General features: G+C 61.2%; 46 protein-coding genes, 8 pseudogenes and 1 other annotated feature (2 of these 55 cut by a window edge). Of the genes and pseudogenes, 9 read left to right on the top strand and 45 right to left on the bottom strand.

Annotated elements, in window-relative coordinates:
- The 3 genes in view from OMP38_RS21795 to OMP38_RS21785 are tightly spaced (at most 40 nt apart) and all read right to left on the bottom strand, a layout consistent with a single transcriptional unit that may run on beyond the window.
- Positions 1–68, bottom strand: the beginning of a protein-coding gene (locus OMP38_RS21795; protein ID WP_277567009.1) for a cupin domain-containing protein. It extends 274 nt beyond the left edge of the window; 68 of the gene's 342 nt are visible here — the first part of the coding sequence; the start codon lies at positions 66–68; the stop codon falls past the left edge of the window.
- 15 nt (positions 69–83) lie between these two features.
- Positions 84–857, bottom strand: a complete 774-nt coding sequence (locus OMP38_RS21790) for an SDR family NAD(P)-dependent oxidoreductase (protein ID WP_277567008.1) — start codon at positions 855–857, stop codon at positions 84–86.
- 40 nt (positions 858–897) lie between these two features.
- The gene (locus OMP38_RS21785) at positions 898–1,605 is read right to left on the bottom strand and encodes a PIG-L deacetylase family protein (protein WP_277567007.1); all 708 of its coding nucleotides are present in this window, start codon (positions 1,603–1,605) and stop codon (positions 898–900) included.
- Positions 1,606–1,774: 169 nt separating this feature from the next.
- Between OMP38_RS21785 and OMP38_RS21780 the strand changes: the two genes are divergently transcribed.
- The 3 genes from OMP38_RS21780 to OMP38_RS21770 are packed head-to-tail and all read left to right on the top strand — an operon-like array spanning position 1,775 to position 3,527.
- Positions 1,775–2,113: a GntR family transcriptional regulator gene (locus OMP38_RS21780; RefSeq protein WP_277567006.1), complete on the top strand. Its 339-nt coding sequence runs from the start codon at positions 1,775–1,777 to the stop codon at positions 2,111–2,113.
- Complete coding sequence (locus OMP38_RS21775; protein WP_277567005.1) at positions 2,070–2,447, top strand: FCD domain-containing protein; 378 nt, start codon at positions 2,070–2,072, stop codon at positions 2,445–2,447. Before OMP38_RS21780 ends, OMP38_RS21775 begins: the two co-directional genes overlap by 44 nt.
- A 12-nt stretch (positions 2,448–2,459) precedes the next feature.
- Positions 2,460–3,527, top strand: coding sequence for a DUF6786 family protein (locus tag OMP38_RS21770; protein WP_277567004.1), 1,068 nt, complete (start codon positions 2,460–2,462; stop codon positions 3,525–3,527).
- A gap of 212 nt (positions 3,528–3,739) precedes the next feature.
- On the opposite strand, the gene OMP38_RS21765 is transcribed toward OMP38_RS21770, so the two are convergent.
- The 18 genes from OMP38_RS21765 to gpr all read right to left on the bottom strand — a co-directional run bounded on the left by OMP38_RS21765 (position 3,740) and on the right by gpr (position 25,603).
- A complete protein-coding gene (locus OMP38_RS21765) occupies positions 3,740–3,889 on the bottom strand; it encodes a hypothetical protein (protein ID WP_277567003.1) in 150 nt (49 codons plus the stop codon).
- 10 nt (positions 3,890–3,899) lie between these two features.
- On the bottom strand, positions 3,900–5,804 hold the full coding sequence (locus tag OMP38_RS21760) for an endonuclease MutS2 (protein ID WP_277567002.1): 1,905 nt from the start codon (positions 5,802–5,804) through the stop codon (positions 3,900–3,902).
- Between the two features lie 312 nt (positions 5,805–6,116).
- Positions 6,117–6,815, bottom strand: coding sequence for a Crp/Fnr family transcriptional regulator (locus tag OMP38_RS21755; RefSeq protein WP_277567001.1), 699 nt, complete (start codon positions 6,813–6,815; stop codon positions 6,117–6,119).
- 44 nt (positions 6,816–6,859) lie between these two features.
- Positions 6,860–7,696, bottom strand: coding sequence for an HD-GYP domain-containing protein (locus OMP38_RS21750; RefSeq protein WP_277567000.1), 837 nt, complete (start codon positions 7,694–7,696; stop codon positions 6,860–6,862).
- 304 nt (positions 7,697–8,000) lie between these two features.
- Complete coding sequence (locus OMP38_RS21745) at positions 8,001–8,438, bottom strand: hypothetical protein (protein WP_277566999.1); 438 nt, start codon at positions 8,436–8,438, stop codon at positions 8,001–8,003.
- Positions 8,439–8,453: 15 nt separating this feature from the next.
- Positions 8,454–8,969: a stage II sporulation protein P gene (spoIIP, locus tag OMP38_RS34940; protein WP_338130643.1), complete on the bottom strand. Its 516-nt coding sequence runs from the start codon at positions 8,967–8,969 to the stop codon at positions 8,454–8,456.
- Positions 8,935–9,768 carry a stage II sporulation protein P gene (locus OMP38_RS34935; protein WP_338130604.1) on the bottom strand — a complete coding sequence of 278 codons (834 nt, stop codon included), beginning with the start codon at positions 9,766–9,768 and terminating at the stop codon, positions 8,935–8,937. The genes spoIIP and OMP38_RS34935 overlap by 35 nt, the downstream gene beginning before the upstream one ends.
- Positions 9,769–10,318: 550 nt before the next feature.
- A complete protein-coding gene (gene ltrA, locus OMP38_RS21735) occupies positions 10,319–11,710 on the bottom strand; it encodes a group II intron reverse transcriptase/maturase (protein WP_277564517.1) in 1,392 nt (463 codons plus the stop codon).
- 511 nt (positions 11,711–12,221) lie between these two features.
- Positions 12,222–13,562 (bottom strand): ABC transporter substrate-binding protein, encoded by a 1,341-nt coding sequence (locus OMP38_RS21730; RefSeq protein ID WP_277566998.1) that lies wholly within the window; start codon positions 13,560–13,562, stop codon positions 12,222–12,224.
- Positions 13,563–13,805: 243 nt separating this feature from the next.
- Entirely contained in the window at positions 13,806–15,011 is a 1,206-nt protein-coding gene (locus tag OMP38_RS21725; RefSeq protein WP_277566997.1) for a glycoside hydrolase family 130 protein, read from the bottom strand.
- Positions 15,012–15,014: 3 nt separating this feature from the next.
- Complete coding sequence (locus tag OMP38_RS21720; RefSeq protein WP_277566996.1) at positions 15,015–16,235, bottom strand: AGE family epimerase/isomerase; 1,221 nt, start codon at positions 16,233–16,235, stop codon at positions 15,015–15,017.
- 76 nt (positions 16,236–16,311) lie between these two features.
- A complete protein-coding gene (locus OMP38_RS21715) occupies positions 16,312–17,280 on the bottom strand; it encodes a glycoside hydrolase family 113 (RefSeq protein ID WP_277566995.1) in 969 nt (322 codons plus the stop codon).
- 338 nt (positions 17,281–17,618) lie between these two features.
- On the bottom strand, positions 17,619–18,689 hold the full coding sequence (locus tag OMP38_RS21710) for a LacI family DNA-binding transcriptional regulator (protein WP_277566994.1): 1,071 nt from the start codon (positions 18,687–18,689) through the stop codon (positions 17,619–17,621).
- Between the two features lie 107 nt (positions 18,690–18,796).
- Positions 18,797–19,624: a carbohydrate ABC transporter permease gene (locus OMP38_RS21705; RefSeq protein ID WP_277566993.1), complete on the bottom strand. Its 828-nt coding sequence runs from the start codon at positions 19,622–19,624 to the stop codon at positions 18,797–18,799.
- Positions 19,625–19,627: 3 nt separating this feature from the next.
- On the bottom strand, positions 19,628–20,503 hold the full coding sequence (locus OMP38_RS21700) for a carbohydrate ABC transporter permease (RefSeq protein ID WP_277566992.1): 876 nt from the start codon (positions 20,501–20,503) through the stop codon (positions 19,628–19,630).
- Between the two features lie 122 nt (positions 20,504–20,625).
- Positions 20,626–23,727: a response regulator gene (locus tag OMP38_RS21695; RefSeq protein ID WP_277566991.1), complete on the bottom strand. Its 3,102-nt coding sequence runs from the start codon at positions 23,725–23,727 to the stop codon at positions 20,626–20,628.
- A complete protein-coding gene (locus OMP38_RS21690; protein ID WP_277566990.1) occupies positions 23,609–24,025 on the bottom strand; it encodes a hypothetical protein in 417 nt (138 codons plus the stop codon). The genes OMP38_RS21695 and OMP38_RS21690 overlap by 119 nt, the downstream gene beginning before the upstream one ends.
- 594 nt (positions 24,026–24,619) lie before the next feature.
- On the bottom strand, positions 24,620–25,603 hold the full coding sequence (gene gpr, locus OMP38_RS21685; RefSeq protein ID WP_277567614.1) for a GPR endopeptidase: 984 nt from the start codon (positions 25,601–25,603) through the stop codon (positions 24,620–24,622).
- 208 nt (positions 25,604–25,811) lie between these two features.
- Between gpr and rpsT the strand changes: the two genes are divergently transcribed.
- The gene (rpsT, locus tag OMP38_RS21680) at positions 25,812–26,084 is read left to right on the top strand and encodes a 30S ribosomal protein S20 (protein WP_090114936.1); all 273 of its coding nucleotides are present in this window, start codon (positions 25,812–25,814) and stop codon (positions 26,082–26,084) included.
- 103 nt (positions 26,085–26,187) lie between these two features.
- Here the strand turns inward: rpsT and OMP38_RS21675 are convergent, their stop codons facing one another.
- From OMP38_RS21675 to OMP38_RS21650, 6 genes and pseudogenes are all read right to left on the bottom strand, one after another.
- Positions 26,188–26,613: a PaaI family thioesterase gene (locus tag OMP38_RS21675; protein ID WP_277566989.1), complete on the bottom strand. Its 426-nt coding sequence runs from the start codon at positions 26,611–26,613 to the stop codon at positions 26,188–26,190.
- Positions 26,614–26,659: 46 nt separating this feature from the next.
- A pseudogene (locus tag OMP38_RS21670) lies at positions 26,660–28,358 on the bottom strand (long-chain-fatty-acid--CoA ligase).
- 27 nt (positions 28,359–28,385) lie between these two features.
- Positions 28,386–30,172, bottom strand: a pseudogene (locus tag OMP38_RS21665) (acyl-CoA dehydrogenase family protein).
- Positions 30,173–30,241: 69 nt separating this feature from the next.
- Positions 30,242–31,427, bottom strand: a pseudogene (locus OMP38_RS21660) (acetyl-CoA C-acyltransferase).
- A gap of 33 nt (positions 31,428–31,460) precedes the next feature.
- Positions 31,461–33,813: pseudogene (locus OMP38_RS21655) on the bottom strand (3-hydroxyacyl-CoA dehydrogenase/enoyl-CoA hydratase family protein).
- Positions 33,814–33,943: 130 nt separating this feature from the next.
- Entirely contained in the window at positions 33,944–36,106 is a 2,163-nt protein-coding gene (locus tag OMP38_RS21650; RefSeq protein ID WP_277567613.1) for a (Fe-S)-binding protein, read from the bottom strand.
- Between the two features lie 176 nt (positions 36,107–36,282).
- On the opposite strand from OMP38_RS21650, the gene OMP38_RS21645 reads away from it, so the two are divergent.
- From OMP38_RS21645 to OMP38_RS21635, 3 genes are all read left to right on the top strand, one after another.
- Positions 36,283–36,867, top strand: a complete 585-nt coding sequence (locus tag OMP38_RS21645; protein ID WP_277566988.1) for a TetR/AcrR family transcriptional regulator — start codon at positions 36,283–36,285, stop codon at positions 36,865–36,867.
- 70 nt (positions 36,868–36,937) lie between these two features.
- Positions 36,938–37,705 carry an electron transfer flavoprotein subunit beta/FixA family protein gene (locus OMP38_RS21640; protein ID WP_277566987.1) on the top strand — a complete coding sequence of 256 codons (768 nt, stop codon included), beginning with the start codon at positions 36,938–36,940 and terminating at the stop codon, positions 37,703–37,705.
- 42 nt (positions 37,706–37,747) lie between these two features.
- A complete protein-coding gene (locus OMP38_RS21635) occupies positions 37,748–38,731 on the top strand; it encodes an electron transfer flavoprotein subunit alpha/FixB family protein (RefSeq protein ID WP_277566986.1) in 984 nt (327 codons plus the stop codon).
- Between the two features lie 60 nt (positions 38,732–38,791).
- On the opposite strand, the pseudogene holA reads toward OMP38_RS21635, so the two are convergent.
- The 8 genes and pseudogenes from holA to OMP38_RS21595 form a co-directional block, all read right to left on the bottom strand.
- Positions 38,792–39,744: pseudogene (holA, locus tag OMP38_RS36130) on the bottom strand (DNA polymerase III subunit delta).
- 288 nt (positions 39,745–40,032) lie between these two features.
- A complete protein-coding gene (locus OMP38_RS21625; protein WP_277566985.1) occupies positions 40,033–41,199 on the bottom strand; it encodes an anti-sigma factor family protein in 1,167 nt (388 codons plus the stop codon).
- Positions 41,196–41,744, bottom strand: a complete 549-nt coding sequence (locus OMP38_RS21620; protein WP_090114914.1) for an RNA polymerase sigma factor — start codon at positions 41,742–41,744, stop codon at positions 41,196–41,198. Before OMP38_RS21620 ends, OMP38_RS21625 begins: the two co-directional genes overlap by 4 nt.
- 215 nt (positions 41,745–41,959) lie before the next feature.
- Positions 41,960–42,451 carry a ComEC/Rec2 family competence protein gene (locus OMP38_RS21615; protein ID WP_277566984.1) on the bottom strand — a complete coding sequence of 164 codons (492 nt, stop codon included), beginning with the start codon at positions 42,449–42,451 and terminating at the stop codon, positions 41,960–41,962.
- A 55-nt stretch (positions 42,452–42,506) separates the two neighbouring features.
- The gene (locus OMP38_RS21610) at positions 42,507–44,252 is read right to left on the bottom strand and encodes a ComEC/Rec2 family competence protein (RefSeq protein ID WP_420869736.1); all 1,746 of its coding nucleotides are present in this window, start codon (positions 44,250–44,252) and stop codon (positions 42,507–42,509) included.
- A complete protein-coding gene (locus OMP38_RS21605) occupies positions 44,188–44,706 on the bottom strand; it encodes a DUF4131 domain-containing protein (protein ID WP_277566982.1) in 519 nt (172 codons plus the stop codon). Before OMP38_RS21605 ends, OMP38_RS21610 begins: the two co-directional genes overlap by 65 nt.
- A gap of 96 nt (positions 44,707–44,802) precedes the next feature.
- Complete coding sequence (locus OMP38_RS21600) at positions 44,803–45,321, bottom strand: deoxycytidylate deaminase (protein WP_277566981.1); 519 nt, start codon at positions 45,319–45,321, stop codon at positions 44,803–44,805.
- Between the two features lie 44 nt (positions 45,322–45,365).
- A complete protein-coding gene (locus tag OMP38_RS21595) occupies positions 45,366–45,938 on the bottom strand; it encodes a ComEA family DNA-binding protein (protein ID WP_277566980.1) in 573 nt (190 codons plus the stop codon).
- 148 nt (positions 45,939–46,086) lie between these two features.
- Between OMP38_RS21595 and comER the strand changes: the two genes are divergently transcribed.
- Complete coding sequence (comER, locus tag OMP38_RS21590) at positions 46,087–46,923, top strand: late competence protein ComER (protein WP_277566979.1); 837 nt, start codon at positions 46,087–46,089, stop codon at positions 46,921–46,923.
- A 101-nt stretch (positions 46,924–47,024) separates the two neighbouring features.
- Here the strand turns inward: comER and leuS are convergent.
- Together leuS and OMP38_RS21580 are read right to left on the bottom strand one after the other, a co-directional pair.
- A pseudogene (gene leuS, locus OMP38_RS21585) lies at positions 47,025–49,464 on the bottom strand (leucine--tRNA ligase).
- Positions 49,465–49,533: 69 nt separating this feature from the next.
- Positions 49,534–49,778: a binding site (T-box leader), on the bottom strand.
- Positions 49,779–49,829: 51 nt separating this feature from the next.
- On the bottom strand, positions 49,830–50,435 hold the full coding sequence (locus OMP38_RS21580) for a TetR/AcrR family transcriptional regulator (protein WP_277566978.1): 606 nt from the start codon (positions 50,433–50,435) through the stop codon (positions 49,830–49,832).
- A gap of 128 nt (positions 50,436–50,563) precedes the next feature.
- Here OMP38_RS21580 and OMP38_RS36125 point away from each other — a divergent pair.
- A pseudogene (locus OMP38_RS36125) lies at positions 50,564–52,781 on the top strand (MMPL family transporter).
- A 238-nt stretch (positions 52,782–53,019) separates the two neighbouring features.
- On the opposite strand, the gene OMP38_RS21570 reads toward OMP38_RS36125, so the two are convergent.
- The 8 genes and pseudogenes from OMP38_RS21570 to yqeH all read right to left on the bottom strand — a co-directional run.
- On the bottom strand, positions 53,020–53,814 hold the full coding sequence (locus OMP38_RS21570) for a class I SAM-dependent DNA methyltransferase (protein WP_277566977.1): 795 nt from the start codon (positions 53,812–53,814) through the stop codon (positions 53,020–53,022).
- A gap of 100 nt (positions 53,815–53,914) precedes the next feature.
- Positions 53,915–54,895 carry a CvfB family protein gene (locus OMP38_RS21565; protein WP_277566976.1) on the bottom strand — a complete coding sequence of 327 codons (981 nt, stop codon included), beginning with the start codon at positions 54,893–54,895 and terminating at the stop codon, positions 53,915–53,917.
- Positions 54,892–55,234 (bottom strand): annotated as a pseudogene (gene rsfS / locus OMP38_RS21560) (ribosome silencing factor). The gene OMP38_RS21565 and the pseudogene rsfS overlap by 4 nt, the downstream one beginning before the upstream one ends.
- Before the next feature lie 13 nt (positions 55,235–55,247).
- The gene (yqeK, locus tag OMP38_RS21555; protein WP_277566975.1) at positions 55,248–55,835 is read right to left on the bottom strand and encodes a bis(5'-nucleosyl)-tetraphosphatase (symmetrical) YqeK; all 588 of its coding nucleotides are present in this window, start codon (positions 55,833–55,835) and stop codon (positions 55,248–55,250) included.
- Positions 55,813–56,412, bottom strand: a complete 600-nt coding sequence (nadD, locus tag OMP38_RS21550; RefSeq protein WP_277567612.1) for a nicotinate-nucleotide adenylyltransferase — start codon at positions 56,410–56,412, stop codon at positions 55,813–55,815. Before nadD ends, yqeK begins: the two co-directional genes overlap by 23 nt.
- Before the next feature lie 32 nt (positions 56,413–56,444).
- Complete coding sequence (gene yhbY, locus OMP38_RS21545) at positions 56,445–56,735, bottom strand: ribosome assembly RNA-binding protein YhbY (RefSeq protein ID WP_090114891.1); 291 nt, start codon at positions 56,733–56,735, stop codon at positions 56,445–56,447.
- 31 nt (positions 56,736–56,766) lie between these two features.
- A complete protein-coding gene (gene aroE, locus OMP38_RS21540; RefSeq protein WP_277566974.1) occupies positions 56,767–57,621 on the bottom strand; it encodes a shikimate dehydrogenase in 855 nt (284 codons plus the stop codon).
- A gap of 20 nt (positions 57,622–57,641) precedes the next feature.
- Positions 57,642–57,671, bottom strand: the 3' portion of a protein-coding gene (gene yqeH / locus OMP38_RS21535) for a ribosome biogenesis GTPase YqeH (protein WP_277566973.1). It continues 1,098 nt past the right edge of the window; the window shows 30 of its 1,128 coding nt (coding positions 1,099–1,128); the start codon falls outside the window, past its right edge — the gene reads right to left on this strand; the stop codon is at positions 57,642–57,644.

Below are 57,671 nucleotides of genomic sequence, written 5' to 3'. Positions count from 1 at the left end.
CGCTCTCCAGGAGGAAATATTTTGCGGCGAATGAGCGGATTAATCTGCTGCCACTCGTCAATCGGCATCGTGACCCTACCTTTCTAAAACGTAATCGATAATCCTCCGTCCACGGGCACGATCGCGCCCTGCACGTACGAGGCCGCCTCCGAGGCAAGGAAGGCGATGACCGCCGCCACTTCCTCGGATTGGCCGGGACGTGCCAGCGGAATCTTGCGCTCCCCTACGTAATATCGCTTGAACCACTCGGTCTCCAATTCGTTCTCCCCGCCAACGACGGACAAGCCCGTATCGATAAAGCCCGGCGCCACGCCGTTCACCCGGATGCCATGCGGCGACAGCTCCGCTGCCGTGCATCGCGTCAGCTGATCGAGCGCGCCCTTGGCCGAATTATAATGGCTGGACCGGTTCAAGGCGCGGATCCCGTTGATCGAAGAGACGTTGACGATGACGCCGCCGCCTTGCTCCTTCATCGCGACCGCGGCTTCGCGCGTGCACCAGTAGGCGCCGTTCACGATCGTGTCGAATACCGCGCGCCACCTGTCCGTCGTCTCTTGCAGGAAATCGCTCTCATAGAACATCGCCGCGTTGTTGATCAATACGTCGATGCGTCCCCTATGCGCCATCGTACGTCCGATCAAGTGCCGTACGGCGTCCTCGTCGCTGATGTCGGTCCGGACGAACAGCGGCTTCCCGCCGATTGCCGCGAGCTCCGCCAGGGCTGCCGTCCCGCGCCTCTCGTCACGGCCTGCGATGACGACGTTGGCCCCTTCGGATGCCAACAGCTTGGCCGTCGCGAGTCCGATGCCGGTGGCGCCTCCGGTGACGATCGCCGTCTTTCCTTCGAATCGACTCATTTTCGCCTCTCCTTTCGCCGTCCCCGCTCTCGCGCCAAGATCACGGCAGCAGCGTGCCGACGATGTTGCGCGGATACGCCTTGGCCCGGATAAATCCTTCCGCGTAGCGGACCCCGCACTGAATGCCGCGGAAGCGCGAGGTCACCTCGACCATCTCCATCGCGTTGGAGCCGTACTGGTCCTGCAGCCAATCGCCGACCTGGCTCTCGTGCGCGGCCAGCATCCGTTTTTTCGTATCGATATGGTCCGTAATATCCACGTATTCGTCGGGCTGGAAGCCGATGCCGGCCATGCTGTCTACAAAATAGACGATCGGGATTTTCTTCAGCACGGGACTTGCGGTCACGATATTCGGCACGGTCGTCATGATGGCGACGTCGTTGGCAATCTGGCCGGTCAGCGTATGGTCCGGATTGTACAGGTCGTCCGGCCAGTGCGTCAGCACGACCTCGGCTCCGCTCGCACGCATCGCTTCGATAAAGTCGAGACGCGTCTTTTCGGTATCGAACAGGAACTCGTCCGGGTATCCCATCCAGATCAGGTCCGCGCCGATCAGATCCGCGGCGGCCTTCGCCTCCTGCCGGCGAATTTCGGAGATCTCCGGCTTGGACAGCGTCGGCGAACCGACTTCGCCGTTGGTCGAGATCGCGATCGTGATCTTGTCCCCGCGCGCCGCGTACTTCGCCAGCGTACCGCCGCATAAAATCTCGGCGTCGTCCGGATGCGCGCAAATGGCCAATACGTTCATTTCCATACCTCCTCGTTAGGCTTCTCAGCCCATCATAAATGCGGTTTTGGTAGATTGTCAACAATCGATTATCTTCAAACGACCGTTGAATTGTAACCGATAGTGATCTATACTGGGGGCATTCGCTTGCCGAACGCGTTCGAACTTAATCAAGCTGGGAGTTTTAGATATGAAGCCTTATCAATTTAAAAGCCAGGAAAACCTGTCGCTGCGCCAGCGCGTATTCGCGGACATCCGAGACGCAATCGTGCGCGGCCATCTGAAGCCGGGCGACAAGCTGCGGGAGCTCGACATCTCCAAGCAGATGAACGTCAGCCGCGGTCCGCTTCGCGAGGCGCTGCGGGATCTCGAGGCGCTCGGCCTTGTCGTGAGCTCCCCCCTATCGGGAGACGGCGGTCGCCGACGTACGCAAGGAAGAGGTCGTCGGGCTGCTGATCCCGGTACGGCTGCAGCTGGAGTTGTTCGTGCTGGAGCAAAGCCGGGGCAAACGGGACGAACCGTTTTTTGATGCGCTTGAGGAGATCGTGGAGGAAATGAAGCGCGCCGCTTCCGAGAACGACTTGTTCGCGTTAGTGGAGGCCGATATTCGCTTTCACGAGCAGGTACTGTCGCTTGACGAGTCGTCCCACACGCAGCAGATCTGGCTCGGCATCGTGAACCGGCTGCGCCTGCACTTCATTAAAAATACCGGCGCGTTCGGCGACCTCGGACGCGTGCCGGCGGAGCATGCCGCGCTGCTGTCGGCGCTGCGGAACGAGAGCGACGAACGGATCGTGGAACTGTGGACCCGGCATATCCGGGACGAAGACTGCCTGCTCTGCTTCGACGAGACGATGGATTGAGGAGAGATACGGATGTCCGAGACACCGGAAGCGCATCTGAAGAAAATGGGAGAGCCCTACGTTAAACTGATCGGTGAAGACGGCGGAACGCTGCTCGTGCTCGTGCGGGGCGGACGGCTGCACGATATGACCGTTCCGGGAGGTCAAGCGGGCGCTTCTTTCTGGACGAACCCGGCGGCGCTGGATGCCGGCGGATGGAATACGGGCGGGGACCGTACATGGGTCAGCCCCGAGATCGAGTACTTCACGGACGGCTCCGGCAACTACGGGATTCCGCCGCAGCTCGATCCCGGGCGCTGGACGCTCGACTCGTCCACCGGGAGAGAAGCCTCATTGCGGATGAGCTGCGAACTGCGCCATCGCGCGTCGGCCGCACAGCTCCGATTGAACCTGGAAAAAAGGTTCGCGACGCTGCCGAATCCGCTCCTCATGAATAAATCTTCGGCCGCGCGCGACCGGACGGGCGTCCGCTACGTCGGTTATGAGGTTCGCACGGCGCTTGAATTGGAGCCTGACGGAGTGGCGCCCGACGACGGATCGGCCGCCGCTCCGTCGGGCTACTGCAGCCTATGGAGCATCATGCAGGTGCCGGCCGGCGGCATCGCGCTGGTGCCGACGCGCGGACGCGTGCCGCCGCTTACGATGTTCGCCCAGCGGGAGCCGACGGACATCGAGGTGACGGCCGGCGGCGTCCGCATTCCATGCGGGGGCAGCTACAGCTACAAGCTGTCGTTCGATGCCGTCGCCTCGACCGGCCGCTACGGCTATTTCCGCCGGCTGGGCGCCTCCGAGAGCAGCCTCGTTGTCCGGCAATTCAACGTCTACCCCGCCGGCGTCTATCCCGACTATCCGCCGGACCGGCCCGATTATCTAGGGTCTTGCATGCAGATTTACAATGACGGCGGCCATCTCGGCGGATTCGCCGAGCTCGAATATCAGTCGCCCGCCCTGCCGATCGACAAGCCCAGCCGTGCGACGGATGAGTCGCAAGTGTTCCATTTTACGGGACCGACGGAGAAGATCACGGAAATTGCCGCGCTATTGCTTGGGATGGATGACGCATTGACGGCTGGGCTATAGTTATTCAGTAGCCAACGCCGCGCGAACGACCGCACCCTAACGACCTTTCGACGATGCCACAACCGTTTGTGCCGCGCGGCCGGGCTAGCGCCATCCCATGGAAAGGCGCTGGCCCATTGCGATTCATAAAAAAACCGCATCCCTTAGAGATGCGGTTTACGAATTCATGCCAGATATGCGCAGCCGCTCTCCCGGAGGCGGCTGCCTTTATTTTATTCCAGCTCCTCCCGCTCGATCTTCAGCCCTTCTACGTGCCGCTTGGCCATCAGGCTGCGTTTTTTGCGGTTCTCGACCGAGTCGAAGACGATATTCATATCGTAATCGTCCGGGTACAGATGCTTGCTCTCGATTTGAAGCTGCACCCGCTTGCGGTTAATGAGCTGTTTGACGCCGCGGACCTGAACGATGAGGTTCCCCCCGCTCGTCGGCGACCCGGTAGACGACGCCCCGCTGGCCGATCGACGGGATCCAGACGACGTCGCCGATGCCGAGCTCCGGCGGCTGTGCGGCCGCGGTCTCGGGGGGGTCGCCCGAAATCTTCTTGGGTTCGCCCGAGGTCTCCTTGAGTTCGCCCGAGGTCTTCATGGGTTCACCCACAGTATCCCCTGCATCGGCCCCTCGTTCCTTACGTGCCTCGGGTCGCGCGCCCGCCTGCGCGACCTCTGCGACGATCGCTGCCGGCGGCAGTAACCCCTGCACGCCCTCCCGCAGCGCGTCGCCGTCCTGCCGGCCGCGCTGTCCGCCTCCGCCCTTTAGCCCCCGGGCGATCTCCTTGGCCCGGGCGATGATGTCCTCGCCGATGCCGAACTTGCGCGCGATGACGAACGCGTAACTGTCGCCCGCTTCGCCCATGTCCAACCGGTAAAGCGGCTGCAGCGTCTCTTCGTCGAACGCCATGCGCGCGTTGCGGAATCCTGGCGCGACCCGCGCGTATTCCTTGATCTCGTTGAAGTGCGTCGTCGCCAGCACCGCGGCCCCGCGCCGGTGCAGCTCCTCGAGCACGGCGATCGACAGGCCGACGCCTTCGCCGGGATCGGTCCCCGTCGCCAGCTCGTCGAGCAGCACGAGCGTCGCGTCGTCCGAGACGGCCAAAATGTCGGTAACGTTGCGGATATGCGAGGAAAAGGTGCTGAGCGAACGGTCCAGGCTCTGTCCGTCGCCGATATCCGCCTCGATCGCGCGGAACACGCCGACGCGGCTGCCCGCGGCGGCCGGGATCAGCAGGCCGGTCTGGGCCATCAAGGTGAGCAGGCCGACGGTCTTGAGCGCGACGGTCTTGCCGCCCGTATTCGGCCCGGTGATGAGCAGCGACCGGTAACTGCCGTCCATGACGATGTCGAGCGGCACCGGCTTGGCGCTTAGAAAAGGATGCCTGGCGCCGCGCAGCTCGAACGTGCCGTCGTCCGTTAGCGACGGCGGCAGCGCGCCGATCGCGAGCGCCCACTTCGCCTTCGCCAGCAGGAAGTCGTAGTGCCCCACCGACTCCGCGTTCACGGAAAGCTGCGGCATCGCCAACTCGGCTTCGCCTGTGAGACGCGCGAGCACCTGCAGCTCCTCGCGTTGCTCTTCGGCGCGGAGCGCGGACAGCTCCATCTGCAGGCCCGCCGTCTCCGACGGCTCCACGAACACCGTCTGCCCGCTCGCGGACTCGTCGAGCACCGTGCCGGACACCTTGCGCCGATGCTCCTTTTTAACCGACAGTACGTAACGCCCGCCGCGCGTGCTCACGATTCGGTCCTGCAGGTGCTCGGCGTGCTTCGACAACAACCCGTCGAGCCGCTTCTGCAGCTTTTCCTCCGCCTGCCGGAGCTTGCGCCGGATGCGTCCAAGCTCCTGGCTCGCGCCGTCCAGGATGCGTCCGCGGTCGATGGAGCCTTCGATCTCGTCGAGCAGTCCGTCCAGCTCGTGCATGGACGACGCATAGGCGGCGACCGTCGGGGCGAGCGCGGCTTTGGACGCCATGAATCGGCGCAGTTGGCCGCAGCTGCGGACGAATTGGGCCAGCTGGCCGAACTGCCGCTCGTCCGGGACGTAGCCCGTGCCGAGCAATCCGAACAGCTCCTCCATGCCGTCCATGGACGGCAGCGGGACATGCATGCCTTTGTCGATCATCGCGCGCGTCTCTTCGGTCTCCGTGAGGCGCGCGGCGATGACGCGGGCGTCGGTCAATGGGGCCAATCGCTCCGCGAGCCGGCGGCCAAAATAAGTGGAGGTACGGGATACGACGGCCTCTATGGCGCGGGCGTATTCTAATTTATCGAGGGAAGTTGGTCTCATGATAGGGGGGTGCTCCTTTGTTTGAAGGGATTGGATGAACATTCGAACACGGCGAAAAATGCGCAAAAAAACCGTGCCTGATGGGCACGGTTCGCATTCCCGCTCCTCGCCGCAGCGACGGACGGAATGTCGGACAGTTCCTCCCTGGCAATCGAAGCCGCAGAACGCGCGCAACGAAACAAAAGACCGACATCATCGATCCCTTGCGGGCGCTTGTTCTAACGGGCTATCCAATTGATCAGTTCAGAACCATCGCAGACATCAAGGTGTTCCCCTTTTAGATAAACAAAGTTGCCTTTAACTTATCACAAACTATATCTCGTGATCAAGCAGTTTTTCCAGCTTCGTCCGGTCGTTCACCTGGATCATCTTCTGCTGGATCTGGATCAGGTCCTCGTCCTGCATGTCCTGCAGCACCTTGGACACCGTCTCCCGCACGGCGCCGACCATGTCGGCGAGCTGCTGATGCGTGAGCTTGATCGGGATGCGGACGGGCGCCGACGGATCCGAACCGCCTCCGTACTCCTCGCACCAAGAGGCCAATCTTTTGATGATCCTCGAACGGACGCTGAGAAAGGTCAGATCGTAGATCTGCTGGTTCGCCTTGCGAAGCCGGTTCATCGTATCTTCGACGAGGTAGTGCAGCAGGTTGCGGTCGTTTTCGAAAAGAAGCTGGAAATGCGAGCGCCGCAGCGAGAGCAGCCGGGTCTGCGAGGCGGTCTCCGCCGTAGCCGAACGTACGAGACCGGGCTTGATGAGCGCCATCTCGCCGAAGTAGTCCCCTTCGTGGAAAAAAGCGAGCACGACTTTTTTGGACTTGTTGATCGTGTGAATGCTGACCGAGCCGGAGAGAATGAAGTAAATCTCGTCGCCTTCGCTGCCCTCGAGGAAAATAATCGCGCCCTTGCGGTACACTTTCTCCTGAACGTACGGGAGGACGCGGTCGAACAATGCGGGATCGATGCCCTTGAAAAACGGAATCGCCCTCAGCTTGGTGGCGGTGATCGGCATAATAGCCCCCTTGCGCGTGTGTGCAGCTGCGCCGAGCGTCCTCTCTAGACGACAGCCTCCACCATAAAGCTTGGATGCTCCATCAGGTTGAACTTCGTACCGAACTGATTCAGACGGACGATCGGCCTGGCCAGATGTCCTTTGTTCAGTTCGACGACCGTCGCATGAAGCCCGCCGGTCAGCCTGAGCTCGGTTCCGACCGGATACGGGACGAATGCCTTCAGGAAGCCGCGGACGACGGCATAGCTGTATGAAGTATCTATTTTCGACATGACGTACTCAATTCCTCCACAAGGAAGCTTGTCCGCGAGCCGATCGTTCATAAAATAGTCGAATTCGCTGCACAGCCCGCAGATCTGCGCCTCCTCAGACAGCTCCGCGCCCCTCGTCCCATGCGGGAAGCCCCTGCCGTCCAGCTGTTCGTGATGCTGCATGACGATTCTTAGCGCAGGCTGCGATACGCCCGGAGACTGCCGAAGCAATTCGTACCCGACCTGCGGATGGTTGATGACCATCGTGCCGTCGTGCGGCCTGAACAAGCCGATATCGTGCAGCAGGCTGCCTACGGCGACATGTTGGATCCGCTGCCTATTGTATCCAAGCACTTTGGCCGTCAGCATCGCCAGGAAGCACACGTTGACGCTGTGCGCGATCAGGTTCGCATCTCCGCGCAGCAGGTCCTCGTAGTGATAGAGCAGGTCGCGCTCTTCCATGACGATCCGGGACATATGCTCCGCCCATTCGAGCACCGGCTCGACGGGTACGGCGCCGCCGCGCAGGACGGTATCCATGACGAGACCCAGCAGATCCTTCATCTGTTCCCGCAGATTTTCCTTCAGCGCCTTAGGGTCGGAGCCGAATGCTTCCGTCGTCTCGATCATTCAGGTAACGGAGGTTGCGTCTCTTCAATCCTTCGATCAAGCGCCGGTCCAATACGACGCCCTGCCTCAATATCAGACGTCCGTCGGACGTATATACGCTTCTTCCCAGCTTGTCGCCTTCCGCCAGCTGGTCTGCACGAACTAACCGCACAGTCGCTCACTCCCGATCCATGATTGTCTCTCTATCGTGATTCGATATTACTATCGATACCAGGAGCGGTTCTGTAACTCAGATCACACAAAAAAGGCAAAAAGTCTCAGGATTAAATTGAACTAATATAGTCCTTAAGAACCGGAAAGCTTGTCAAAAAGCGAAACGACGGCTTTGACGCCGCTCTGCGACAACCGCTGGAGCGTGGACGCCGTCTTGTCCGCCAGACTGTCTACGAGCGGCTCCCCATCCGGTCTCGGGATCGCATACGGATCCTGCCCCTCCCCCGCCAGCCTGCCCGCTGCGCGCCGAATCCGAAGTCTGCCGCCTCGCGGCGCTGCCCGCCGCGGACGCATCCTTATCGTCTGTCTCACCCTCATAGGCGATGCCTTGCGGCTCTTCCGCATAGTAGCGGCTGCGCTGTTCCGCCCGGCTGTCCGCCGCGTTCCCGCCGCTAGCGACCGTCGCGCCGTCGCTGCCGACCGGGCCGTATACGGTTCGGATGCCGTCGTCCGCCATTTCCATGCCGAACAGTACGGCCAATGCGATCAGCGCCGCGAGAAGCGCAAGCTTTCCCATCGATCGTCCCATGATCCGCTTCCTCCTCTATTGGGCCGTCGCGGCTTTTTTCGCGCCGGCTCCCGCCGCTTCGGCATTTTGGCTCTGCCAGTAAAGATCCGAGATCGTCTTGGCGAGCGCGTCGGCCGTGCGGTAGCACTCCTCGAGCGTATTGTCGACGCCGCCGATCTCGATAAGCACGCTGTCCGGCGCCAGCGATTGATTGTATTCGCCGTTTCCCGTCGCCGCCGTCTTGCCCCAGATGCCGCGCGACAAGCCGGGATAGGATGCCTCCAGCTTTTCGTGAATCTCGTTGGCGAAGCTTTCGTTTTGCTTCCAGTCCGGATTGCGCTGGCCAATGATGAAGAACACTTGCGCATAATCTTTGCCGCCGATCGTGACGGTCGATTCCTTGCGCCGGAGCGAGTCTCTATGAATGTCGAAGAAAAAGGTCAGGTCTTTGTCGCCTGCCATCGCCTGCGCGACGGTCTGCTTGGAATACTTGTAGGATTGGTTCCAATCGTAGTCTTTAACCGTTCCTGCGTAATCTTTGGAAGAGTGCAGCGCGCCGATCCCCCCGCTTCTCGAGCTGGTCCGCGAGTCGTTTGCCGACCAGGGTGACGTTGACCTTGCCGGAGTTCGGGTCCTTCGTGCCTGACGGCAGCTCGGGATAATAGGATTCGCGGTTGTGAGAATGATAGATGAATACGACTTTGCGCCCATCCGTCGTCTTCGTCTGACCGGAAGGCGAATCCTCGCCGTCCGGCGTCGGCGTAGGCGATTCCCCGTTCTGCGCCGGTTCGGGCGTGGCAGCCGCGTCCGGCTTGTCCGAACCGTCTTCGGGCTGCGTTCCCGGATCTGTGCCGAGATCGTCCGGGCCTTTCCCCGCTCTGCCCGCTTCGCCTGTCTCGCCCGGTGCCGGCGGGCTGTAATCTTCCGGCGCGCTGTCCGAGCCGCCCGAGCCCGTCCGGAACAAGATCGGCTCGTCCCCGCCGGCGCCCGGCATTTCGGCGGCGAGCAGGCTTTTCGGGTCTCCCGGGTTGACGTCGGTGAGGAACCGGAGCAGAAAAGCCGCGATCCGCTCCCCGTCCATATGGCCGCCTTCGCCCTTCTCGGCCATCTGCGGAAGCTCGAGCCCGAGCATGGAGGAGAAAAAAGTATCGGATACGGAAGCCGCGAAGCCCTTCATCGATTGCGCGGGCGACGCGGCTAGCTTGATCTGCAAGATGCCGCCTAGACCGAGGAGGACGAACATGACCATCGAGCAAAAGCTGAGCAGCAAAAATGCGCGTCCCGATGCCAAAAACCTGCGAAATTGCATGCGCCAGACCGGCAAATATTGCGATAGCGCCGCACGGAACATTCCGCACCTCCCACTCCCCTATCGGGGTCTATTAGACCGTCTATTCTTCCGGCTTGCGAAAGCGATAGTGAAGTCTATGAGAGTTTAAGAGATGCTAGAACGGCGAGTAGGCATAAAATTGGAAACAAGAAAATGCCGCAAGGGAAAGAAAGGTGCGGCGAGTAGGATCGCGTCCGAATTAGAGGTATTTTCAGCTAAGCCTTCTACGCGCGGTTTCCTGAGCAAGGACATGGATTGTTGCTGGATAAGACTTCTTGCGGAAAAATAATCGCTACAAGGTGCGGTTTACTCCTGGTTGAGACTTCTTGCTGGCCGGGAGTCTGCGAATGGAGGCGGAGTGTTCTCAACTAAGACTTCTCGCGGCGGATTAAGTGCGACTGGGTACGGTTTGTTCCTGATTGAGACTTCTTTAAGCAAGTCGGCGCGGGTTCGTAATCTCGTATCAGCGCCCCAAACTCCGCGTCCCGACAAATCGAGTAGGAGGAGGCGGCTAGCCTCCGTCCTCTCACACCACCGTACATGCGGGTCCGCATACGGCGGTTCCAAAAGGTTAACAAGGCTCCTTGTAACGAGTAAGCAGACTTTTCAGCCCTTTTGCCTCCCAGTAGGAGGTCGGAAGGGCGTTGTTTATGTTCCGGGACATTTCCCAAGGGCCGCGCCGGGAGTTGGCCATGACATAACAGGCCCACTCCCGTACATTCAGCGCTCTTAGTTCGCGGATGCGCGTTCGCACTCGCTTCCATTGCTTCCACAGGCACATGCGCAGCCGTCTACGAATCCAGCCATCGAATTGCTCGAGGTGTTTCTTCGCAGCAGCCATCCGGAAGTAGCCCAGCCACCCCATCGTATAGCGGTTTAGCCGGTTTATCCGTTCCTCCATTGGCATAGACTTCGTACGGTTCGTCAGTTCCCGGACCTTGTCCTTGAACCGAGAAATCGTCTTTGGTGCCAATCGAATCGTCGCTTGCCGGTTGTTCATGAAGCTAAATCCTAGAAACTTTCGCTCCCGCGGTCTGGCTACCGCACTCTTTTCCCGGTTCACTTTCAGTCTTAGCTTTCCTTCTACAAAGCGAACCACCGACCCCATGACGCGTTCTCCGGCGCGTTTGCTGGCTACGAAGATGTTGCAATCGTCCGCATAGCGGACGAAGTGCAGTCCTCTGCGCGTTAACTCCTTGTCCAGGTCGTCCAACAGGATGTTTGCCAGTAGTGGACTAAGCGGTCCGCCTTGCGGCGTCCCTTCCTCCGTTCGCTGGCAAACCCCGTTCTCCATGACGCCGGCATTCAGATAGGCGCGAACCAGCTTCAGGACGCGTTGGTCCGTCACCTTACGTGCCACTCTGGCCATGAGCATGTCGTGGTTCACCCGGTCAAAGAACTTCTCCAGGTCCATGTCTACGACCCAGCGCAGTCCGCTCTGGATGTAGGATTGAGCCTGCCGCACCGCATCGTGCGCACGCTTGCCTGGCCGAAAGCCGTAGCTGCTTGGAGAGAATTCGGCATCGAAAATCGGATTCATCACTTGCAGAAGCGCTTGCTGTAGCAGTCGGTCCATCACGGTCGGGATGCCAAGCAGCCGTACGCCGCCTCCGGGTTTGGGGATTTCCACCCGTCTGACGGGCGCAGGTCTGTAGGTTCCCGCGAGGAGTTCGGTCTTCACCGACTCCCAGTGCGTTTTCAGGTAAGCTTGTAGCTGCGCTACCGTTACACCGTCCACACCGGGCGCTCCTCCGTTTTGGACCACTCGCTTGTACGCGTCCCTCAGGTTTGCGCCCTCGAGCATCCGCTCCAGCAAGTCGTTACTGGCTTTGCGAGAGGAAGGGGCGACTTGTGCCGGCGATGAACTCGGCGCTCCTGCATACCCTTGCGGCTTCACCGCTTCTCTTTGCAGCAAGCTCCCTTGCGGGATATTCGGCTGTCGTTGCTCATCGCGCGAACGCATCGGTTTCCTCTCTCCTTTCGGTTCGGCCCTTCCGCAGCTGTTGCAACAGTCTGCGTACTATGGCCTCTGCTGACTCCTGCGGGTTCAGCGCAACCTCCCGGTTGCGGTTACCGAAATGACTTCGCTTTTTTTTTTTTTTTTTTCATCCCGCAGGCCTCCCCAGATAAGAACGCCATCTGTCTGCCCGCGACCACTGGAGTTTACAGGGTTAGCCCTTGGCGGCTTTGGATTTCGTTGTGTGTTGACAACTCATCCGGCTAACCCTGCCTCGAATCCAGTTCGTATACCTTGGCCCGTGCATTTGCCTCCGGCTTCCTTCAGATTCCGCCTCGCGACGGACACCCTTGCCCTTGGCTACGGTAGGCGCTCGCCAGCCCCCGTTCGGGACTTTCACCCTAAAGATGACGCCCATGCTGGGCGTACGACGAAAAAGCCTCCCGGCTGCTGCCGGGAGGCTTGGCTTGACGGCGTCCTGCGCCGTCGCTATGCGTTTCTGGATGTAGTTTTCGGCTTAATAGCCGAGTTCCTTGCGAGCCTTCGCCCACTTGGCGTTCATGTCGTCGAACGCTTTCTTCAGATCCTTCGCCACGATCAGGTCTTGGTCGACGGAGCCGGTGCCCAGCGCGATCTCGGCCTTCTTGGCGATCTCGTTGTAGCGAGGGTCGACGGCAACGCCTTCGATGTACGTCGGGTTGGAAGCATTGAACTCTGCCAGCTGCGGTACGGCAGGCGTCTTGGTCTTGTCGACCGGCATGAAGCCGGAGTCGGTGTCATAGCCGGATTCTTTAACGAAGAACTCGACCCAAGCGGTAGCCAGTTCCTTGTTCTTGCTGTCCTTGCTCACGCCGACGAAGTAGTCGCCGCCGAGCGGAGCGTTGTACTTGCCGCTGTTGTCGTAAGGGAACGGGAAGAAACCGATATCTTCGGAAGCTGCGCCGGCGCCGATGACTTGCGGAATGACCCAGTTGCCGAGGAAGTACATGGCGGCTTTGCCGGATGCGACTTCGCCCTTGGACATTTCCCAGTTGTTCGTGGACAGGTCCGACTCGACCCACTTGTTCTCGACGAACTTGCGCGCGATCGTGATCAGCTTGCCCCAAGGTCCGTCAACCGTGAACGGCGTATCCGTGGAGACCAGGCTGTCGGTCCACTTGGCATCGCCAGCTACGGTCGTGTAGGAGTTCTCGCCCCAGCTGCCCATCGGCCATTGCGCGCCGAAGTTCATGTAAAGCGGGATGATGCCGGCGTCCTTCAGCTTTTGCGCATCGGCGTACAGCTCGTCGAGCGTTTTCGGCGTGGAAGTAATGCCCGCTTTTTCGAATGCCTTCTTGTTGTATACGATGCCTTGCGTGTTGACGCCCGACGTGATGCCGTAGCGCTTGCCTTCGAATGCGTCGAAGTCCGCAAAGTAGACGTTGTCGAACATCGAGTCCGGCAGCGGCTCGTAGTACTTCGGATATTCGCTAGCCGCGAGGCCGGTCGGAATCATGTTTACGTCGCCCGCTTCGCCCGTCGTCAGGCGCGTATTGATGTCGGTCGCGTAGTTGGTGAGGCCTTCGAATTCGACTTCGGCCTTCGGGTATTTTTCTTTGAACTTGGCAACGTACTTGTCGAACGTGCCGTCGCTGATGTAGTCGGTACGGTGAGTCAGCACGAGAATCTTGCCGGACAGGTCGGCATTCGCTTCGCCGCCAGAAGCGGATGCGGACGCGGTGGCGGATGCCGAAGCGCTAGCGGAAGACGATGCCGAAGCGGACGGAGAGGCGTTGTTATTGTTGTTGTTGCTGCCGCAAGCGGACAGTACGGCGGAAGCCGTCAGCAACGACAAGATGGCAAGCGTGCTTTTCTTCATTTGTTGTAACCCCCAGATTGATGGTTTTAGCTGATGACCCAGCTTTGTAAGCGCTGTGTTGGGATCGCTTACATTCACTAATTATACGCCGATGGATTTGCAAAAACAGGCATTCGTTTTGTTTTTATTGTCATCAATTATGATAACAAATAAAAACTTTTAGCTTAAAATCCCCTAACCGGCCATTAGTATGTGCCGATTAGGGGATTTTTACCCATTCGATTTAATGATGCTTGCAGGACTTTAGCCGCGCTTCAAAAACGCGTATTCGGGACGATTCAGAAGCTCGAGGTTCCGCGCGATCAGCTCGTTGCGCGTCTCGACGCTCGCGCGGGAACGAAGACCGTCCTCGGGCGTGTTCATGGCATAGTCGAGCAGGCGTTCGATCGTCGTCGAGGCCACGTGCAGACGCGTATCGGAGGAAGCGTAATAGATATACACTTCGCCGCTCTCCTCGGCGATCAAGCCGTTCGTGAAAACGACGTTGGACACGTCGCCGACGCGCTCGATGCCTTCCGGCGCGATCAGATGTCCGGCAGGAGAATGAATGACGCGGCTCGGATCGTCCAGCGCGGTCATGAACGCGTAGATGACATAGCGCAAGCCGGCAGCCGTATTGCGCACGCCGTGAGCGACATGCAGCCAGCCTTTGTCCGTCTTGATCGGCGCGGCGCCCTGGCCGTTCTTCACTTCTTTGATGGTGTGGTACACTTTCTCGTCCACGATCGACTCATGGTCGACGATCGCCGGATTCATGCTCTCGGAGAGTCCCCAGCCGATGCCGCCCCCCGCGCCCGTGTCGATGAAGCCGTCTTGCGGACGCGTGTAGAAGGCATACTTGCCGTCCACGAATTCAGGGTGCAGCACGACGTTGCGCTGCTGCGGCGAAGGGGTCTGCAGATCCGGGAGGCGCTCCCAGTTGACGAGGTCCTTCGTGCGGGCGATGCCGCCTTTGGCGTTCGCGCTCGACGTGTCGCCCTTCGGCGCGTCCGGATCTTTGCGCTCGCTGCAGAACAGGCCGTAAATCCAGCCGTCCTCATGCTGAACCAGGCGCATGTCGTAGACGTTGACGTCCGGGTCTTCGGTCTCGGGAAGCAGCACCGGATAATCCCAGAAGCGGAAGCCCTCGGTCGGCTTGTCGCTCTCCGCGACGGCGAAAAACGATTTGCGGTCGACGCCTTCTACCCGTACCATCAGGTAGTATTTGCCGTTCAGCTTGATCGCGCCCGCATTGAACGCCGCGTTAACCCCGATCCGCTCCATCAGGTACGGATTCGTCTCCGGGTTCAGGTCGTAGCGCCAGTAAAGCGGCGCGTGCGCATTCGTCACGACGGGGTGCTCGTGGCGCCAGTAGACGCCGTTGCCCGGTTCGACCTTCGGGTTCGGCTGCGCGACCAGCTTTTCGTATTGCTCGTTCAGCTGCTTGATTTGATTCAGAAAATCGCTCATGGATTATGCCTCCGATTTCAAATGTTCGAGTCTTTCCAGCACTTCGATGCACGCCCGGCTGTTGTGATAAGGGCATTTCCATTGCCCGACCTTCGGCTGGTTCCCGCTCACGACAGGCTCGCCGGCGCGCGTGACCTGCCAGTGCCATTCCCCGCCCTCGCGGTCGCTCACGAAGTTCGAGATGAACGACCAGCTATGCTTGGACGCTTCCAAATACTTCGCTTCGCCCGACAGCTGGTAGGCGTTCAGGAAGCCGACCATCGCTTCGGCCTGCGGCCACCAATCCTTGCTGTCGTCCAGGTGGTGCCCGTCGTACTCGTTGAAAAGGCCGCCGTCTTCGTCCACGCCCTGCTCGAGCGTCGCCTTCGCCATGCGGACGGCCGCCTCCTTGACGCGCGGCAGCAGCGACTGGTCGCCAAGCACCTCGGCCGCTTCCCACAGGAGCCAGCTGCCTTCGATATCGTGCCCGTACGAGACATGCGGGGCTTTGGAATGCCACTCGTCGTCGAAAAACAGCAGGAAGTGGTCGGTCTTCGCGTCGATAATCTTGTCCAGGTGAACCTCGATGAGCTCCTTGAGCTTTGCCTTGAGGCCTTCCGGCTTCCAGACGCGGTACAAGTTCGTATAAGCCTCGAGCACGTGCAAATGCGTATTCATCGACTTGCGCTCGTTCAGATCCTTGCCGGAGAGACTAAGTTCGTCCGTCTCGGTCCAGTCGCGCGCCAGCGCTTCGACGTAGCCAAGATGAACCGGATCGTAGGCGTGCTTTTCGAGCAGGCGGTAGATCTCCTCCGCCCAAGCCAGCGCCTCTTGATCGCCGGTTACGCGAACGTATTCGGACAAGGCGTAGATCACGAATGCCTGACCGTAAACTTGCTTTTTATCGGACACCGCCGCTCCCTTAATGTCGATCAGCCAGTACAGGCCGCCATGCTCCGGATCGCGGAAATGCGTCTTCAACGCCTCGTAAGCGCGCTTCGATGCGGCGAGGTACTTTTCGTCCTTGTAAAGGCGGTAGGCGGAAGCGAACGTCCACATGATGCGGGCGTGCAGCACGAGACCCTTGTGCGCTTCCGGCAGTTTTTCGCCGCTGCTCGCGATCTCTCCGATATAGCCGAAGTACTTTTCGTCCACCGTGTTGTTCAGCCAATACCCTAGGATATTGTCCTTAAGCTCCACGGTCAGCTCGTCCTGCCACCGCGCGCCCGTCAATTGCTGCGACATGCTAGATTCCTCCTGTTCCCGGTCCGTAAGCGGACGTTCGGATTTTTCCATGTTCGGTCTACGATTGTTCAACCGTTCAGGCGTTCAAGCCTTCCGGCTTTTGACCCGACTTGTAATAATCGCCGACCGTCTTGGCGGCCGACTTGCCGTACATGCAATAATCGTCGTTGGCCGCCGCGTCCTTCGCGTCGTAGAGCTTAGCCGGCCAGTCCCACAGCATGAAGCCGCGCATCCACTCGCGCTTCGCGCAGGCGCCGAACATCGCTTCATAGTAACGCTTCTGCTCCTCCTCCGACGGACCGCCGGGCAGCGACCAGTCGTTCGGACGCAGCGGCGAGCCTTCGCGGCTCGGGCAGCCGGCTTCCATGAAGAAGAACGGTTTGTCCCACTGGGCGAGCACGCCCTCGATGCGGTCGAGGTGCGCCTCCCATTCGTGAATCGGGTAGTAGCCGCTCGAAGAGATAATGTCGACCGCGTCCCACCATTTGACCCGGCCCTCTTGATACTTGTCGCAGTTATAGGTGATCAGGCCGGAATAGATCGGACGAATATCGGCGATGAGCGCGCGCCATTCGGCTTCGCGCTTGTCGGTCTGCACCATCTCGCAGCCGATGCACAGCATCTCGCAGCCCTCTTCCTCCGCGATCGCCGCGTAGTGGGCGATGAACTTGCCGTAGCTCGCGAACCACTGCGCCCAGCTCGGCTCTCCCGGAACTTCCTCGTCGAAAAAGCCGATATGCGCGCGCCACGTTCCGTTTTTCACGTTGACGACCGGCTTGAGGCACACCTTCATGCCGAGCGACTTCGCCTTGCGGATCGCCGTGCGCACTTCGTCGTCGGTCACCGTCGGCTCGTCCCAGTACGGGATCTCCGTCGACTGCGGCGTCTCCTGCAGCGCGGACAGCGCGATCGCCGCCCAGTTCACGCCGAGCTTCGCCATCTCCTCCATCGAGAAGTCCGCTTCGCTTCCCGTCCACGTGCCGCGCGTGCCGACCCAGCCCCAGGTCATGCCGCTGACCGTCTCGTTCCAAGCCTGTTTGCTCATGCTTGCAGCTCCTTTGCGCGAACCTTTTGTAAACGCGCGGTGTTATATTGTTATCTATTTTGTTAGTCATTTTAGATAACAATATTCTCAAGGTGATTGTACCACCTGGGGAAGAGAAGTCAATGGGAACTGACCTCCTTCATTATTTGTCCACAGATCAAAAATGAACCGGATGAAGGCGCCGAATAATGAACGGAACCACTGTCCGGTCGCACGCTTTAAATCCTCGATTTTCAGCAATGGCGGATATCTGGTCCACGAACCACTGACAAGTCAACGCAACAACGACAAAAACGCCGCAGTATCATCTGCAGCGTCTTGTAATCAATTAGTCTTTTCTACGCTTGTGATTCCCCGTTCGCCAGTCCCGTCGACTGCCTGAACACGAAATCTCCCGACAGCAGAATCCGCTCCTTCGGGCTGTCCGGATGGTTGATGCGCCACAGCAGCGTCTCCACCGCCCGCTGGCCGAGCGCCTCCTTGTTGACGTTGACCGTGCTGAGCGTCGGCGTCGACAGCGCGGCGTCGTCGATGTTGTCGAAGCCGGTGACGGAGACGTCCTCGGGCACGCGGATACCATGCTTCATCAGCGCCGTGACGACGCACAGCGCGAGCGAATCGTTCGCGCAGACGAACGCGGTCGGCAGCGCCTCGCGCGCTTTCATTTCGCTTACGATTTCCGTGAGCGCTTCCGTATGTTCGGACCGGTTTTCCCCCTCGAGCGAGATAAGTCCCGGCTCCTGCTCGAACGGCACCTCCTGCTCCTCGAGCAAGGAACGGTAGCCAAGCCAGCGGTCGAAGAAGCTTCGCGAATAGCGGGTGTTGCCCACGAACTGGAGCTTGCGGTGACCGTTGCCGAGCAAGTAATTGGTCACGCGGCGCATGCACTCGTAATTGTTCATGAACAGCGCGTCCGACGGAATCAGCGGGTCCTCGTGGTCCACCATGACGAACGGGATCGACAGATTGCGAATCTCGAGCAGCAGCTGGTTGGAGATGTGGCCGACGCAGACGATGCCGAGCACGCCGTCCGGATTGATCAGCTTGATGAAATTGTCCGTAATATGCTCCGTGACGATCATCATGCCGAGCCGATGCTGCTCGAGTCCGGTGGTGATCCCGTCGATGATGCGTCCCCAGTAGAAGGAATGGCGATTCTGCTCCCGGACGTTCGGGATGAGCACGATGATCGTCTCCCGCTGCGTCCTGCCGGCCGGATCGGCCGAGGCGCGAGACGCCGAGCTCTTGATTCGCTTGCCCGCAAAGTATCCGAGCTGCGTCGCCGAGCTGATGATTTTTTCCCGGGTCTCCGCGCTTACGCCGGATTTGCCGGCGAGCGCCTTGGACACGGCAAACTTCGAGACGCCGACGTGATCGGCGATTTGCTGCATCGTTACTTTCTTCGACATCTCTCGTACGACCCTTTCCGCCATAAAAAAAATCCGAATGCGTTGATAACAAGATTAATTGTTATCATAACACATTCGGATCGTTAGCGTCATGGCCGGAAATCGTCTTATTTGACCGCGCCGTTCGTGACGCCTGCGAAAATAAAACGCTGCAGGAACAGATAGATCACGAGCGTCGGGATAAAGATGATCAGGATACCCGCCGAAATGACATTAATTTCAGCAGCGTTGGGACCTACAAAAGAATAGATTGCGGTCGATACGACTTGGAGCTTTCGTGCCGGCATGTATAGATATGGCGTGTAAAAGTCGTTGTAGATCGAGATCGTCTTCATGATAATCAGCGTTGCCGTCGCCGGGGCGAGCAGCGGGAAGATGATCGACCGGTAAATCTTGAACAGGGACGCGCCTTCGACCATGGCGCTCTCGTCGAGATCCTTCGGAATGTTATTGACGAACTGCAGGTAGATGACGATCTGCAGCACGTCCGCGCCAAGGTACAGCAGCATCGGCGCATAAATCTCGTTGTAGGCGCCTAGAAACTTGATGACCTGGAACGTCGCAACCTGCGTCGTAATCATCGGAATGACCTGGGCGACGAGATACATGCCCATGATCGGCTTCTTCATCTTAAAGTCGAAGCGGCCGAGCGCGTAGGCGACCATCGTACCGATCAGCACGTTGCCTGCAAGCGACACGACGAGAATAATGAAGATGTTTTTAAAGCCCAGGCCGAGACGTCCGACCTTGAACACTTTTCTGAAGTTATCGAAGTTAAACCAGTCATGCGGCAGCGCAAGACCCGAATTGTAATATTCGACTTTGGTTTTAAACGCCGAAATCAGCACGGAGTAGATCGGGAAAAACACGATAAACAGTCCGATCGCGATCGTGACATAACGGAATATGGTCCATGCTTTATTTTGGCGCTCCATCGCTTATTTCTCCTCCCTGAACAGCAGCTTCCGCTGCAGGATGATGAAGGCGATGACGATCAGCAGCAGGACGATAGCCATTGCCGACGCCAGACCGGCCTGTTGGAACTTAAAGGCCATATCGATCGTCTTCGAGACGAAGGTATGCGTGTCGTCCGCGCCCAACTTCATTACATACGGAATATCGAACGCTTCGAGTGCGCCTGTCAAAGTCAGGATCAGCATCAGCTCAAGAACGCTTCGAATGCCGGGTAGTGTGATGAAGCGAAACGTCTGCCAACCAGAGGCGCCGTCGATCTTGGCGGCTTCGTAGTTGTCGGCCGGGATGGATTGCAGCGCGCCGATGAAGATGACCATCGTCAGGCCGAAGTATTTCCAGATCGAGATAAAGGCGAGTGAGTAGTTAGCGAAGCCTTTGCTCAACCAGGCGTGCTGCCAAGAGTCCAGTCCGATCGCTTGGAGGAAAATATTCAGCGAACCGTATTCGACATGGTACACATTGCGGAACATGATAACGATGGCAACGCTGTGCAGCACGTACGGGACGAACAGAAGCGAGCGGAAGATGTTCCGTCCCTTGAGCCTGCTAGTCAGCACGATCGCGAAGTAAAGCGCGACAGCCGTCTGGAGCAGGCCGCCTACGAAGTAATAGGCATTGTTCTTAAAGACCCCGAAAATTTCCGGACGGGAGAAAATCTCCTTATAGTTGTCGAATCCGACCCAATTCATTTCCCAACCGAGGCCGCTCCAGTCCGTGAAGCTGTAGTAAAGCAACGACAGCGCCGGATAGTACGAAAAGGTCAACGACAAGAGGACCGGAATCGTGAGGAATCCGAAAAGAATGAGAATCCGCTGCGTTTTGTAACTCAGGTTAAACATAGACACCCCTGCTTTCGTCGTCGGTCAAGTCACCGTATGGAAATCGCTTACAATGATTATACCCGATTCGGTTATGCCTTTTAAGGTTCTACGTTTGTTTTCCTTGTCTTCAATTTGGATAACTATAACCTAACTCGCTCCCGATACTCTTTTGGCGTCAGCCCGACGACTTTTTTGAATACCTTGTTGAAGTATGCGGGGTCCCCGTATCCGACCATCTCGCCCACCTCGTACGTTTTAAGCGCGGGGTTGCGGATGAGATGCTCCTTGGCATGGGCGATGCGGACGGAAATGATGTAATCCGTGATCGTCTCGCCGGTCTCCGTCTTGAACAGCTTGCTCAGGTAGCTCGGGGTCAAGTAGACGCGATCCGCGAGCCGCTGCAGCTCGAGCTCTTCCGTAAAATGTTCCTGCACGTAGGCTTTCACGTTTTCGACGACGCGATTTTCCTGCCTGGCTTCCTTCAGTATGTGAAGCAGAGCGGTTGCCGACTCCATAAATTCCGATGTAAATGTATGCCAGCTCACGAACCGAACCGGCGACAGCCGCAGCTGCTCGTCCTCGGTCTCCCCGGCCGGGAGCCGGGTTTGCCGCCCGCTCAGCTCCCCGCGCAGCAAGCCGAACACGGCGGCAGCCGCTTCGCTAAGCGCCGGCCAAGCCGGGCGAAGCTTGCCCGCCTCCTCCAGCCAGTTTCGCAGCGCGGATTCCGCTCGGGGCAGATCGAGCAGCTGCAGCGCCGGACGGAAATCTTTGTCGAGCAGCCGTAGCAGCCCCGAGACGTCTTCTTGTCTCCTCGACAGGTGCAGGAAATCGTTCATCGCCTTGATGCCGTCCTCGTACCATACCTGCTGCATCGCGACCTCCGCTTCCAGGTAAGCGTCCCGAAGCTTGAGCGGACCTTGGTGGACGGCGCTTACGCCGATCCGAGCCTGGACCGCATGCGGGATTCGCTGGAGCAGGGTCGAGGCGATGCCGCGAGCCGTGTCGTCATGATCGCCTTGGCCGATCGCCACGACGATGACCGACTGCCTCGGCTCCCACACGAAGCTCCGATGCTCCCGATTCCAAGCTTCCATATAAAAGGCAAGCCGTTCGCCCGTCAGTTCAGGATCCGTCCGCAGCAGGACGACCGCGAAGTGTTCCCTGAACAGTCCGATCTGCGACAGCTCGCGTCCGGCGCCCTCCGTCATATGGCCGGGCAGATGCCTGACGTCGCTCCCCAGCAGAAGCCGGATATGCTCCTCCGCCGCGACGGCTTTGCGGTAGCTTTCCAGCTCCAGGTTGTTTTTGACGCGGCGCAACAGCTCGCCAAGCTCGTCCTGGTCGACCGGCTTCAGCAGATAATCCTCGACGCCCTGCCGAATGGCGCCTCTTGCGAACTCGAAGTCGCTGAAGCCGCTGAGTACGGCGAACTTCACCTTCGGCCTCCGGCGCTGGACCTGCTCGATGAGCTGCAGCCCGTTCATCTGCGGCATCTTGATGTCGGTGAATACGAGATCCACCTCGAGACTGCCCAGCTCGCCGAGCAGCTCCAGTCCGCCCGAATAAATGCCGACGATCTTAAATTCTTCGCCCGTCATTTCGATTAACTTGGCGAGCCCTTGCCTGATTTTTTCCTCGTCGTCGACGACGGCGATATTGACGATCATGTCGATTCTCCCCCCTTGTCGCGCTGCGGGCGCCGCCGGCAGGCGGACGCTCACGATCGTGCCTTGGCCGAACTGGCTGCGGATCGAGAGCCCGTAGGTTTCTCCGTACTTCAGCTTGATGCGCTCGTTGACGTTTCTTAGCCCGATGCCGGTGTTGTCTCCTTCAGGTACGCGGAGCAGCGATTCCTGGAGCTTGCGCAGCGTCTCTTCTTCCATACCCTCTCCGTCGTCGGCCACCTCGAAGAGGAGGTCTTTGCCCTCCTGCCTGCAGAAGACGCGAATGGTCATCCCGCTGCGGGACTCGTGAAGCCCATGATAAACCGCGTTCTCTACGATCGGCTGAAAAAGCAGCTTGATCACGTTCAGCCCCTCGGTCTCCCGCGCATCGGGCAGCTCCAGCTCGAAGCGGCTGCCGTACCGGTAATTCAGCAGCTGCACGTAAATGCCCAGATGCTCCCATTCCTTCGCGATCGGCACGCTCTCCAGCCCGCCGTGAATGCTGTACCGGAGCAGCTTGCCGAGGAGCTGGGTCATCGTCGCCACTTCTTTGTTGTCGCTGAGCACGGCCGTCATGCGGATCGATTCGAGCGTATTATAAATGAAGTGCGGATTGATCTGATGCTGCAGCGATTGCAGCTCGGCTTCCTTCTTGCGCTCCTCCACCGAGTAGATATCCTGGATCAACGTCTTGATGCGGTCGATCATCCGGTTGAACGCGCTGCCGACGAGACCCGCTTCGTCTCGGCTGACGACGGGGAATACGACGTCGAGATTGCCCGTCTGCACTTCCTTCATCATGTGAACCAATCCCCGGAGCGGCCGCGTAATCGCGAACACCAGCACGAGCGAGATCAACAGAGCGAACGCCATTATGGCGAGCGCAGCCGCGACCGTAAACGTGCGGGTCCGCAGCGCGTCAGCCATCAGTTCGTCCTCCGGGATCGTGATCAGCACTTTCCATCCGGTGACCGACGATTCTTTGAAGATCGCCAGCATGGCTTTGCCGTCGATTTTCGTGTGGAAACTCCCCTGCTCGGTTAATGCCCCGGGCATCAGATCGCTGTTTTTAAGATTTTGCCCGATAAGGGACTTGTCGCTGTCGTACACGACGCTGCCGCTCTCGTCCACGACCAGCGTTTTCCCGTGCGTTGACTTGTCCAGGTCCTTGATGATGTTGTCGATGACGCCGATGTTCGCGTCGATCGCGATCATCCCGATCGATTCGAAGGTTCGCGGATCGATCATCTTGCGGACGACCGTGAACACGTAGCGGCTGCTCGTCGCCCGTCCCGCGACGTCCTGGGTGCTGACGAGCACCGGCGTGCCGTGCGCCTCCTCTGCGAGCTCCGTCCACCTTGGCAGCACGTCCCGCAGATCGGACCGGATGGCCGTATTCTTGATGGCGAAGTACGGATTACCGTAAACGTCGAACAAATAAACGACGTTCGTGCTGCTTTTAATATTGTTGATAAAATAAATGCTGCTGCCGATCTTGCGGTCGATGGCGAGCCGCGTGCGCTCCTGCTCCGTCAGGACGCCGCTGCCTCCGGCTTCGCCTTCGGTCTGCCCCCCCATAAAATCTGTTCGACATCTTCAGGCCTTCCATGATATCGGATTGATAAGAGGGAATGATCGATATTTTTTTCATGTCTTCGATATAATCGTCCATCTTCCCCATCATCTGGTCCGACAATTGGGAGACGAACGTGACCGTGTTGCTCTCGATCGAATTCGAATAGCGCTGCGCGGCGACGTAAGTGAGTACGCCGATCGGAAGGATGATCAGGAAAAGGAACACGATGATGAGCTTGCTCTCCATCCGTTCCGGCCACCATCTTCGCGGGCGGGCGAGCCGCCGGTTTCCTTTTATCATGAAGCTTCTCCTCGCAGAAGGACACGCCCTAAACAGATGACGCCTCATGTCCGGTTATCGTTAGCGATACTCATTATACATAACAAAGGCTAACGAAGTAAGCGTATACGATGAGGCGCGGTAAAAAGCTTATGGAAGTCGGCGTCTTGGAGCCGGCGCTGCAAGCCTTCGCATACAGTCCTATCCAGGATCAAACTAACCCTTCGCCATAGTTGCTCCCCGTATGTAGTCTCAACCGGGAACAAAACAGCAACTCACCACAGTTGCTCCGCGTATAAAGTCTCAACCGGGAACAAAACAGCAACTCGCCACAGTTGCTCCCCGTATGTAGTCTCAACCGGGAACAAAACAGCAACTCACCACGGTTGCTCTGCGTATGTAGTCCCAACCGGGAACAAAACAGCAACTCACCACGGTTGCTCTGCGTATGTAGTCCCAACCGGGAACAAAACAGCACCTCGCCACAGTTGCTCCGCGTAGATCGTCTTATCCAGAATCACCCGCGCCTGCGCGCGCAGAGCAAAGGCCGCCTCCCCGCAGCGGCGCGCTGCGCGGAAAAACGGCCCGCTTGACCTCTCGCGCGACCCGGATCGGTCAGTGCGTGTAGGCGGCCACGTTGTCCGTGTCGATCGCCTGGTGCATCGCCGCATTGAGGCCGCTCGCGACGATGTTGCCGAGGTCTTCGATGAAGTCGTCGATTTCTTTGGGCGTGACCAAAAGGTCGTGGCCGACCGGCTGCAGCACCTCTTTGACCAACTGAAGCCGTTCCTGGCCCGCCATCGTGCCGAAGACGCCGAACAGCGGATCGGTATCGGGCGTATGCTTTTTCATATGAGCCAGCACCATGTCCATCGCGTCGTTCACGATCGTGGAGGCGTACAGCACAGTCGGCACGCCGATCGCCAGCACCGGCACGCCCAGCGTCGCGCGCGTCAGACCCTTGCGCTTGTTGCCGATGCCGGAGCCCGGGTGAATGCCCGTGTCAGCGATCTGAATCGTCGTATTGACGCGCTCGAGCGATCTCGCCGCCAGCGCGTCGATCGCGATGACGAGCTCCGGCTTGGCCTGCTGCACGGCGCCGAGCACGATATCGCTCGATTCGATGCCCGTCGTGCCGAGCACGCCCGGCGCGATCGCGCTGACGGAACGGTAGCCTTCGCCAACCTGGTCGGGCATCAGCTCGAAAAACTGTCGCGTCACCATCAAATTGTCGACGACGATCGGTCCCAGCGCGTCCGGCGTCACCTTGCCGTTGCCAAGTCCGACGACCATGACGGACGTTTTCGGCCCGACGCCGATCCGGGCAAGAAACGCCTCGAATTCTCTGGCGAACGCCGTCGCGACGCGGTTCTGAAGCTCCGTGTCGCCGCGTCTCAGCTCCGGCACCTCCAGCGTGACATAGTTCCCCTGCATTTTGCCGATCGCCTGCGCGCCCTGTTCCGTCTGAATCTCCATCCGCGTGACGGTAATGCCGCCCTCGCGTTCGGTCTCGGTCCAGACACCGGGAATGGTGCCGCCCGACAGCGATTCCGCTCTCTCCTTGGCCTCGAGCGCCAAGTCCGTTCTGACGTCGTACATGTTTAGATCAAGTTCGCTCAACGCGTATTCGCTCCTCTCCGACTGCTGGACGGGGCAACGCAATCCGCGCACGCGCCGGTTGCACAATGCCGCCACGAAGGAGCAGCATCGCCAGCTCCGCGATTGTCTTGCGTTTTGCCCCCTTGCATGATAGAATGTTACAAGTTGTGTGGAGAAATACTTGCAGTTTTTGCAGGAGGTGAAATCAATGCCGAACATCAAATCCGCAATCAAGCGTACCAAGACGAACGAGAAGCGCCGCCTTCGCAACGCTTCCCAAAAGTCCGCTCTTCGTACCGCCGTTAAGCAAGCGGACGTAGCCGTAGTGGGTACGGACGTCGAAGCAGCGAAGAATGCGCTTCAAGTGGCACAGAAGAAGCTGGACAAGGCAGTAACCAAGGGCCTCATCCACAAGAACGCGGCTTCCCGCAAGAAGTCCCGCCTCGCCAAGAAGTTGAACGCGCTGTCCGCGCAAGCGTAAGACGGTGCCTGAATCTATAATGGCGTTTAAAAGCCGTACCCTCCGGGGTACGGCTTTTTTTGACTTTATGGCGATCGAGCGGATGTCGGCCGCCCGCACCGGCTCAGCTCTTCCGATCGAGCACGCGGAAGGACGCGGTCGCCATCGAAGACAGCTTGCCGTCCGCCGTGTACAGTCTTCCCTCAGCGGTCACCATTCGCCCGGACATATGCACGACGGTCGCGGTCGCCCGTACCCTGCCCGCCCGCGCCGGCGCCGTAAAATGGATGTTCAGGCTGGACGTCACGACGTCCTCGTCCGGGCGCGCGGCCATCGCGGCCAGCCCCATGGCCGAGTCCAGCAAAGCCGTGTGCACCCCGCCGTGCATCATGCCGATCAAATTCATATGCCGCTCCTCGACATCCAGCTCGACGACGGTCTCGCGCGCGTCCCGCCGGATCAGCTCGCAGCCCAGGTATCCCCAGAACGTGCGGCGGGCTCGCTCGACCATCTCCGAATCGGATCCGGACGACGGGTTCGGTCCTTCCATGACGCTCCCTCCCCCACGGGCCCGCCGCGCGAAGCGCCGCCCGGTGTCATTGTCGGTCATTGGCATCGCGACCCGCCGCTTCCTCCTCGAGCAGCTTGCGCCGCAGCACCTTACCGGCCATCGTTTTCGGCAGACTGTCCCTGAACGCGTAAATTCGAGGCACTTTATAAGCTGCAAGTCGCTCCTTGCACCAAGCCCTGAGCTCCGATTCGCTCAGCTGGGATCCGGGCTTCAGCACCGCATACACCTTCACCGTCTCGCCGCGATACGGATCGGGCACGCCGAGCGCGGCAGCCTCCTCGATCTCGGGATGCTCGAACAGCACCTCCTCGATCTCCCGGGGAAATATATTGTAGCCGCCCGCGATGATCATATCCTTCATCCGGTCCATGATATAGAAAAAGCCTTCGTCGTCCATACGCGCCATATCGCCCGTCCGGAGCCAGCCGTCCCGAAGCGCCCGCTCCGTCTCCTCCGGCCGGTTCCAATAACCTTTCATGACCTGCGGTCCCTTGACCGCGAGCTCGCCGGTCGAACCGATCGGCAGGTCCTCGCCGGTTTCGGGATGCACGATTTTCGCGAACGTATCTGTGAAGGGCAAGCCGATCGAGCCCATTTTGCGATATTCCCAGATGTTGTTCGCATGGGTGACCGGCGACGCTTCCGTCAGCCCGTATCCTTCGATAAGCCTGCCGCCAATGATCGACTCGAACCGCTCCTGCACCTCGTGCGGCAGCGGCGCCGCGCCGCTGATGCAGACATCGATCGAAGACAGATCGTAATCCCGCGCCTTCGGATGGTTGATGAGCGCGATGTACATCGTCGGAGCGCCCGGGAACACCGTCGGCTTTTGCCTGTCGATGATGCGCAGGACGTCGCCCGCTTCGAATCGCGGCACGAGGATCAGCTCGCCTCCGAGCATGATCGCCTGATTCAGGAGCACGGTCAAGCCGAACACGTGAAAAAAAGGAAGCGCCGCTAAATAACGTTCCTTGCCGGGCTCGCTCTTGTAAAACCATAGGCTCGTTTGAATCGTATTGGCGACGAGATTGAAATGCGTCAGCATGACGCCTTTGGATATGCCCGTTGTGCCGCCCGTATATTGGAGGAGCGCCAGCTCGCGCTCGGCGTCCACCTCGGCGTGAATCGGCAACGGAGGCATATCGCGCAGCAGGCGGACGTAACGGTGAGTGCGCGGTCCGTACGATACTTGGCGGTCCAGCCCTTCCCGCTTGGCCTTGATCGGATACAGCCAGCTTTTCGGAAAGGGAAGGCCGTCTTTAATTGAAGTCACGATCATCTGCAACTCAGGCAGCTCTTGCGCGGCGTCCCTCACTCTGCGAAACAGCAGATCAAGCGTCAAAATGACGGCGGCGCCGGAATCCTTGAGCTGATGCGAGATTTCCCGCTGCACGTACAGCGGGTTCGTCATGACGACGACGCCTCCGGCGAGCAGCGTCCCGAAATACGCGACGACGAGCTGCGGACAGTTGGGGAGCATGATCGCGACCCGCTCGCCGCGCCGGATGCCAAGCTTCCCCAAGACGCCTGCGAACCGGTATGCGCAGCCTAGCAGCTCCGCATAGGTTATTTTTTTTGCCCATAAAACGGAGCGCGGTCCGATCCGGAAAACGTTCGGCGGAGGCGACGAGGAAGGCGGCCAGATTGTGCTTCGGATACGGGTAGGTCTGAGGCACTTCGCTAGGGTAATGTTCATACCAAGGCGCTTGTGACAAACCGATCACCTCTTTAGTCCGGTGTCTGTCGGTGCACTAGCAAACGAAGCCTTCCTCCCGGACGACGGCCGCCGCGATCCGCCGCTTGAGCCCGACCGTATCCACCGGACTGCGTCGCGCCAGCTTTTTTGAGCGCTGCCAGCTGCGTCCGCAGCGAATCGCCGGAATCCGCGGCCGACAGCGTCTCTTTGGCGAGCGCTTCGATCTGGCCGAACGCATCGTGCACGTACGAGCGCGTCATGGCGACGGCGAGCGCCGCGCGTTCTTCCCCCTGGCTCGCGAGCTGCTTTTTCGCGCGGAGGAGCGCGCTCTCCATCGCATAGAGCTGGATCATGATGTCGGCCAGCGCCGCGAGCGCCTCCTGCTCCTCTTCAAGCTTCGGGCCATATCGCTGAACGGCTGCGGCGCCGGCCATTAAAAATATTTTTTTGGCCATTGCCGTCAGATGGGTTTCTTCTTCGAGCGTCCCTTCGAACGTTCTTCCCGGCACGAGCTGAAGCAGCTCGGCCTGGAGCGCTTGCGCCTTTTGCAGCAGCGGCAGCTGTCCCTTGAGCGCCCGTTTCACCAGCGTGCCCGGGATGAGCAGCCGGTTGATCTCGTTCGTCCCCTCGAAAATGCGGTTGATGCGGGAGTCGCGGTAAATCCGCTCGATTTTGTACTCCTGAATGTAGCCGTAGCCGCCGTGAATCTGGACGCCTTCGTCGGCGACGAAATCCAGCGCCTCAGAGCCGAACACCTTGTTGATGGAGCATTCGATGGCATACTCCGCGATCGCCTTGGCCGATTGAACGCCCGCATCCGGGGAGGCATGATCGATGCCGGACAACTCCGCGTCGATGAGCCCGGCGGTACGGTAGATGACGCTTTCGAGCACGTAGGCGCGCGTGTTCATCTCGGCCAGCTTCTTGCCCACGAGCGGAAACGCGGAGATCCGCTTGCCGAACTGAACGCGCTCGTTGGCGTACTTCGCGCTCAAGGCGATCGCCTCCTTGACGCCGCCCAGGCAGCCGACGGCAAGCTTGAACCGTCCGATATTCAAAATGTTGAAAGCGATCAGATGTCCTTTGCCGACCTCCCACAGCAAATTTTCGACCGGCACCTTCACGTCCTCGAGCACGAGCGGACGCGTCGAGCTCCCTTTGATGCCCATTTTCTTCTCCTCGGGTCCGACGCTTACGCCCGCCATCGCGCGTTCGACGATAAAAGTGCTGAATTGCAGTCCGTCGACCTTGGCGTATACGATAAAAAAGGTCCGCGAAGCCAGCGTTCGTAATGAACTGCTTCGTGCCGTTCAACACGTAATGGCTGCCGTCCTCGGACAGCCTTGCCGTCGTTCTGGCGCCCAGCGCGTCCGAGCCCGACGACGGCTCGGTCAGGCAGTACGCGGCTATTCGGCGCCCGCTCGCGAGATCGGGCAAAAACCTGATCTTCTGCGCCTGCGAGCCGAAGTAAACGATCGGCAGCGTGCCGATGCCGACGTGCGCGCCAATCGACAGGGCGAAGGAAGCCGCGCGGGACAGCCGCTCGCTGATGAGCGCCGAGCTGACCTTGTCGAGGCCGAGGCCGCCGTATTCCTCGGGGACGTCCGCGCCGAGCAGGCCAAGCTCGCCGGCCTGGCGCATGAGCTTCACGGTCAGCTCGTAATCGAGCTTTTCCAGCTGCCCGTCATGGGGCAGCACGTCGCGGTCGACGAACGCTTCCGTCGTCTCGGCGATCATGCGCTGCTCATCGGTCAAGTCCTCGGGCGTCGCGACCGACGCATAATCGGCGTCCGCGACGACGAAGCCGCCGCCCGCCGTTTTTTCGAACGATTTTCCGGTCATTTGCGAGAAACCTCCCTTGAACGCTTATCGCGCTTCGGTCATGCGGCGAATCGCCAATCCGGTTATTCGCTAGGCGGGATAGACTTCGAACGCGCCCGCCGCGCCCATGCCGCCGCCGATGCACATCGACACGATGCCGCGTCCCCCTCCGCGGCGGCGCAGCTCGTAGATCAGGCTCGCGGTCAGCTTCGCGCCCGTGCAGCCGAGCGGATGGCCGAGCGCGATCGCGCCGCCGTTGACGTTCACTTTGTCTTCGTTAATCGCCAGCGCGCGAACGATGTGCAGGCATTGCGAAGCGAACGCCTCGTTGATCTCGAACAGATCGACGTCGGCCATCGACCAGCCCGCCGTCCGCACCGCCTTCGGGATCGCCTCGACGGGGCCGACGCCCATGACGTCCGGGTCGACGCCGGCCAGGGCGAACGACCTGAACGCGGCGAGCGGCGCCAGCCCGAACGCCTCCGCTCGCTCGCGGCTCATAAGGAGCAGGGCCGCGGCGCCGTCGCTCATCTGGGAGGCGTTGCCCGCCGTTACCGTACCGCCCGCCTTAAAGGCCGGTTTCAGCCTGGCGAGCGCCTCCGGCGTCGTATCGGGCCGGACGCCTTCGTCGGCCTCTAGCACGAACCGCCGCTCCCACGGTTTGCCGTCCGCGCCAAAGCCGCGGACCGACGTCGCTGCCGGCACCGTCTCCTCGCGGAAGGCGCCCGATGACAGCGCGCGCGCGGCCTTGCGGTGGCTATCCGCGGCGAAGCGGTCCTGGTCCTCGCGGGAGATGCCGAAGCGCTCGGCCACATTCTCGGCCGTGTGGCCCATCGCGATATAAATATCCGGCCGCTCGTCGACGATCGCCGGATGGGGCGAGGGCTTGAACCCCGCCATAGGCACATGGCTCATGCTCTCGACGCCCCCCGCGACGATGACGTCCGCCCCGCCGGCGGCGATCCGCTCTGCCGCGAAGGCGATCGCCTGAAGCCCGGACGCGCAAAACCGGTTGATCGTGATCGCGGGCACCGCGGACGGATAGCCCGCATAAAGCGACATGATGCGCGCGAAGTTGAGGCCTTGCTCGCCCTCCGGCATCGCGCAGCCGACGATGATATCCTCGACGTCCGCCTTGGAGACGCCGGGCGCCCGCGCAATGACGGCCTCCAGCACGATCCGGCCCAGATCCTCGGCGCGCGTATGGACGAAGCTTCCCCTTTTTGGCGCGGCCGACGGGCGTGCGCGCGGCCGATACGATGACCGCCTCTCTCATGGAACCCATGGAATCCCAGGCCTCCTTCGCTCGTTAGTTGCGCAGCGCCTTGCCCTTGGCGAGCATGTGCTGCATCCGCTGCCGGGTTTTGGGCTCGCCGCACAGGCTGAGGAACGCCTCGCGTTCCAAATCCAGCATGTATTGCTCGGTCACGTACGTGCCGGCCGGCACGTCCCCGCCGGCGAGCACGTGCGCGAGCTTGCCCGCGATGAGCAGGTCGTGATCGCTGATGTATCCGCTCGTATGCATGCCGCGCGCGCCGAGCTTCATGACCGCCTTTCCCTCCGCCCCGACGACGCGGATCCGCTGCGGCACCGGCGCGGGGATGCCCGATTGCGCGAGCCGCAGCCCGCTTCGCTTCGCTTCGTAAATCAGGCGCTCCTGGCTCATGACGATCCGGTCGTTCGCCCGCAAGTAACCGAGCTTCTTCGCGTCGTGCGCGCTCGCGGACACCTTGGCCGTGCCGATGTTCGAGAACAGCCGGTTCACGTGCGGCTGCAGGTCAACCTCCGGATCCGGATTCGCCTGGCTGATTCGAAGCGTAAGCTCCTTGCATCCGCCCCCCCGCCGGAATGAGGCCGACGCCCGCCTCGACCAGTCCGAAATACGTCTCGGCCAGCATCGCGATCTCGTCCGCGGGCAGGCACACCTCCACGCCCCCGCCGAGCGCCATCCGGTGCGGCGCCGCCACGACCGGCTTCTCGAAGCGCTTCAGCTTCGTCATCGTATCCTGGAACAGGCGAATGATCGCTTCGACTTCGTCCCATTCCTCGCCCTGCGCCTCCATGAGGAGCAGCATGAGGTTCGCGCCGACGCAGAAGTTACGGCCTTCGTTCGCGATAACGAGCGCGTCGTAGTTGCGCCGCACCTCCTCGACGCTCTCCCCGATCATCGTCAGGATGTCGCCGCCGATCGCGTTGCTTCGCGAATGGAATTCCAGCACCGCCGCGCCGTCGCCGACGTCGATCAGGCTCGCGCCGGCGTTCGTCCGCACGACCCGGCCCCGCTCCTTGAGCGCCCGCAGCGAGATCGTATCCGGCCGCTCTTCGAGCTCGCGGTAGGCGCCGCGGTAAGCATATGCCATTCGGCCTTCCTCCCATCGATAAAACGACGTATGTCCCGCCGCGATCCAGTCCTTCACCCAGCCCGGCACGGCCGTGCCTTCCGCTTCCATCCGTGCCGCGGACCGGGCGAGACCGATCGCGTCCCACAGCTCGAACGGGCCGAGCTCCCAGTTGAATCCCCATCGCATCGCCTTGTCGATGTCTTCGACGGAACCAGCGATCTCGCCGATCTTTTCCGCCGAATAAACAAGCGTCCGCTTCAATATTTGCCACGCCAGATCCGCGTACCGGTCCTTCCCGCCGAGCAAGGCTTTCGTTTTTTCCTTCGCGCCCCTGGCCGCCGTCGCAGCCTCCAGCGACGCCCCCTCCGGCTTGGCTGCCCGAACGTACGACATCGTGCCTGGATCGAGCGACAAAATCTCGCTGCCCTGCGCGCCTTTTACTTTTTTGTAAAACCCGGCTCCCGCCTTCTCGCCGATCCATCCCCGCGCCGCGAGCTCCTTCAAAAGTCTCGGCGGCTCGAACGCCGCTTTTTCCGCCGGATCGTCCGTCTTCTCGAATACATTGTTCGCCACGTGCAAAAACGTATCGATGCCGACGAGATCGAGCGTGCGCAGCGTCGCGCTCTTTGGGCGGCCCAGCGCCGGCCCCGTCACCGCGTCTACCTCATCGACGGTAAAGCCGCCCGCCTCCATCGCCTGCAGCGTCGCCAGCAGCCCGTAGGTGCCGATCCGGTTGGCGACGAAGTTAGGCGTATCCCTGGCGACGACGACGCCTTTGCCGAGAACGCGCTCGGCGAATTCGACCATCCCGGTTACGATCGCCGGATCGGTCTTATCTGCGGGCACGAGCTCGAGCAGCTTCATATAGCGGGGCGGGTTGAAAAAGTGCGTGCCGAGGAAATGAGCCTTGAACGGTTCGCTGCGTCCCTCCGCCATCTCCCGGATCGAGATGCCCGACGTGTTGGAGCTGACGACGAGGCCCGGTCGCCAGAATCGCTCGATACGTTCGAGCACATCGCGCTTGACGGACAGTTTTTCGACGACGGCCTCGATGACCCAGTCGACCTCCCTAATCCGGTGCAGATCGTCCTCGAGATTGCCGGGCTCGATCAAGCTCGCGAAGGCGTCGTCGTAAAAAGGCGCCGGGTGGACGGACGGCAGCAGCGCGAGCGCGCCGAGCGCCAACCGGTTGCGAACCGCGGGGGCGGCGAGCGTCAACCCTTGAGCTTCTTCGGCTCCCGCGAGCGAATCGGGCACGATGTCCAGCAGCAGGCACGGAATGCCCGCGTTCGCCAAATGCGCGGCGATGCTCGCGCCCATGACGCCCGAGCCGATGACGGCTGCTTTTTTTGATCTTGAGGGTCATGCGACAAGTCCCTCCTTTTCCGGTGTTTGGTGACGATAGGGGAAAATACGGGCACGATCGCGGCAACGGACGCCCCGGCGCGTCTCAAGGCGCGCCGAACACCGCCAGCTCCAGAATTTCCGCGACGTCCCGCGCCTTGACCCGGTCGTCCGCTTCCTTTTGCTTGGCGCCGTCCTCCAGCATCGTCAGACAGTACGGACACGCGCTGCCGATCATCGTCGGCCGCGTCTTCAGCGCCTGCTCCGTCCGCGCCACGTTGACCCGTTTGCCGGCGGATTCCTCCATCCACATCATGCCGCCGCCCGCCCCGCAGCACATCGCGTTTTCGCGGGCGCGCTCCATCTCCGCCAGTTCGAGCCCCTCGATCGCGCGCAGGATATTCCGCGGCGGATCGTACACGCCGTTGTAGCGTCCGAGATAGCAGGAATCATGGTACGCGACCCGCTCCTTGACGGGATGTCCGGGCACGAGCCGCCCTTCCTGCAGCAGCCGGTCGAGCAGCTGCGTATGGTGCAGCACCTCCACGCCGTCCAGGCCGAATTCGGGATATTCGTTTTTGAGCGTATTGAACGTGTGCGGGCAGGCCGTCACGATCCGGCCAACGCCGTATTTGCGAAAAGTCTCGATATTGTCCGCGCACAGCTGCTGGAACAGCAGCTCGTTGCCCATCCGCCGCGGGGTGTCGCCCGAGTTTTTTTCCTCGTTGCCGAGGATCGCGAAATTGACGCCCGCCTCGTGCAGCAGCCGAACGAAGGCGCGCGAAATCTTGCGGCTGCGGTTGTCGTAAGCGCCCATCGAACCGACGAAAAACAGCGTGTCGAAGCCCGGATTTTCTTTTACGGTCGGCACCGTGATGCCTCCGATCTCGCCGGTCCAGCGGGCCCGGTCGTTTCGGCTGATGCCCCAGGGGTTGCCCTGCCGCTCGATGTTCTGCATCGCTCGCTGCGCCTCGTGCGGCACGCTGCCCTCCGTCAGAACCAGATAACGCCTCAGGTCGACGATCTTGTCGACATGCTCGTTGCCGACCGGACACTGATCCTCGCAGTTGCGGCAAGTCGTGCATGCCCATATTTCCGGCTCCGTCAGCACGTCGCCGATCAACGACACCTCCTCGGGCTTGCGGTTCGACCCGGCCCAGCTCTCCCGTTGCCAGGCCAGCGTCGGCCGGATGTCTGTGACGGCGTCGCCGGCTGCGTCCGACTGCCAATCCGGACCCGCTGGCGCCGCGGATTCAGCGGCCGCGGACATGCTGTGAGCGCTTCCAATTGAAAACGCGAAAGCCGGCACCCAAGGCGACTTGCTCGTGATCGCGGCCCCCTTTTCCGAGAGGTGATCCCGCAGCTTCGTAATCAGGTGCATCGGCGACAACGCCTTGCCCGTGCCGGAGGCCGGACACACGTTCGTGCATCGGCCGCATTCTACGCAGGCGTAGAAGTCCAGCATCTGATCCCTGCGAAAATCCTCGATTTTGCCGACGCCGAACGACTCCGCCGTCTCGTCCTCCAGCTCCAGCTTGCTCAGCCTGCCGACGGGCTCCGCCCGGCCGAGGAACAGGTTGATCGGCGCGGTAATCAGATGGAAGTGCTTCGACTGCGGCACGTATACGAGAAACGTCAGCAGTACGGCCAGATGCGCCCACCAGCAAACGAAAAAAGCAGCCTGGGCGTCGGTTGGCGTCAGACCGGCTGCGGCGCCCGCGATCAGCGAGGACACCGGCGCATAGGCTGACGTGCCGAGTCCCTCCCAAACGCGGTGGAAGCCGAGCGACAGCAGCACCGTCAGCATCATGGCGCCGATCAGGATCAGCACGATCGCGGGCTTCCAGCCCCGCTTGAGCCGATCCAGCCGCTCGCCGTATCGGCGGTATGCCGCATAGCCGGCCGCCGCGAGGACGAGCAGCGCGGCGATCTCCTGCGTTAGCCCGAAGGCGCGGCGCCCCGGGATCGGAAGCGGTTCGCCGCCCGACAGTCCGGTATAGATCAGGTCGAGCGCGCCGAATTGAAGCACGATGAAGCCGTAAAAGACGACCAGGTGCATGACGCCGCTGCGGCGATCCTTCAGCAGCTTCGTATGCCCGAGCCCCTGCGCCAGCAGCTCGCGGGTGCGGACCCGCCAGTCCGGCGTCTTGCCGGCGGTCTTGCCCAACTTGATGTAAACGTAACGGCGATAGACCGCCTGGTAAAACAAAGAAAGGGCGTACCCCGTTACGAGCAGAAACATCGCGTAGTGCAGCCAGGACAGCAGCATGAGCACCCCTCCCTTCTTCGGTGTCGCTTCGCCGGCATGCGATTGCATCGTATTCGCTGCCAGCATGGAACCCAAGTCATTTTTCGCCGGCTCTTAAATATAGATCTAGAAATGAATGAGTATTCATTTCATTTTGAAGGTACTCGGTACCTGGCACTCGGTCGGGAGGCGGTCGCATGTCGGTCGGCAGGCTGCATAAATTCGAAGGGATTCTGGACGCGGCCGTGAAGGTGTTCGCCGAGCACGGGTATCATGGCTCGCAAATATCGCGGATCGCGAAGGAAGCCGGCGTCGCGGACGGCACGATCTATTTATATTTCAAAAACAAGGAGGATATCCTCGTTTCGTTGTTCCGGGAGCGGCTCGGCAGGCTGATCGGCAAGTTCGAGGCATCGGTCCGCGCGTCGGAGACGGCCGAGGCGGCGCTGCGCATCCTCTGCGAGCTCCACTTCGCCGAGCTGGAGCGCCATCCCCTGCTCGCCCACGTCACGCAGATCGAGCTTCGGCAGAGCGCGCTTGAACTGCGCAAAGAGATCGGCAAGACCTTGAAGCCTTACCTTCATCTCATCGAAAGCGTGCTCCTCGAAGGGATGGCGTCCGGCGCGTTCAGGCCGGAGCTCGACGTGAAGCTGTCGCGCCAGCTGATCTTCGGGGCGATGGACGAGGCGGTGTCGTCCTGGCTGCTCTCGGACCGCAAATACTCGCTCTCGGCGCAGGTCGAAGGCACGGTCGATTTTTTTCTGCGCGCGCTAAGGGCCTGACCGATTTTCGCGGGATACGGCCTTTTTTTTTGAATGATCCGTTCATCATAAATCGAGAGGAGCATATCCGATGAATATCGCGGTACTGCTGAAGCAAACGTTCGATACCGAGGAAAAGATCGTGTTGAGCGACGGTAAAGTCGCCGAAGAAGGCGTGAAATTCGTCGTCAATCCGTACGACGAATATGCGATCGAGGAGGCGATCCGGCTCAAAGAGGCGCATGGCGGGCTAGTGACGGCGCTCTCGCTCGGTCCGGCCAGAGCCGCCGAAGCGCTTCGCACCGCGCTCGCGATGGGCGCGGACGAAGCGATCTGGATCGACGACGCCGGGATTCCGCAGGACGAATTCGAGGCCGCCGAAGCCATCGCCGCCGTCTTGCGGCAGCAGTCCTTCGACCTCGTGCTCGGCGGCAGCTTTTCCGTCGACACCGGCGGCGCCCAGGTCGCCGTACGCGTGGCAGCCGCGCTAGGCCTTCCTCACGTCACTTCGATCACGAAGCTGACAGTGGGCGGCGGGACGGCTAGCGTCGAGCGCGACGCCGAAGGCGACCTCGAGCGGTTCGACGTGGCCTTGCCAGCGCTGTTCACGGCGCAGCAAGGATTGAACGAGCCGCGCTACCCCTCGCTGCCCGGCATCATGAAAGCGAAGAAAAAGCCCTTCAAGTCGTTCGCCGCGGAAGATTTGGGCTTGGCCGGCGACGGAGATCCCGCGAAGACCGAGCGCGTCTCTCTGTCGCTGCCGCAAGGGCGGCAAGCCGGGCAGCTGCTGCAGGGGAACCTGCAAGAGCAGGCGGAAACGCTCGTCGGCTTGCTGCGCGCCGGGTCCAAGGCGATCTGACGCCGTCACGATGCGCCATTGCCATTAAGGAGGAATGCGTTCATGAGCAAAACGTATTTGATCGTGGCGGAGCACCGGGACGGCAAGCTTCGGCGCGTGGCGCTGGAAGCGCTTCGGGCGGCCGCGGACTGCGCGGATGCGGGAGACGAGATCCATGCCGCGCTGCTGGGCGAAGGCTTGGACGGCCTGGCCGCCGAGCTGGCAACCTATCCGCTGGCGCAGGTGCATGCGATCGAGGGCGAGGCGCTGCGGGTTTACAATCCCGAGGCCTATATTCGGGCGCTGATACCGCTGCTCGAATCGCTTCAGCCGGACGGCCTGTTCCTCGGGCATACCGCGATCGGACGCGACCTGGCCCCGGCGCTTGCGGCCAGGTTGTCCGCGGGCCAAATCTCCGACGTGACCGCGATCGAGCGGGACGGCGGGAACACTGTTTTCGTTCGTCCCCTATACGCAGGCAAGGCGATCGAGCGCAGAGCGTTTTCCGCTTTTCCGCGGGTCGTGACGGTACGGCCCAATAATCTGCCTGCGGCCGAGCCGTGCGCGGACGGCGGGACCGCGGATGTCGTGAAGCGGGCGGCGGCGCCCGAGACGGACCTGCGCACCGTCGTCAGGGAGGTCGTCCGCAAAACCGCGGGCAAGATCGATCTGACGGAGGCGAAAATCGTCGTGGCGGGCGGGCGCGGCGTGAAGAGCGCCGAGGGCTTTAAGCCGCTCGAGGAGCTGGCGGGACTGCTCGGCGGCGCCGTCGGAGCGTCGCGCGGCGCCTGCGACGCCGGCTACTGCGACTACGGCTTGCAGATCGGCCAGACGGGCAAGGTCGTTACGCCCGAGATCTACATTGCATGCGGGATCAGCGGCGCGATCCAGCATCTTGCGGGCATGAGCGGCTCGCGTATCATCGTCGCGATCAATAAGGACCCCGAAGCCTCGATCTTTGGGATCGCGGACTACGGCATCGTCGGCGATCTGTTCGAAGTCGTGCCGCTGCTGACGCAGGCGTTCCGCGAGGCGCTCGCCAAATAAAGCAAAACGCCGCCCTGAATCATCGGTGCGGCGTTTTCCTTTTGTTGCGATTCGCGTTCGCTATACTTTCATCCCTGCGCCGGATCCGGTCCGCAGCAGCCACAGCTCCAGCCCGAGCGTCTTGTCGACGCGGCCGGTTTTCATCTCGTAGTCGAGCTCGGCGAGGCCGCCGAGGAGCGCGGTCAGCCGTTCGATGCTGAACGCCTTGGCCTGCTCCGCGGTCACCTTGACCCCGTAAGGATGCATGCCGAGCTGGCCTGTCATCTGCTGGGGCGAGTAGCCTTGCTTGCCCAGTTCCTTGACGTACAGCATGCTTCGGAACTGCCTCACGAGCAGCGCCGCCAGCTTGATCGGCTCCTCGCGGCGCCTGAGGAGATCGTGGTACAGCGCGATCGCTTTGTCGGTCCGCAGCGATGCGATCTCCTCCGTCAGCTTGAACACGCTCTGCTCGACGCCGGCCGGCACGAGCTCCGCGACGGCGGCAACCGTCACCGTGCCGCCCTCGCCCGCATGCAGGCACAGCTTATCCGTTTCCGCGGACAACGCGCCCATCTCCGTGCCCGTGCGCCGGATCAATTCTTCCGCCGCCGGCCTGTCCAGCGTACGGCCCTGCTTGGCCGCGCGGCCCGAGATCCACTGGAGCAGCTCGTCGGGTCCGAGTGGGGAAAATGGACGACGATGCCGTCCTGCTTGGCCGCCTTCGACGTCTTCTTGCGCTCGTCGAGCTTGTCGTGCGGCACCATGAAGACGAGCACGGTCGTCTCGAACGGCCTGCGCATATATTCAAGCAGCCGCTCCGCCCGATGCTCCGTCTTCGCCGACTCCTTGGCGGAGCCGAAAACGACGCTGTCCCGGACGAGTACCAGCTTGCTCGGCACGAGAAACGGCATCGTTTCCGCTTCTTCCAGAATAACGTCGAGCGAATGCTCCGCCGTATCGAAACGCACGATCGCCATGTCGCGATGCTCGGGCTCGGCCACGGCCGCGGCGAGCCGCTCGGCGAACTCGTTCATGCGGTAGCTTTCCGTACCGAAGCATATGTACATGGGACGAATCTGTCCGTCCCGTATTTCCTTAAAAACCTGTTTCGAGTCCAATCCGACCACCTCGCACCCATTATACAGCAAAGAGACCGCGCCCGTTAACGGCAGGCACGATCTCTTTGTCCTTGGAATCTATGTCAACGTTCGACGTGCAGGCCCATGGTGCCTAGCGCGAACGATCGTGACTGCGCCTCCAGGGGGCGCGGCGGCTTTCATGATCCCAATATACGCTGCGGCCGTTCGATTGGTGACGGCCGATCAGCGCGCCTGCTCCCGATTTTCTTTGGCGTTCCACCACAAGTCCGTCGCTTTGCCGGAGGCGTCCGTCCAGGTGTAGTACAGATCCTGTCCCTCCTGGCCCCAGGAGACGTCGGACACCGCGCCTTCGCGTTTGTCGCTCTCGAAAACCGTCCCGGAACCGTCGGTCTTCACGATCCGCAGGCCGCCATGATACGCGAGCGCCGTCAGCTTGCCGTCGGGCGACTGCCACGACGGCATGGGTACGTACTGCTCGGCTGCCGAGAACGTCACGTTCGGTTGTTCGCCGGCGGGCGAAGGCGGCTCCGAAGCGGCAGGAACGTCGGCATCAGCGCTTCTTGTATCGTGCGCGGCACCGTCCGACTTGTCCTTTACGCCGGCCGATGCGGATGACGAAGGCGCGAATTCTTGCCTTTCCTCTCCGGCCGATACCGTCGGCGCGACGTGTTGATCCGCGGTCGGCGTCTGTGTCTCGATCTTGGCTGTCGGCACCGCGTCGGCAGACCCGGCCGAGGAACCGGATTCGCCGCCGCCGTCGGCTGCGTTCAGGCTCGTGCCTTCGACCGACTCGCTCCCGCCGTTCGCTGAGCCTTCGGAAGCGTTCGGGCTTTGACTCTGTTGGCTCGACGAGCTCGCGCTGGCGCTCTTCTCGTCGACGTCTGGCAATGCCTTTTCGCTCATCACGTTCTTGCGCAGCATGTCGGACGAAGCGGCGGCCGGTGCGGACTCGGCTGCCGACTCCTGCAGCAGAGCCGCCTTCTGTTGATCCGAATCGGGCAGCAGAGAGAACGGCTGGGCAATCAGCAATACGCCAGCCACGACGCCCGCCGCGACGACAGCGGCCAAGCCGCGGTACATGGACTTGCGGCTGCCCGTCCTTCGCGTGCGCGGCTCGTAAGCAGCCTCGGCGGCCGGCGCTTGCCCGACGACCGGCGCGGGCTCCGGCACGATCCGCTCCAGCTGGGGCAGGATCGCGTCGACCAGGCTGTATTTAGGGGTCACATGCGGCAGCTGCGCCAGCTCTTCGGACAGCTGCGTCAGCCGCTCGAGGAGCGCGGCGCACTCCGGATAGTTCTGCAGGTACAATTGCAAGCGCGACGACTCTTCTTCGTTCAGATCGCCGTCGATCGAACGCTGCACGAGCTCCATCCCCTCTTCGCGATTCATCCCCGGACACCCCCCTTCCGATAGTCATGAAGCAATGTCTGCAGTTGTTGCCGGGCGCGGAATAAGTAAGACTTGACCGTATTCAACGGCAAGTTGAGCGAATCGGCGATCTCGTTATATGAGAAATCCTGCAAATAACGAAGCACGACCACGGTGCGATGATGCTCCGGAAGCTTGCCGATCGCCTCGCGAATGTCTTCGGAAGCATAGCCGCTCATCACCTCGGCCTCGACGTCTTCGTTCGCTTGAAATACCATCTCATGTTCGTCGATCGAAACGGAAGGACGTTTGCGACGAAACTTGTCGATGCATATATTCGTGACGATGCGCTGAACCCACGTGCGGAATTGCGCCTTTTCTTCGTAGGAATTGATCTTCGTGTATACCCGAATCAACGCTTCCTGCGCGGCGTCCATCGCATCCTGCTCGTGGTTAAGCAAATAATAGGCCGTACGGTAAACCTGGTGTTCGATCTCGCGAAGCAGCGCGACGAGCGCTTCCCGATCGCCGGCCTGCGCAGCTTTGATCAATTCCGGCTCCACCACGGGAGATCCTCCTTCTCTCGCATCCCCTTTGACGCAAGCGTGCGCCAAAAGGTTGCAAAAAACGCAAGGTATAATCTAACAAAAAAATAAAGGCGTAAACGCCCTTCGGAACCGCTTGTGTCCCTATGATCGATATTTTCATATATACTCGGCGAACGGCCGAAAAGTTGTGAATGAAGTCCGTTCCAGTCTATCACATGCGCCGCTTTTTGTCGTCAGGGCCGCTTCGCGCGCCGTTCCAGACGACCGTCCGGCCGGATGCGGTAGGCGATCTCTCCCTGGACGTCCGTCCGCTCGAGCGCGGCGCCCGAGCGAAGGATCCGCTCGACGACCTCGGCATGCGGGTGCCCGTACAGATTGTTCTTGCCGGCGGATACGACGACCTCGGACGGCATCCACCAGGACAGCCAAGGCGCGGTCGTAGACGTTTTGCTGCCGTGATGTCCCGCCTTCAGCACGTCGACGGCGCGCGGTCCTTCGCCTTGCCGGCTCAGCTCGCCGAGCGCCGCGGATTCGCCGGCCGCCTCCAAGTCGCCGGGGAGCACGAACACGCGGCCGTAAAGCGCGATCCGGAGCACGACGCTCCTGTCGTTTTGCTCGTCGACCTTCGTTATGCGGTCGCCGCTCTCCGTCTTCAGCGGATATAGCGCTTCGAATGTCGCCGATGCGTCCGGCTGCCATACGTCGCCTGCCTTGACCGCGAACATTGGAATGCCCGCATCCTCCGCCTCATGAAATAGACGAAGAACGTCGTCATCCGGTTTAATCGTTCCGTTGAACAATATCCGGCCAACCTGGAGCTCCCGAATTATGGCATGGGCGCCCCCCGATATGGTCGGCGTCCAGATGCGTCAGCACGAGCGCGTCCAGCCGGCGGACGCCTCGTTGCTTAAGCAGCGGCACCAGCGTCTTACGGCCGACCTCGTAAGGGTCCTTGCGGAGGCGCCACGGTTCCTTCGGCGCGCCGAACGCGACCGTGCCGCCTGCGTCGACGAGCACATGGCGGCCGCTGCCGGTGGTAATCAGGATGCTGTCGCCTTGGCCGACGTCGAGAAAGGAGACGGCAGCCGTCCGATCGAGCCTGACGGGAGGCGCTTCCCAGGCCAGCGTTGCCAGCCAACTCAGCGCAAGGAGCGCGGCGGATAGCTGCCGCCCGCGGCGCGTTTTTAACGGAAACTTCATGGCCGCGGGGTCTTGAAAAGCGGTCGGCATCGTCGAACCCGGACCAAAGCGCCAACCGGCCGATGCGGATCCCGAGGCGTCCGAATCGGGATTCCCGTTGCGCCGGCCGTGCAGCGGCTCCGTCCAATCGCTTCCGCCTCGCGCGCCTTCGGCGTACGCGGCAATTCGGTTCGCCCGCTCCGCGGGATCGAAAGGATCCGCGGCCGCGAGCTGCTCCGCGACAGCCGAAGCCGCCGCGGCTTGCTCCGCGCCGAGACGAAGCGAGCGGCGCGCGAAGGCAAGCGTCGCCAGCAGCAGCGCATAAAAGCAGATCACCCATAGGAGGGAGGGTTGATGCCACACGGTCGAGAGCGCCTTGACCGAACCCAGCCATTCGGTCGCGGCAAATGTCGCGCGGTTGCATAGCGTCGCGAGCTTCGCGGGAACGAGGCCGATCGGCAGCCATATGGCGCCCAGCGCCAGCGCGGCCATCCCGAGCGGCATGACGACGAAGCTGATAAACGGCACCAGTACGAGGTTCGCGAGCAGCGACAGCAAATGCAGCTGATGAAAATAAAAAGCGGTGACCGGGAAAGAAAAGAGCTGGGCGGTCAAGGCAACGGCGAGCGATGAACGGACGAACGCCGAGCGTATGCGAAGAGCAAGCAGCTCCGTCATGACCGGCACGCACAGCAAGAGGCCCGCGGTCACGATAAAGGAAAGCTGAAAGCTGACGTCCTCTACGACAGACGGACGCCAGACGACCATGATCAGCGCAGAAGCGGCAAGCAAGTGAAGCCCGTCCTTCAGCTTGCCCTGCCGCGCGAGCCACAGGGCGATCATCGACATGAGGCACGCGCGGACGGCCGACGGGGAGGCGCCGGTGAGCAGCATGTAGACGGGCATCGCCGACGCCGCGAACGCAAGCGAACGCTCCCGGGTCCAGCGCGCGAACTTGCCAAGCATCAGCAAAATGTAAACGACGACGGCGACGTGAAGGCCGGAAATGGCGAGTACATGCGTAAGCCCGAGCCGTGAAAAATCATCGTACTGATCCGGATCGATGTCGTCCGAGATGCCCGCTACCAGACCTTTCATATAACCGGCGTCCGGCTTGCCGTAAAGCCGATCCGTCAGCCTCCCGATCGCCTCCCGGGATTCGTCGAACCAGCGAAGCGCCCGGTCCGTGACCGGTACGCGCCCCTCCGTTCGCGTCACGGCGTCCGCGCCTTTGACGGATACCGTCCAATAGATATTCTGCCGGTTCAAATAGCGCCTGTAGTCAAAGCCGCCGAAATTGCCCGCGTCGGCGGGAAGCTTGAGCTCGCCGGCGACCTCGACGGATATCCCCCCGCTTCCAAGATGCCGCGGACACCAGCTCTTCTTCGGCAGACAACCGCACGCGGACCAGCAACTTCTCGTCGACGCGCAGCCGTGTCCCATCCTCCGTTCGGACGACGCTCGCGCGAATCGGAAAAGTCGCCGTATCGCCGTCGATGGCCGCAGGCTCAAGCAGCCGGCCCGTCGCGATCGCCGATCGGCCCTCCGGGTCCTTCCACGCCGCCGTCAGATCGGAGCCATGACCCGCCTCGCTCCCTACCCGCAGTCCTGCCGACAGCAGGAGGGCCAGCGCGCACAGCGCGCCCGTGCGCGGCCGAATCCGTCCCGCGAAGACGATTGCAGCAAGCGCGACGGCGATACCGCCATAGACGAGCAGCGCGGACATGCCCTGCCGGACCGACCAGATGCCGCTGCCCGCGACCCAGAACACCGCTACACATACCAATGGCCTGCGATCCATCGGCTCACGCTCCTTTCTTAAATATAAAAAAGAAGAACCCTGCGCGTTAAGCAGGGTTCTTCCCATGGCCTTCTTCGTATGCGGCTTCTCGGCCTTCTAATCGGCTTCCTTCACTTCCGTATCCTGCGGCGGCGCGTAATCAGGTATCGTCCTGAAAACGATCCGGCGTTCGGCCATCAACGCGGATACTTTGTCATGATCCTTCGGATAACCGCGATGGAAAACGATCTCGACGATGCCGCTGTTGGCGAGCATGTTCGCGCATGTCCAGCACGGTTGATCGGTCACGTAGACGGTCGAGCCCTCCCGGTCGATCCGGTCCGTGAAAAGGAGGAGATTTTGTTCCGCATGAATCGTGCGAATGCAGCGTTCCTTCTTGACCATGATCCCCGGTTCGCCCGATGGCGCCGGCGCGAATTCTTCTACGATCATGCAGCCGGCCTCCGAGCAATCCGGGACGCCCATCGGCGCGCCGTTGTATGCCGTGCCCAGCAGCTTCTTGCCTTGTACGAGCACGGCGCCCACATGCCGTCTCGGACAACGCGACCTCGTCGATGCCATGAAGGCGATGTCCATAAAGTAAGTATCCCAATCCTTGCGAACCGCGAGCGCCATCTGGCTCTTGCCTCCTGTCGTAAATCAGCGGAGCCCTGCTAGGCTTAGCCTGCCTTGATAAGCGGCAGCAGCTTCGCGAGCAGTTTGTCTCCGATTCCTTTAACGTCCGTCAGCGCTTCGGGCGATTCGAATCGTCCGTGCGCGTCCCGATATTGTACGATGGCCTCGGCCTTGGAGGGCCCGATGCCGGGCAGCGCATCCAAGTCTGCGGCGCTTGCCGCATTGATGTCGAGCCGCCCGTCCTTCTCCGCAGCGTCGGACATCTTGGCAGTCTCCACATTCTGTATTTCCGAAGCGTCCGATGCCGTGTCTACGTTCGTTTTCGATCCGTTGCCTTCCGGTTCGGCAGATCCTGCAGACTCGACGGGCCGGACGCTTGCCGCAGAAGCTACCGCTTGCGCGGAGCTTGTCGCCTCGTGCGTCCCTTCCGTCTTCCCTTCGCTCCTCTCCGCTTCGGCGACCGCCGTGGCGACTTGCGCGTTCACCGGCTCCCAGCCGGGCACGCTCCCGTCCGCCGGCGATAGCCATCCCCAAGCCAGCAGGGCGGCCGCCGCCGCGCCTGCCAGCAGCGCTGCCCGGCTTCGCGACCGGACGCTTCTCGCCGAGTTCCTTCCCATACGCCTCTCCTCCATGATCTTCGCCAGATACGACTGGCATTCATCTCATTTCAAAACGCATAAAAAAATCGAGTCATGTCGGCCAAACCTGCTGACATACAATGGAAAGAAGCCATGCATAATGCCAATAGCGGGAGGAGGACCTCAGATGAAGGTCGGCTTCATCGGCGCCGGAAGCATGGGCGGACTGCTAGCGGGAGCCTTGCTGCGCGCCCGGGCTTTTGAGCCGTCGGAAGTGACGATCGCGACCCGCACCTCCTCCAAGGCGGAACGTCTGGCGCAGCAGTTCCCGGGCCTTCGGATCGGGCCGACGAACGCGGCAGCCGTCCGGGACGCGGATATCGTCTTTCTCTGCGTGAAGCCGCTAGACTACCGGGCGGTGCTCGGCGAGATTCGAGATTCGCTGCGCCCGGAGCAACTGCTCGTATCGATCACCAGCCCCGTCACGTTGGAGCAGCTCGAGCGTCTTACGCCATGCAAGACGGCGAAGATCGTTCCCAGCATCGTAAACGGCGCAGCAAGCGGCGCTTCGCTATTCATGTACGGCACGCGGCTCGAGCCCGCCGACAAAAAGCTGCTGATCTCCATGTTCGCGCGCATTAGCGAACCCATCGAAGTCCCCGAGGAAAGCGTCCGCGCCGCTTCGGACCTGTCCAGCTGCGGCCCCGCCTTCATGGCGTACCTGCTGGAGCAATTCGTGGAGGCGACGGTCGAATTCGCGGGGCTTGCGCCCGAAGTGGCAGCCAGAGTAGGCGCCGAGATGCTGCTCGGCACGGCGCGGCTGCTGGAGCAAGGCTGCACGACGCAGGAATTGCAGGAGCGCGTCTGCGTGCCTGGCGGCATCACGGCGGTAGCGATGGAAGAACTGCGTCTTTCGACCCAAGATGCCTTCCGCAAGGTGATGCGGAAAACGCACGAAAAGTTCGCAGAGGACCTGATCAAGGTCGAAGCCTCCCTCTCGGAACAGTCTTTGGGGTCCGATTAGACCGCCGGACCGAACCGGCGCGAAGCCGGCAAGGAACGAGCAACGGCTGCAAAACAACGCAAAGGGCGGCCCGATGTTCCAGACAGGCCGCCCTTGAGGTGTCAGTTCGCTACGATGTTGACGAGCTTGCCCTTGACCGCGATAATCTTGCGCACCGTCTTGCCATCCGTGACGGCCTTGACTTTATCCAGCGCGAGCGCAGCTTCCTGCAGCGCCTCTCCCTCGAGATCGGCCGCGACAAAGACGCGGTCCACGATCTTGCCGTTGACCTGCACGGCGATCTCGACTTCGGCGTCGACCGTCAGCGCGGCGTCGTAGGACGGCCAAGCCGCATAGGTCACGCTCTCCGCATGGCCGAGCTTCTCCCAAAGCTCCTCGGCGATATGCGGCGCGATCGGCGACAGCATCTGAACGAAGTGCTCCATCGCCTGCTTCGGCAGCGCCTCGACCTTGTATGCCTCGTTGACGAAAATCATCAGCTGGCTGATCGCCGTGTTAAAGCGCAGTCCCTCGTAGTCCTCGGTAATTTTCTTGACCGAGCGATGCCAGGTTCTGCGGAACGTTTCTTCGCCCGCCGTGTCCTTGATCTTGTCGCTCAGCTCGCCGTTCTCGCCGACGAACAGGCGCCATACGCGGCCGAGGAAGCGGTACATGCCTTCGACCCCGTTCGTATTCCACGGCTTCGTCGCTTCGAGCGGCCCCATGAACATTTCGTATACGCGCAGCGTATCCGCGCCGAACTCGCCGACGATGTCGTCGGGATTGATGACGTTGCCCCGCGACTTAGACATCTTTTCATTGTTCGTGCCGAGGATCATGCCTTGATTGACGAGCTTGTGGAACGGCTCCTTCGTCGCCACGACGCCGAGGTCGTACAGCACCTTATGCCAGAAACGCGCATACAGCAAGTGAAGCACGGCATGTTCGGCGCCGCCGATGTAGAGATCGACCGGCAGCCATTCCCGCTGCTTGGCCGGGTCGCAGATCGCGTCCGCGTTTTTCGGGTCGATGAACCGCAAGTAGTACCAGCAGCTGCCCGCCCACTGCGGCATCGTATTCGTCTCCCGGCGCGCCTTGCGGCCGTCCGGCAGCGTCACGTTCACCCAGTCCTCGACGGTGGCGAGCGGCGATTCGCCGGTGCCCGAAGGCGTGATCGCGTCGACCTCCGGCAGCAGGAGCGGAAGTTCGTCCTCAGGCACCGTCTCCATGCTGCCGTCCTCGAAGTGCAGGACGGGGATCGGCTCGCCCCAATAGCGCTGGCGGCTGAACAGCCAATCGCGCAGCCGGTAGGTGACCTTGCCGCGACCTTTGCCCTGCTCCTCCAGCCAGGCGATGCTCTTCGCGATCGCGTCAGGCGTGGACAGGCCGTTCAGGAAGCCCGAATTGACATGCTCCCCTTCGCCCGTATGCGCCGCCTCTTCGACGTTGCCGCCGCTGACGACCTCGACGATCGGCAGACCGAACTTTTTCGCGAATGCCCAGTCCCGCTCGTCATGTCCCGGCACGGCCATGATGGCGCCCGTACCGTAGCCGCCGAGCACGTAATCCGCGATCCAGATCGGCACGAGCTCGCCGTTCACCGGGTTGACGGCGTACGCGCCGGTGAAGACGCCCGTCTTGTCCTTCGCCAGGTCGGTCCGCTCGAGGTCGCTCTTGCGCGCAGCCTGATCGACGTAGGCTTCGACATCCGCCTTCTGTTCGGCGGAAGCGATCGCGGACACGAGCTCGTGCTCGGGCGCCAGCACGCAATACGTCGCGCCGAAGAGCGTGTCCGGACGCGTCGTGAATACCGTGAGAGAAGCGTCGGCATGGCCTTCGATGGCAAAGGTCACCTCGGCTCCCGTCGACTTGCCGATCCAGTTGCGCTGCATGTCCTTGATGCTCTCCGACCAGTCGAGCTCTTCAAGATCTTCGAGGAGCCGCTCGGCGTATTCGGTAATCTTCAGCATCCACTGGCGCATCGGCTTGCGGATGACGGGATGATTGCCGCGTTCGCTTAGCCCGTTGATGACTTCTTCGTTCGCGAGCACCGTACCGAGCGCCGGACACCAGTTGACCGGCACCTCGGCAACGTAAGCGAGTCCCTTTTTTATAGAGCTGGATAAAGATCCACTGCGTCCACTTGTAATAGTCCGGATCCGTCGTGCTGAACTCGCGGTCCCAATCGTAGGAAAAGCCGAGCGATTTGATCTGACGGCGGAAGTTGTCGATATTCTCCACCGTGATCTCGCGCGGATGGCGACCCGTCTGAAGCGCGTACTGCTCCGCCGGCAAGCCGAATGCGTCCCAACCCATCGGATGGAGCACGTTGTACCCGCGCATGCGCTTGTAGCGGCTGACGATGTCGGTCGCCGTATATCCTTCGGGATGTCCGACGTGCAAGCCGGCACCCGAAGGGTACGGGAACATGTCGAGCGCGTAAAACTTCTCCTTGCCCGGATCCTCCGTCGTGCGGAACGTCTTATTTGCGTCCCAATAGCGCTGCCACTTGGGCTCCAAAGTCTGCGGCTTATAGCCGGGTTGATTGTTGTCCTGTACCATGGTTATGCTGCCCCTTCCGTCTGTCTGCGCGTTAAAAGCCAAAAAACCTCCCGCCCCTAGCGAAATTACGCTAGGGACGAGAGGTTAAGCTCGCGGTACCACCCTAGTTGACGCCAGCCCTGCCTGGGCATGCCGTCCACTCTTCCCCCTTAACGCGGAGGGACTCGCCGCGGTTGCCCGCCAAGGCATGCAGCCTGGCATGGATTAAACGCGGGGCTCCAAGGCGAGTTCGTCGCTGACGTCAGCCGGCTTGCACCTTCCGCCGGTTCTCTGAGTGACGATTAGCGATTACTTTTCCTCTTCTTAGCCTTTATTTTCTCGATTATAGCGGCTGTCGTCGATCGATGTCAAGCTCTCGTCCAATGTCAAGCTCGCGGTCCGGCCCCCTGCCAGAAAAGATCGACGATCCGTACGGGCAGGTCCTCCCTTCGCTCGCCGTCGGTGTCCCGACCCGCGACCATCAGCAACGACGAAAAGGCATGCGCCAGAAGCAGCGGATCCTCTCCGCCCCGCATCTCCCCGCGTGCGGCGGCGTCGGCGAAGCATGCAGCCAGCACTTCGTGAATGCGGTGCTCCGCTTCGCGGATGCCGCGTCGCTGCTCCTCGCTGAGCGAGGCGATCGCCTCGCGCATCATCGATTCGAACTCGACGTGCGTATTCGCCATCTTGACCGTCGCCACCCTGATCAGCCGTTCTCGAAGCGTGCCCTCCTGCTCAAGAATCTGGCGCGTGAATCCGCGGATACGTCCCATCATCTCGGTCACCGATGCGGCGAACAGCTCCGACTTGCCGCTAAAGTAATAGTAGATCGAAGCCTTGGTGACGCCGGCCCGCTCGGCAATCTGATTCAGTGACACCGGCTCGTAGCCAAACTCCATAAAGAGAGCGGATGCGGTGCTCAGCAGCAAATCGCGGCTGTCCGTATTGCCCTTAGGTCGACCGGGGGCCCGTCTCGTTTGTTGTTGTTTCACTTGTTGCGCCTTCCCTTCGAAAAGATTGCAGTCGAAAGAGTTGCAATATTAACCTTCCGGTATATATAATTATCAATGCGCTCATTATAGCACATTATAACGCAACCGAAACCCAAGGGGGAGAAGACGTGAAGGAAGTTCGCGTTCATGGCAAAGGAATAACGGGCCCTGTCGGCCGCTGGGTGACACTTGCGATTTGGATCGTCGCCGCCGCCCTGTTGAGCGTGCTGCTGCCGCAGGTCGGCAAGCACGAGACGAACAATGCGCCCAATCTGTCCAACGGCAAACCGTCCGTGCAGGCTGCGGCCGTCGCGGAGCGGGAGTTCGCCAGCGGCGCGGACGTGCCGGCGTTAATCGTTTGGCACAGGGAAGGCGGACTGGAAGACGGCGATTTGGATATCGTCCGCAAGCTCGCTGGACAATGGACGAGCGCGCCGGTCCCGTATCAGACCTCGGTTCCCCCGCTGCACCAAATGCCCGCGGAGGCGCTTAAATCAGAGCTGTCCAACGATGGCAGCACGCTCGTAACCCCTGTATTTTTCGACAAAAACGCGGATACCGATCAGTTGAAAGAAGGCGTGGCGGAGCTGAAGCGGCAAGCCTCAGCCCTTACCGGAGGCGATCCCTTCGAAGCGGATCCGGACAAAGCAGGCGCGCTAAGCGCCCGCGTCACCGGCCCGGTTGGCATTCAGATCGATGCGACGGGACTTTTCGAGAACGCCGACTTCGCGCTGCTCATGGGCACCGTTTTGCTCGTACTCGTTTTGCTGCTGCTTATTTACCGGTCGCCCATCCTTGCCTTCATCCCGCTCATCGGCGTCGGCTTCGCCTACGGCGTCATCAGTCCGCTCCTCGGCTGGATGGCCCGCGAAGGCTGGATCGTCGTCGATTCGCAAGGCATATCGATCATGACGGTGCTCCTGTTCGGCGCCGGAACCGACTATTGCCTGTTCCTGATCTCGCGGTTCCGCCAGCTGCTGAAGCACGAGCCCGATAAAGGAAAGGCGCTTCGTGCCGCGCTGACGGACGCCTCGGGCGCCGTCGCGATGAGCGGCATCACCGTCGTGATCGCCCTCCTCACGCTATTGCTCGCCGAATACGGCGCGTTCCGCAGGTTCGCGGCGCCGTTCAGCATCGCGATTTTCATCATGAGCATCGCCAGCCTGACGCTCGTGCCCGCGCTGCTCGCCGTCATCGGACGCGCCTCCTTCTGGCCGTTCGTTCCGCGCACGCAGCAAATGCGCGAGGAACGCGCCGCGAAGCGCGGCAAGCCAAAGCCTGCGCCTGAAGCGCCTCCCCCGCTACCGCACGGGCACGCTCGTCGTGAAGCGTCCGGGTTTGATCGCGCTCGTATCGGTCGTTTGCCTCGCCTTGCTGGCCGGCGTATCGAGCCAAATTAAATTCACGTACGATATCTTATCGTCGTTCCCTTCCACGATGGAGTCGAGAGAAGGTTACGCGCTGATCGGCTCCCAATTTTCCGAAGGCGAGCTCGCGCCCGTCAAAGTCATCGTCGACACGGGCGGCAAAGAGACCGGATTAGCGGAAAAGCTGGCCAACCTGCCTTACGTCAGCCGCGTATCCGAACCCATGAAAGGACAGCAAAATCAACAAATTGTCGCTTACGACGTTGAGCTTGCCCTTAATCCTTATTCGCTGGAGGCGCTGGACAAAATCCCCGATCTGCGCGAGACCGCGAACGCGGCGCTCGCCCAGGCCGGCGACGCGAAAGCCGCCGACCACGTATGGATCTCGGGGCAAACCGCCGACCAGTATGACACGAAAGAAACCGGAGAGCGGGATACGCGGCTGATCCTGCCGGTCGTCATCGGACTGATCGCGCTGCTGCTGCTCCTTTATTTGCGCTCCGTCGTCGCGACCGCCTATTTGGTCGGCACCGTCATTCTCTCGTATTTTTCAGCGCTCGGACTCGGCTGGCTTGTTATCCATTACGTACTCGGCGCCGACGCGATCCAAGGTTCGATCCCGTTGTATGCGTTCGTGTTCCTGGTGGCGCTTGGGGAGGACTACAACATCTTCATGATCTCCAGCATCTGGCGCAAACGCAAGGAAATGCCGCTGCGGGACGCGATCCGCGAGGGCGTCGGCGAAACGGGCGGCGTCATCGCCTCCGCGGGCCTCATCCTGGCCGGCACGTTCGCGGTGCTCGCGACGCTGCCGATCCAAGTGCTCGTACAGTTTGGCGTCATTACCGCGATCGGCGTGCTGCTGGATACGTTCCTCGTGAGGCCGTTTCTGGTGCCGGCCATCACGTCGCTGCTGGGCGACCGGTCCTTCTGGCCGGGACGCGAGCATCTGGCGAAGAAGGCGAAGTTGCGCGGTTAAAATTCAGTTGAAACGAAAAGCGCGGTCCCGGGAGTCGATTGACGCCTTGGGATCGCGCTTTCTGTTTCTAAACTTCGGGGCGTTGCCTGGAGGCGGAATCGCCTCATTTAGCAGGCGATGGCTTCCGGGCCCCTGCCTTATGGTTCTCGTCTCCCTACTGCAGAGGATGGCATTTTCTCGTGCCTGAAAAGTAAAGACCGCCAGGCAGCCTTCGCCTGACGGTCTCTCAAGTAAAAACTTAAGCCGGCCGCCGCGCGACAAAAAACAGTCGCTCGCTGGACGCCGTCGGCGCGTTCCAGGAAAAATCGGCGCACCGGTGGAGAAGCTCGAACCCTGCCTCCGTCAATTGCCTTGCGAGCCAGTCCGGCTCATAGGCGCGCTGAACGTGCCCCTCTTCGAATCGCCGGTACAAGCCTGCGCCGGAGCCGCCCTCCTCACGCACGAAGAAGGTGAGCTCATGCTCCACTTCCCTGCGGTCGGGATCGTAATCGCATGTCCACAGATAGGCGATATCTTTGTCGTCGAGCACAAACGGCTGCTCTTCGCCATAACGGGCGAGCTGCGACGGCGCATGCACATCGAACACGAACAAACCTCCGGGTCTGAGGCCGGCATACGAATGCTTGAACGAGGAGATGACGTCCTCGGGCTCCGTCAAGTAGTTCAAGCTATCGCAGAACGACAGCACGCAGTCTACGGGCTCGGGAATCTCCCAGTCGCGCATATCCTGCTGCAGCCAGCGAATGCCGCCTTCCTCGCCGCCGGAGACGCGTCCGATGCCGCGCTGAGGAACCGACTCCCATTTGGCGCGGGCGACCGACAGCATGTCCGCCGACAGGTCGATGCCGAATATGCGAAAGCCGGATTTGGCAAGCGGGATGGCGATATTGCCCGTCCCGCAGCCCAAATCGACGACCGTCTTGGGCATGCCGTACTTTTCCCAGCACCCTCTGGCAAAACTAAGCCATTCCGGGTACGGCATGTCCTCCATCAATCGGTCGTAGACCGAGGCGAATTCACGATAGCTGCGCATGGATGTCTCCTCGTCGTCGGCCCCGCCTGCCGCTCAACCATGACCCCGGGGCCGGTCTTTTGTCGTTTGCGCGGGCGCCATAGCGGCGCCGCAGGCAAGGTCAGTCCCGACCCGCCGGATCGCCGCCGGCTCCTGCGTCCGTATCGGTACTGGCATCGGACGAAGCTACCGCTTCCCGCGCGGCCCCCTCGGAAGCCGCAAGCCGGGTCCAATTGCCGTCCTGCACGACGAGCCTGTCCTTCATCAGCTTGCCGAGCGCGCGCTTGAAAGCGGATTTGCTGAGCCCGAACCGCTTCTGGATAACGTCCGCAGGCGTCGAATCCGAATACGGCATCGCGCCGCCCGGCCTTGCCTGCAAAAAGGCCAAAATGCGGTCCGAGTCCTCCAGGCGTCCGACCTCCTTGGCCGGCCGCATGGACAACGTGACTCTGCCGTCGTCCCTCACCTGCGTCACGCGCGCGACCGTCTTCTCGCCGAGCCGCAGCGGATGGATCATGGACGCGTTCGGCAAATAGCCGAGCGCCCCGTAACCGAGCACCCCGCCATGCGCCAGCATGAACACGCCGTCCTTGTATATATCGGTCACCCAGCATTCGCGCTGCTCGTGGTGCCAGGAAGACGGCGCGCGGAACACGACGCGCTCGTAATCCTCGATCTTGGCGAGCCGGGCCAGCATGCGCCCTTCCTTGTCGTGCTTCATAATGACGTGAAGCTCGTCGCCCGGCTGCGGCCAGCGGTCGCGGTTGTCCGGCAGCTCCTTGATCGGCAGCAGCAGCTGACGTCCGATGCCGAGCTCGAGGAAGCAGCCGAACCGCGGATGGAAGTCCGCCATTTCGAGCCGTCCCATCTGTCCGAGCTGCAGCAGCGGCCGGCGGGTCGTCGCCGTCAGGCGGCCTTTGTCGTCATGGAAAATGAAGACGTCCGCCGAATCGCCGACCGACGGACGGTTGCCCGCCGCTTCGCCGTAAGGAAGCAGCAGTTCGGGCGTACCCTCCGCCTCGTCTTCGGCCAGAAACCAGCCGTAAGGCGGGACCTCGCGCCGCACTAACAGACTGGCCGTCGTGCCGGCGATCAACGTCATGCGAATTCAACCGCCTTCGCGTCGGACCACAAGCGCTCGAGCGAGTAGTATTCGCGCTCGTCCCGATGGAAGACGTGCGCGACGACGTCGCCCATGTCGATGAGCACCCATCTCGCCGTATCCATGCCTTCGATCCGCACGCGGGCGCCCGATTCCTCCGCGCGTTTCTTGATCTCGGTCGAGATCGATTGGACCTGCGTATCCGAATTGCCGTGGCAGATGACGAAGTAATCCGCTACCAGCGAGATATGCTGCAAATTAAGCGCCACGATGTCGTTCGCTTTTTTTATCGTCGGCCGCGTCCACGACCTGCCTCATTAACTGTTCCGATTTTGCCATCGTTCAGCCTCCCTCAAGATTCGATCGTTATGCCCGCCGCGCGAATTTCTCTGACCAGATCGTTGCGCGCCAATACCGTCAGCGGGAAAATCGTTTTGCCCTTTTCCAATAAATGAATGATCGTCGAGTCGAAGCCCGCGACCAACGCTTCGTTCAAGTTCGTCTCCGCCAGTACGCGGATGCGCTCCACGCCGGGAAACGCCCGGCTGGGCTCCATATAATCCGCGAGGCAAACGATGCGGTCCAGCAAAGTCATGCGCTCTCGGCCCGACGTATGATATCGTACGGCATCCAGCACTTCTTCATCCTCGATGCCCAGTTCCTCGCGGACCGCCCAGGCTCCTACATGCGCATGCCATAACTCTTTGTCGTATGACAGCAGCTCTGGCGGCAGGCCTTGCTCGCGGATGATACGCTCCATGCGGTCCGTCGGCCATGCCTTGGCATAATCGTGAAGCAGCGCGGCGAGCCAGGCTTTGTCCGGATCGCCGCCGAACCGCTGCGCCAGCACGAACGCCGTGTCGACGACGCCGGCGACGTGCCGGTACCGCTTTTCGGGCATTTGGCGCTTGACGGCTTCAATCAACAGTTCGCGATCCATACAATCCCATCCTTTCGATCTCCGTCCTTACCCGCTCGGGTACCATGTACCGGATCGTGCGGCCTTCGGCGCATCGCCGGCGGATATCGGTGGACGAGATGCCGATGCCCGGCATCTCCCCGCGCACGATCCGGTCCCGCAAGTATGCGGGCAGCTCGGGCTCGTCGTTTGCACGGCCCGCATCGCCGCCCGATCCCGGACGCTTCAGCGCGATGAAAACGACGAGGCGAGCGAGCTCCTCGATCCGCCGCCAGTGCGGCAGATCGTCCCGCATGTCCGAGCCGACGATCCAGTAGAACGAAACGTCGGGATATCGCTCCCGCAGCTCGAGCACGGTGTCGATCGTATAAGAGGCGCCCTGCCGGTCGAGCTCGGCGGCCTCCACCCGGAACGAAGGATGATCCGCGATCGCGGCCTCGACGAGCGACCGACGCTGCGCGCCGGAAGCGCCGGGCTGCGGCTTATGGACCGGCACGGAGGTCGGGACGAACCACACCTCGGACAAGTCCGCCGCCTCCCGCGCCGCTTCGGCCGCCAGTAAATGGCCGATATGCACGGGGTCGAACGTGCCGCCCATCAGCCCGATGCGTCTCAATGCGCGTACCTCCTTTAAGGAAGCTGGATCTGCTTGTTGTCGCGGGATTCCTTGTACAGCACGATCGTCTTGCCGATGACCTGCACGAGCTCGGCGCCCGATCGCTCGGACAGCTCCTTGGCGACTTCGTAGCGGTCGTCGTCGTTGTTGTTCAGGATCGACACCTTGATCAACTCGCGCACTTCGAGCGCTTCTTCGATATGGCGGATCAGATGGTCGTTCGTGCCGCCTTTGCCGACCTGGAAGATCGGGGTCAGGTGATGGGCTTCGGAACGCAAAAATCGTTTTTGTTTGCCGGTCAGCATGCGTATTCCCTGCTCTCTGATAGATAAATGTTCAAACCTTCGCCGTTTCGGAAAAGGAAGCCAGCACCGCTTCGCGCATCGCCGCCGCGGGAGCCGGCCGCCCCGTCCAGTATTCGAACGCATAGGCGCCTTGATAAACGAACATGCCGAGACCGCCGTGAATGCGGCAGCCCCGCCGCTCCGCGCCATGCAAAAAAGCCGTCGTCAGCGGATTGTAAATGAGATCGCTCGCGACCGCGCCCGGACGGAGCCAGGACGGATCGGCGGGAACCGCTTCCGTCTGAGGGGACATCCCGACGGACGTCGTATTGATAACGATGTCCGCCGCTCCGCACGCCTCCGTCAGCAAATGCCAGGGCACGGACTTCAAACGGCCGCCGGATTCGAACGCCGTTGCCAGCTCGTCTGCCCGCGCATCCGTCCGGTTCGCGATGAGCACCTCGGCGGGCGATTCTCGCAGCAACGCCCAGACGATGCCTCGCGCCGCGCCGCCTGCGCCGAGCACGACGATCCGCTTGCCGGACAGGTCCGGCTCCGCTTCTTCCTTGAGCGAACGTACGTAGCCGATCCCATCCGTGTTGAAGCCGGTGAGCCTGCCGCCATCGTTGACGATCGTGTTGACCGCGCCGATCGCCTTTGCGCTCTCGTCGATCTCGTCCAGGTAGGCCATCACTTCGATCTTGTGCGGGATCGTCACGTTCAGGCCGCGGAAGCCGAGCGCGCGAATGCCCCGGATCGCGTCCCCTAGACGCTCGGGCGTCACGTGGAAGGCGCCGTAGGCGCCGTTCACGCCACTCTCTTGGAACGCCCTGCCCAGCATGACGGGCGATCTGGAATGGCGGATCGGATCTCCGATGACGCCGTATAGTATCGTATGACTATCCATGCCAGCGTCTTCCTCCCGACTCACAAAATGCAATCCCTGAGCAGAACCTT

The organism is Cohnella ginsengisoli, from assembly GCF_029525555.1.
GTDB classification, from domain to species: Bacteria; Bacillota; Bacilli; order Paenibacillales; family Paenibacillaceae; genus Cohnella; species Cohnella ginsengisoli.
Note: the sequence above shows the minus strand (reverse complement) of the source record. Positions and strands in the feature narration are given on the sequence as shown.

What these genes read in the sequence shown, in the direction of transcription:
- OMP38_RS21790 (WP_277567008.1), bottom strand. Translation starts at nt 857, where the DNA reads ATGAGTCGATTCGAAGGAAAGACGGCGATCGTCACCGGAGGCGCCACC.
- OMP38_RS21785 (WP_277567007.1), bottom strand. Translation starts at nt 1,605, where the DNA reads ATGAACGTATTGGCCATTTGCGCGCATCCGGACGACGCCGAGATTTTA.
- OMP38_RS21780 (WP_277567006.1), top strand. Translation starts at nt 1,775, where the DNA reads ATGAAGCCTTATCAATTTAAAAGCCAGGAAAACCTGTCGCTGCGCCAG.
- OMP38_RS21770 (WP_277567004.1), top strand. Translation starts at nt 2,460, where the DNA reads ATGTCCGAGACACCGGAAGCGCATCTGAAGAAAATGGGAGAGCCCTAC.
- OMP38_RS21760 (WP_277567002.1), bottom strand. Translation starts at nt 5,804, where the DNA reads ATGAGACCAACTTCCCTCGATAAATTAGAATACGCCCGCGCCATAGAG.
- OMP38_RS21755 (WP_277567001.1), bottom strand. Translation starts at nt 6,815, where the DNA reads ATGCCGATCACCGCCACCAAGCTGAGGGCGATTCCGTTTTTCAAGGGC.
- OMP38_RS21750 (WP_277567000.1), bottom strand. Translation starts at nt 7,696, where the DNA reads ATGATCGAGACGACGGAAGCATTCGGCTCCGACCCTAAGGCGCTGAAG.
- OMP38_RS21745 (WP_277566999.1), bottom strand. Translation starts at nt 8,438, where the DNA reads ATGGGACGATCGATGGGAAAGCTTGCGCTTCTCGCGGCGCTGATCGCA.
- OMP38_RS34935 (WP_338130604.1), bottom strand. Translation starts at nt 9,768, where the DNA reads ATGTTCCGTGCGGCGCTATCGCAATATTTGCCGGTCTGGCGCATGCAA.
- ltrA (WP_277564517.1), bottom strand. Translation starts at nt 11,710, where the DNA reads ATGCGTTCGCGCGATGAGCAACGACAGCCGAATATCCCGCAAGGGAGC.
- OMP38_RS21730 (WP_277566998.1), bottom strand. Translation starts at nt 13,562, where the DNA reads ATGAAGAAAAGCACGCTTGCCATCTTGTCGTTGCTGACGGCTTCCGCC.
- OMP38_RS21725 (WP_277566997.1), bottom strand. Translation starts at nt 15,011, where the DNA reads ATGAGCGATTTTCTGAATCAAATCAAGCAGCTGAACGAGCAATACGAA.
- OMP38_RS21720 (WP_277566996.1), bottom strand. Translation starts at nt 16,235, where the DNA reads ATGTCGCAGCAATTGACGGGCGCGCGGTGGCAGGACGAGCTGACCGTG.
- OMP38_RS21715 (WP_277566995.1), bottom strand. Translation starts at nt 17,280, where the DNA reads ATGAGCAAACAGGCTTGGAACGAGACGGTCAGCGGCATGACCTGGGGC.
- OMP38_RS21710 (WP_277566994.1), bottom strand. Translation starts at nt 18,689, where the DNA reads ATGTCGAAGAAAGTAACGATGCAGCAAATCGCCGATCACGTCGGCGTC.
- OMP38_RS21705 (WP_277566993.1), bottom strand. Translation starts at nt 19,624, where the DNA reads ATGGAGCGCCAAAATAAAGCATGGACCATATTCCGTTATGTCACGATC.
- OMP38_RS21700 (WP_277566992.1), bottom strand. Translation starts at nt 20,503, where the DNA reads ATGTTTAACCTGAGTTACAAAACGCAGCGGATTCTCATTCTTTTCGGA.
- OMP38_RS21695 (WP_277566991.1), bottom strand. Translation starts at nt 23,727, where the DNA reads ATGGGGGGGCAGACCGAAGGCGAAGCCGGAGGCAGCGGCGTCCTGACG.
- OMP38_RS21690 (WP_277566990.1), bottom strand. Translation starts at nt 24,025, where the DNA reads ATGATAAAAGGAAACCGGCGGCTCGCCCGCCCGCGAAGATGGTGGCCG.
- gpr (WP_277567614.1), bottom strand. Translation starts at nt 25,603, where the DNA reads ATGTACGACGTCAGAACGGACTTGGCGCTCGAGGCCAAGGAGAGAGCG.
- rpsT (WP_090114936.1), top strand. Translation starts at nt 25,812, where the DNA reads ATGCCGAACATCAAATCCGCAATCAAGCGTACCAAGACGAACGAGAAG.
- OMP38_RS21675 (WP_277566989.1), bottom strand. Translation starts at nt 26,613, where the DNA reads ATGGAAGGACCGAACCCGTCGTCCGGATCCGATTCGGAGATGGTCGAG.
- OMP38_RS21650 (WP_277567613.1), bottom strand. Translation starts at nt 36,106, where the DNA reads ATGCTGCTGTCCTGGCTGCACTACGCGATGTTTCTGCTCGTAACGGGG.
- OMP38_RS21645 (WP_277566988.1), top strand. Translation starts at nt 36,283, where the DNA reads ATGTCGGTCGGCAGGCTGCATAAATTCGAAGGGATTCTGGACGCGGCC.
- OMP38_RS21640 (WP_277566987.1), top strand. Translation starts at nt 36,938, where the DNA reads ATGAATATCGCGGTACTGCTGAAGCAAACGTTCGATACCGAGGAAAAG.
- OMP38_RS21635 (WP_277566986.1), top strand. Translation starts at nt 37,748, where the DNA reads ATGAGCAAAACGTATTTGATCGTGGCGGAGCACCGGGACGGCAAGCTT.
- OMP38_RS21625 (WP_277566985.1), bottom strand. Translation starts at nt 41,199, where the DNA reads ATGAATCGCGAAGAGGGGATGGAGCTCGTGCAGCGTTCGATCGACGGC.
- OMP38_RS21615 (WP_277566984.1), bottom strand. Translation starts at nt 42,451, where the DNA reads ATGTTCGCGGTCAAGGCAGGCGACGTATGGCAGCCGGACGCATCGGCG.
- OMP38_RS21605 (WP_277566982.1), bottom strand. Translation starts at nt 44,706, where the DNA reads ATGGATCGCAGGCCATTGGTATGTGTAGCGGTGTTCTGGGTCGCGGGC.
- OMP38_RS21600 (WP_277566981.1), bottom strand. Translation starts at nt 45,321, where the DNA reads ATGGCGCTCGCGGTTCGCAAGGATTGGGATACTTACTTTATGGACATC.
- OMP38_RS21595 (WP_277566980.1), bottom strand. Translation starts at nt 45,938, where the DNA reads ATGGGAAGGAACTCGGCGAGAAGCGTCCGGTCGCGAAGCCGGGCAGCG.
- comER (WP_277566979.1), top strand. Translation starts at nt 46,087, where the DNA reads ATGAAGGTCGGCTTCATCGGCGCCGGAAGCATGGGCGGACTGCTAGCG.
- OMP38_RS21570 (WP_277566977.1), bottom strand. Translation starts at nt 53,814, where the DNA reads ATGCGCAGCTATCGTGAATTCGCCTCGGTCTACGACCGATTGATGGAG.
- OMP38_RS21565 (WP_277566976.1), bottom strand. Translation starts at nt 54,895, where the DNA reads ATGACGTTGATCGCCGGCACGACGGCCAGTCTGTTAGTGCGGCGCGAG.
- yqeK (WP_277566975.1), bottom strand. Translation starts at nt 55,835, where the DNA reads ATGGATCGCGAACTGTTGATTGAAGCCGTCAAGCGCCAAATGCCCGAA.
- nadD (WP_277567612.1), bottom strand. Translation starts at nt 56,412, where the DNA reads ATGGGCGGCACGTTCGACCCCGTGCATATCGGCCATTTACTGGCGGCC.
- yhbY (WP_090114891.1), bottom strand. Translation starts at nt 56,735, where the DNA reads ATGCTGACCGGCAAACAAAAACGATTTTTGCGTTCCGAAGCCCATCAC.
- aroE (WP_277566974.1), bottom strand. Translation starts at nt 57,621, where the DNA reads ATGGATAGTCATACGATACTATACGGCGTCATCGGAGATCCGATCCGC.